Annotated in this window: 35 protein-coding genes and 1 pseudogene; 24 read left to right on the forward strand and 12 right to left on the reverse strand. The window is 74.0% G+C overall.

Annotated features, from left to right (window positions below; genetic code table 11):
* The 6 genes from ACIHEI_RS29575 to ACIHEI_RS29600 form a co-directional block, all read left to right on the forward strand.
* Positions 1-5,249, forward strand: a 5,249-nt coding sequence (locus ACIHEI_RS29575) for a type I polyketide synthase (protein ID WP_396608825.1), incomplete at its 5' end; no start/stop codon positions are given.
* Between the two features lie 31 nt (positions 5,250-5,280).
* Positions 5,281-11,541, forward strand: coding sequence for a type I polyketide synthase (locus tag ACIHEI_RS29580; RefSeq protein WP_396608826.1), 6,261 nt, complete (start codon positions 5,281-5,283; stop codon positions 11,539-11,541).
* A gap of 17 nt (positions 11,542-11,558) precedes the next feature.
* Positions 11,559-12,428 (forward strand): 3-hydroxyacyl-CoA dehydrogenase family protein, encoded by an 870-nt coding sequence (locus ACIHEI_RS29585; RefSeq protein WP_396608827.1) that lies wholly within the window; start codon positions 11,559-11,561, stop codon positions 12,426-12,428.
* Between the two features lie 59 nt (positions 12,429-12,487).
* Positions 12,488-12,769, forward strand: a complete 282-nt coding sequence (locus ACIHEI_RS29590) for an acyl carrier protein (protein ID WP_396608828.1) — start codon at positions 12,488-12,490, stop codon at positions 12,767-12,769.
* Positions 12,762-13,877: an acyl-CoA dehydrogenase family protein gene (locus tag ACIHEI_RS29595; RefSeq protein WP_396608829.1), complete on the forward strand. Its 1,116-nt coding sequence runs from the start codon at positions 12,762-12,764 to the stop codon at positions 13,875-13,877. Before ACIHEI_RS29590 ends, ACIHEI_RS29595 begins: the two co-directional genes overlap by 8 nt.
* Positions 13,878-13,912: 35 nt before the next feature.
* On the forward strand, positions 13,913-15,013 hold the full coding sequence (locus tag ACIHEI_RS29600) for an HAD-IIIC family phosphatase (RefSeq protein ID WP_396608830.1): 1,101 nt from the start codon (positions 13,913-13,915) through the stop codon (positions 15,011-15,013).
* 51 nt (positions 15,014-15,064) lie between these two features.
* Here ACIHEI_RS29600 and ACIHEI_RS29605 read toward each other — a convergent pair whose 3' ends face one another.
* The gene (locus ACIHEI_RS29605; protein ID WP_396608831.1) at positions 15,065-15,727 is read right to left on the reverse strand and encodes a class I SAM-dependent methyltransferase; all 663 of its coding nucleotides are present in this window, start codon (positions 15,725-15,727) and stop codon (positions 15,065-15,067) included.
* An 87-nt stretch (positions 15,728-15,814) separates the two neighbouring features.
* The gene (locus ACIHEI_RS29610; protein WP_396608905.1) at positions 15,815-17,647 is read right to left on the reverse strand and encodes a BTAD domain-containing putative transcriptional regulator; all 1,833 of its coding nucleotides are present in this window, start codon (positions 17,645-17,647) and stop codon (positions 15,815-15,817) included.
* 464 nt (positions 17,648-18,111) lie between these two features.
* Here ACIHEI_RS29610 and ACIHEI_RS29615 point away from each other — a divergent pair, with 464 nt between their 5' ends.
* From ACIHEI_RS29615 to ACIHEI_RS29625, 3 genes are all read left to right on the forward strand, one after another.
* Positions 18,112-18,873: a thioesterase II family protein gene (locus ACIHEI_RS29615; protein ID WP_396608832.1), complete on the forward strand. Its 762-nt coding sequence runs from the start codon at positions 18,112-18,114 to the stop codon at positions 18,871-18,873.
* A 368-nt stretch (positions 18,874-19,241) separates the two neighbouring features.
* A complete protein-coding gene (locus ACIHEI_RS29620; RefSeq protein WP_396608833.1) occupies positions 19,242-20,204 on the forward strand; it encodes an ACP S-malonyltransferase in 963 nt (320 codons plus the stop codon).
* Positions 20,201-21,280, forward strand: coding sequence for an arylcarboxylate reductase (locus ACIHEI_RS29625; RefSeq protein ID WP_396608834.1), 1,080 nt, complete (start codon positions 20,201-20,203; stop codon positions 21,278-21,280). Before ACIHEI_RS29620 ends, ACIHEI_RS29625 begins: the two co-directional genes overlap by 4 nt.
* A gap of 66 nt (positions 21,281-21,346) precedes the next feature.
* Here the strand turns inward: ACIHEI_RS29625 and ACIHEI_RS29630 are convergent, their stop codons facing one another.
* A complete protein-coding gene (locus ACIHEI_RS29630; RefSeq protein ID WP_396608835.1) occupies positions 21,347-22,516 on the reverse strand; it encodes a serine hydrolase domain-containing protein in 1,170 nt (389 codons plus the stop codon).
* Between the two features lie 202 nt (positions 22,517-22,718).
* On the opposite strand from ACIHEI_RS29630, the gene ACIHEI_RS29635 reads away from it, so the two are divergent.
* Positions 22,719-23,666 carry a hypothetical protein gene (locus ACIHEI_RS29635; protein ID WP_396608836.1) on the forward strand — a complete coding sequence of 316 codons (948 nt, stop codon included), beginning with the start codon at positions 22,719-22,721 and terminating at the stop codon, positions 23,664-23,666.
* Between the two features lie 11 nt (positions 23,667-23,677).
* On the opposite strand, the gene ACIHEI_RS29640 is transcribed toward ACIHEI_RS29635, so the two are convergent.
* A complete protein-coding gene (locus tag ACIHEI_RS29640; RefSeq protein WP_396608837.1) occupies positions 23,678-24,442 on the reverse strand; it encodes a methyltransferase domain-containing protein in 765 nt (254 codons plus the stop codon).
* A 186-nt stretch (positions 24,443-24,628) separates the two neighbouring features.
* On the opposite strand from ACIHEI_RS29640, the gene ACIHEI_RS29645 reads away from it, so the two are divergent.
* Complete coding sequence (locus tag ACIHEI_RS29645) at positions 24,629-24,844, forward strand: cold-shock protein (protein ID WP_387641639.1); 216 nt, start codon at positions 24,629-24,631, stop codon at positions 24,842-24,844.
* Positions 24,845-25,048: 204 nt separating this feature from the next.
* On the opposite strand, the gene ACIHEI_RS29650 is transcribed toward ACIHEI_RS29645, so the two are convergent.
* Positions 25,049-25,726, reverse strand: coding sequence for a hypothetical protein (locus ACIHEI_RS29650; RefSeq protein WP_396608838.1), 678 nt, complete (start codon positions 25,724-25,726; stop codon positions 25,049-25,051).
* Here ACIHEI_RS29650 and ACIHEI_RS29655 point away from each other — a divergent pair.
* A complete protein-coding gene (locus ACIHEI_RS29655) occupies positions 25,725-26,399 on the forward strand; it encodes a heme oxygenase (biliverdin-producing) (RefSeq protein WP_396608839.1) in 675 nt (224 codons plus the stop codon). The two genes, ACIHEI_RS29650 and ACIHEI_RS29655, sit on opposite strands and share 2 nt — an antisense overlap.
* A gap of 92 nt (positions 26,400-26,491) precedes the next feature.
* Positions 26,492-26,812: a hypothetical protein gene (locus ACIHEI_RS29660; protein WP_396608840.1), complete on the forward strand. Its 321-nt coding sequence runs from the start codon at positions 26,492-26,494 to the stop codon at positions 26,810-26,812.
* Positions 26,813-26,880: 68 nt separating this feature from the next.
* Here the strand turns inward: ACIHEI_RS29660 and ACIHEI_RS29665 are convergent, their stop codons facing one another.
* From ACIHEI_RS29665 to ACIHEI_RS29675, 3 genes are all read right to left on the reverse strand, one after another.
* Positions 26,881-28,869 carry an ATP-binding cassette domain-containing protein gene (locus tag ACIHEI_RS29665; protein WP_396608841.1) on the reverse strand — a complete coding sequence of 663 codons (1,989 nt, stop codon included), beginning with the start codon at positions 28,867-28,869 and terminating at the stop codon, positions 26,881-26,883.
* Positions 28,870-29,075: 206 nt separating this feature from the next.
* A complete protein-coding gene (locus ACIHEI_RS29670) occupies positions 29,076-30,629 on the reverse strand; it encodes an HtaA domain-containing protein (RefSeq protein WP_396608842.1) in 1,554 nt (517 codons plus the stop codon).
* Positions 30,630-30,675: 46 nt separating this feature from the next.
* Positions 30,676-32,103: an HtaA domain-containing protein gene (locus tag ACIHEI_RS29675; protein ID WP_396608843.1), complete on the reverse strand. Its 1,428-nt coding sequence runs from the start codon at positions 32,101-32,103 to the stop codon at positions 30,676-30,678.
* 130 nt (positions 32,104-32,233) lie between these two features.
* Here ACIHEI_RS29675 and ACIHEI_RS29680 point away from each other — a divergent pair, with 130 nt between their 5' ends.
* Genes ACIHEI_RS29680 through ACIHEI_RS29690 form a run of 3 tightly spaced genes read left to right on the forward strand, consistent with a single transcriptional unit; the run spans position 32,234 to position 35,132 of the window.
* Positions 32,234-33,277 carry a hemin ABC transporter substrate-binding protein gene (locus ACIHEI_RS29680; protein ID WP_396608844.1) on the forward strand — a complete coding sequence of 348 codons (1,044 nt, stop codon included), beginning with the start codon at positions 32,234-32,236 and terminating at the stop codon, positions 33,275-33,277.
* 29 nt (positions 33,278-33,306) lie between these two features.
* The gene (locus ACIHEI_RS29685; RefSeq protein ID WP_396608906.1) at positions 33,307-34,350 is read left to right on the forward strand and encodes a FecCD family ABC transporter permease; all 1,044 of its coding nucleotides are present in this window, start codon (positions 33,307-33,309) and stop codon (positions 34,348-34,350) included.
* On the forward strand, positions 34,347-35,132 hold the full coding sequence (locus tag ACIHEI_RS29690; protein ID WP_396608845.1) for a heme ABC transporter ATP-binding protein: 786 nt from the start codon (positions 34,347-34,349) through the stop codon (positions 35,130-35,132). The genes ACIHEI_RS29685 and ACIHEI_RS29690 overlap by 4 nt, the downstream gene beginning before the upstream one ends.
* A 356-nt stretch (positions 35,133-35,488) precedes the next feature.
* On the opposite strand, the gene ACIHEI_RS29695 is transcribed toward ACIHEI_RS29690, so the two are convergent.
* A complete protein-coding gene (locus ACIHEI_RS29695; RefSeq protein WP_396608846.1) occupies positions 35,489-36,205 on the reverse strand; it encodes a TetR/AcrR family transcriptional regulator in 717 nt (238 codons plus the stop codon).
* 145 nt (positions 36,206-36,350) lie between these two features.
* Between ACIHEI_RS29695 and ACIHEI_RS29700 the strand changes: the two genes are divergently transcribed.
* Complete coding sequence (locus ACIHEI_RS29700) at positions 36,351-37,511, forward strand: FAD-dependent monooxygenase (RefSeq protein WP_396608847.1); 1,161 nt, start codon at positions 36,351-36,353, stop codon at positions 37,509-37,511.
* A gap of 60 nt (positions 37,512-37,571) precedes the next feature.
* On the forward strand, positions 37,572-38,123 hold the full coding sequence (locus ACIHEI_RS29705; RefSeq protein WP_392956672.1) for a GNAT family N-acetyltransferase: 552 nt from the start codon (positions 37,572-37,574) through the stop codon (positions 38,121-38,123).
* Positions 38,124-38,148: 25 nt separating this feature from the next.
* Here ACIHEI_RS29705 and ACIHEI_RS29710 read toward each other — a convergent pair whose 3' ends face one another.
* Complete coding sequence (locus tag ACIHEI_RS29710) at positions 38,149-38,352, reverse strand: hypothetical protein (RefSeq protein WP_396608848.1); 204 nt, start codon at positions 38,350-38,352, stop codon at positions 38,149-38,151.
* 120 nt (positions 38,353-38,472) lie between these two features.
* Here ACIHEI_RS29710 and ACIHEI_RS29715 point away from each other — a divergent pair, with 120 nt between their 5' ends.
* The 3 genes and pseudogenes from ACIHEI_RS29715 to ACIHEI_RS29725 all read left to right on the forward strand — a co-directional run.
* Positions 38,473-39,195: an ABC transporter ATP-binding protein gene (locus tag ACIHEI_RS29715; RefSeq protein WP_387641674.1), complete on the forward strand. Its 723-nt coding sequence runs from the start codon at positions 38,473-38,475 to the stop codon at positions 39,193-39,195.
* A complete protein-coding gene (locus ACIHEI_RS29720) occupies positions 39,192-40,883 on the forward strand; it encodes a hypothetical protein (protein ID WP_396608849.1) in 1,692 nt (563 codons plus the stop codon). Before ACIHEI_RS29715 ends, ACIHEI_RS29720 begins: the two co-directional genes overlap by 4 nt.
* 165 nt (positions 40,884-41,048) lie before the next feature.
* Positions 41,049-41,218, forward strand: a pseudogene (locus tag ACIHEI_RS29725) (MarR family transcriptional regulator); the annotation flags it as partial.
* Positions 41,219-41,220: 2 nt separating this feature from the next.
* On the opposite strand, the gene ACIHEI_RS29730 reads toward ACIHEI_RS29725, so the two are convergent.
* Positions 41,221-42,384, reverse strand: coding sequence for a serine hydrolase domain-containing protein (locus ACIHEI_RS29730; protein WP_396608850.1), 1,164 nt, complete (start codon positions 42,382-42,384; stop codon positions 41,221-41,223).
* A 254-nt stretch (positions 42,385-42,638) separates the two neighbouring features.
* Positions 42,639-43,817 carry a serine hydrolase domain-containing protein gene (locus ACIHEI_RS29735; RefSeq protein WP_396608851.1) on the reverse strand — a complete coding sequence of 393 codons (1,179 nt, stop codon included), beginning with the start codon at positions 43,815-43,817 and terminating at the stop codon, positions 42,639-42,641.
* Between the two features lie 259 nt (positions 43,818-44,076).
* Between ACIHEI_RS29735 and ACIHEI_RS29740 the strand changes: the two genes are divergently transcribed.
* The 3 genes from ACIHEI_RS29740 to ACIHEI_RS29750 form a co-directional block, all read left to right on the forward strand.
* Positions 44,077-44,775 (forward strand): ArsR/SmtB family transcription factor, encoded by a 699-nt coding sequence (locus tag ACIHEI_RS29740; RefSeq protein WP_396608852.1) that lies wholly within the window; start codon positions 44,077-44,079, stop codon positions 44,773-44,775.
* A 348-nt stretch (positions 44,776-45,123) separates the two neighbouring features.
* Positions 45,124-45,507 carry a hypothetical protein gene (locus ACIHEI_RS29745; RefSeq protein ID WP_396608853.1) on the forward strand — a complete coding sequence of 128 codons (384 nt, stop codon included), beginning with the start codon at positions 45,124-45,126 and terminating at the stop codon, positions 45,505-45,507.
* A gap of 142 nt (positions 45,508-45,649) precedes the next feature.
* On the forward strand, positions 45,650-47,042 hold a 1,393-nt coding region (locus ACIHEI_RS29750), incomplete at its 3' end, for a hypothetical protein (protein WP_396608854.1).

Consider the following 47,042-nt stretch of genomic DNA (forward strand, 5'->3'; position numbering starts at 1 on the left):
CCGACTTCGACGCCGAGTTCTTCGGCATCTCGCCGCGCGAGGCCCTCGCCATGGACCCGCAGCAGCGGCTGCTGCTGGAGACCACCTGGGAGGCGATCGAACGCGCCGCCATCGACCCGGCCACCCTGCGCGGCAGCCGCACCGGAGTGTTCACCGGCGTCAACTACGCCGACTACGCGGCCGTCGTCGCCCAGTCCGAGGAAGGAGACGGCCATCTGCTCACCGGCAGCGCACCCAGCGTGGTCTCCGGCCGGGTCGCCTACACCCTGGGCCTCGAAGGCCCCGCGGTCACCGTCGACACGGCCTGCTCCTCCTCGCTGGTCGCCATGCACTACGCCGGCCGCGCGCTGCGCGGCGGCGACTGCTCGCTCGCCCTGGTCGGCGGCGTCGCCGTGATGGCCACCCCCGGTGCCCTGATCAGCTTCTCCCGTCAGCGGGGACTCGCCGAGGACGGTCGCTGCAAGGCCTTCTCGGACGACGCGGACGGCATGGGCATGGGCGAAGGGGTCGGCGTCCTGCTGCTGGAGCGGCTGTCGGACGCCCGCCGCAACGGACACCCGGTACTGGCGGTGGTACGCGGTTCTGCCATCAACCAGGACGGTGCCAGCAACGGACTCTCCGCCCCCAACGGCCCCTCGCAGCAGCGGGTGATCCGGGCGGCGCTGGCGGACGCCGGGCTGACCGCGTCCGACGTGGACGTGGTGGAGGCGCACGGCACCGGCACCACCCTCGGCGACCCCATCGAAGCCCAGGCCCTGCTGGCCACCTACGGCCAGGACCGGCCCGCCGACCGGCCCCTGCTGGTCGGCTCCCTCAAGTCCAACCTCGGCCACGCCCAGGCGGCATCGGGTGTGTCGGGGGTCATCAAGACGGTGCTGTCCATGCAGCACGGGCAGGTGCCCCGCACCCTGCACGTCGGCAGGCCCTCCGGCCACGTCGACTGGACGCGCGGAGCGCTGGCCCTCGCGACCGAGCAGCAGCCCTGGCCCCTCCACGGCCGCCCCTTCCGGGCCGGAGTGTCCTCCTTCGGCCTGAGCGGCACCAACGTCCACACCATCCTCGAACACACCCCCCTGGACGACGACGGCCCGCCGGCCGAGCGCACCCCCGCCTCGGCGGTGCCCTGGCTGCTGTCGGCGAAGAGACCGCAGGCACTGCGCGCCCAGGCCGACCGGCTGCGCCGCCACCTGGACGGCAGCCCCGGCTCCGACCCGCGCGACATCGGCTCCGCCCTGTACGGGCGCACCGCCTTCGAGTACCGGAAGGCACTGGTCGGGGACCGGGACCAGCTCCACACCCTGCTGGGCCGGATGGCCGACGACGACTCGGGAGCGTGGGACGGCGGTCGCCCGGTCGACGGTCGGGTGGCGCTGGTGTTCCCGGGTCAGGGTTCGCAGTGGGTCGGGATGGCTGTCGAGTTGCTGGGTGAGTCGGAGGTGTTCGCCGGGCGGATGGCCGAGTGCGAGCGGGCTCTGGCGCCTTACGTGGACTGGTCGTTGGCGGAGGCGCTGGGTTCGGAGGTGCTGCTGGCGCGGGTGGATGTGGTGCAGCCGGTGCTGTGGGCGGTGATGGTGTCGCTGGCCGAGGTGTGGCGTTCGTTCGGCGTCGTTCCGGACGCGGTGGTGGGCCACTCGCAGGGTGAGATCGCCGCTGCGTGCGTGGCTGGCGGCTTGAGCCTGGAGGACGGCGCGCGAGTTGTGGCGCTGCGTTCTCTGGCGATCCGCGCGCTGGCGGGCCGGGGCGGTATGGCGTCGGTGCCGTTGCCGGTCGAGGTGGTCCGTGAGCGCATCGCGGGCCGGCTTTCGGTGGCGGCGGTGAACGGCCCGTCGTCGACGGTGGTGTCGGGCGACGCGGACGCGGTCGCGGCGCTGGTGGAAGAGCTCGTGGGCGAAGGGGTGCGGGCGCGGCTGATCGAGGTGGACTACGCGTCGCACTCCGCACACGTGGAGGAGGTCCGCGAGCGGCTGCTGGCCGACCTGGACGGGATCGCGCCGCTCTCGGGCGAGGTGCCGTTCTTCTCGACGGTGACGGGCAGTTGGCTGGACACGAAGTCGCTGGACACCGAGTACTGGTACCGCAACCTCCGGGAGACCGTCGAGTTCGGCAAGGCCACCGAGGTGCTGCTGGAGGAGGGCTTCCGGTTCTTCGTCGAGTCCAGTCCGCATGCGGTGCTGGGCGTGGCGGTGGGGGAGTCGGTGGAGGCCGCGGGTGCGGATGCCATGGTGCTGGGGACCTTGCGTCGTGGGGAGGGCGGCCCGGCGCAGGTGCTGCGCGCGGTGGGCCGTGCGTGGGAGCGCGGGCTGGGGGTGGACTGGTCGGGGGCGTTCCCGGGGGCGCGGCGCGTCGAGCTGCCGACGTACGCCTTCCAGCGCACCCGCTACTGGCCCGAGCCGGCGCCCGCCACGGCGGCCGATGTGGGCTCGGCGGGGCTCGACCCGGCCGACCACCCCATTCTCGGGGCGGCCATCGAGCTGGCCGACACGGGTGAACTGCTGCTCAGCGGCCGGATCTCGCTGCGCACCCACCCCTGGCTCGCCGACCATGCCGTGGCCGGTGCGGTCCTGCTGCCCGGCGCGGCCTTCGCGGAACTCGCCGTACGTGCCGCGGACGAGGCCGGATGCCACGCGGTGGAGGAACTGACGCTCCAGCAGCCGCTGTTGATATCCGCCGACACCGCCGTCCGCGTGCAAGTACGGGTCGGCGCCGCAGACGCGGACGGCAGCCGTTCGCTGGACCTGTTCTCCTGCCGGGAGGACGCGGCAACCCCGCACTGGACCGCGCACGCGACCGGCCGGCTCACCGCCGACGCCACGACCCGCGAACCGTCGCCCGCACCCGTACCGGCCGACGCCGGTGCCTGGCCGCCGCCCGGCGCCGTCCCGATCCCCGTCGACGACCTGTACGAGCGGTTCGACGCCTCCGGTTACGGCTACGGACCCGCCTTCCGCGGGCTCACCACCGCCTGGCGCCGGGGCGACGAGATCTTCACCGAGGTGCGTCTGCCCGAGGACCGGAACCGGTCCGCCTCCGCGTTCGGCGTGCACCCCGCGCTCCTGGACGCCGCCCTCCAGGGGCTGTTCCTGAGCGCCCAGCCGGAGACCGGGCCGGGCCCGGACCGGCCGTCCGCCGGACTGCCGTTCTCCTGGAGCGGGGTCAGGCTGCACGCCTCCGGAGCCACCGCGCTCAGGGTGCGGCTCGGCTTCCGGCCGGACGGATCGGTGTCGATCGACGCGACCGACCCGCACGGCCTCCCGGTCGTGTCGGTCGAGGCGCTCGCCGTCCGCCCGATCGACCTGGACGCCCTCCGCCCCGGCGGCGGCCCGGAGTCCCTCTACCGGCTGCGGTGGTCGGAGGCGCCCGCCACCGCACCCGCCGACCTCCTCGGAGGCTGGGCCGTCCTCGGTGGCCGGGAGCTTTTCCCGGACAGCCATCCGGACCTGGCCGCGTTCGGTGCCGCACTGGACGGGGGAGCGCCGTCGCCCGCCGCGGTGCTGGCCTGGTGCGACCACGCCCCGCGCCTGCAGTCCCCGCCCGACGCCGCCTCCGTGCACACCGCGCTGGACGACGCCCTGCGGCTAGTCCAGGACTGGCTCGCCGACGACCGCTTCGCCGACTCGCGCCTGGTGCTCGTCACCCGGGGCGCGGTCTCCACGGAGGCCGGTGAGGAGGTCACCGACCTCACCGGCGCCGCGGTCCGCGGCCTCGTCCGCTCCGCCCAGTCCGAGCACCCGGACCGCTTCCTGCTGATCGACACCGACGACCCGGCCGCCGTGACCGGGCTGCTGCCCCAGGCACTGGCCGGAACGGAACCCCAGCTGGCGATCCGCGCCGGACGGCTCCTCGCCGCCCGCCTCACCAGGGCTGCCGTCGCCACGGACCCGGGCCCGGACGCGCCGTCCGGTATCGGCGCGGCCGGGGGAACCGTCCTCGTCACCGGGGCCGGCGGCGCGCTCGGCGGCCTGGTGGCCCAGCACCTCGTGACCGCGCACGGCGTACGGAACCTGCTGCTCGTCGGCAGGCGCGGCGCGGACGCCCCGGGCCTGGCCGACCTCGCCGCCGAACTGCGCGGACACGGCGCCCGGGTGGACGTGGAGGCCTGTGACGTCGCCGACCGGGACGCGCTCGCCGCCCTGCTCGCCGGCATCCCCGCCGACCGTCCGCTGAGTGCGGTCGTCCACGCGGCCGGCGTCCTGGACGACGGGACGGTCGAGTCGCTGACCCCCGACCGGATGCGCCACGTCCTGCGGCCCAAGGTCGACGCGGCCCTCAACCTGCACGCCCTCACCCGTGAGCTGCCGCTGTCGGCCTTCGTCCTCTTCTCCTCCGCGTCCGCCACGGTCGGCAACGCGGGGCAGGGCAACTACGCGGCGGCCAACGCCTTCCTCGACGCGCTCGCCCAGCACCGGCGTGCCCTGCACCTGCCCGCCCAGTCGCTCGCCTGGGGCCTGTGGGCGCAGCGCAGCACCATGACCGGCACGCTCAGCGCCACCGGCCTGCGGCGGATGTCCCGGGGCGGCACCGCGGCCATCGGCAGCGAAGAGGGCCTGGCCCTGTTCGACGCGGCGCTCGCCTTGGACGAACCGCTGCTCGTCCCGGTCAAGATCGATCTCGGCCGGCTCCGGACGGCGGCCCGGACCGGGCCCGTCCCGGCCCTGCTCTCCGCGCTGGTCCCCGGGGCCGCACGCCGCCCCGCCTCCGGGGCGGACGCCGCCGAAGCGGACTCGCTGCGCCGCCGGCTGACCGACCTCACCCCGGAGGAGCGCCTCGCCACCCTGCTCGACCTGGTGCGGAGCCGGGCCGCCGACGTCCTCGGCCACGGCGGAGCGGGGGCCGTCGAGCCGGACCAGGCGTTCAAGGACCTCGGCTTCGACTCGCTCACCTCCGTCGAACTCCGCAACCGGCTCGGCGCCGCCACCGGCCGCCGGCTGCCCGCGACCCTGGTCTTCGACCACCCCACCCCGGCCGCCGTCGCCGCCTATCTCGCCGGGCGCCTGGTCCCCGACGGGCCGGGCGCCACCGGGAAGGCCACCGGGACGCCGGGCCGGACGGACCGCGCGGACCACGAGATCAGCTCCCTGCTCGCCGCGATCCCACCCGCCGCCCTGCGCCGGGCGGGCCTGCTCGACGCGCTGCTGGACCTCGCCGACCGACCGGACGCACCGGAGACGCCGGCTCCCGCCGCCGACGACATCAGTGGCATGGCCGTCGACGACCTCGTCCGGATGGCCCTGGGCGGCGAACGTGACTGACCGACAGCCGCAGAAGGAGAAGCCCAACCCCATGCCCACCGACACGGACCAGGTGGTCGCCGCCCTGCGCGCCTCGCTGCTGGACAACCAGCGCCTGCGGCAGGAGAACCGGCGGCTCCGCGACGACTCCGCCGAGCCCATCGCCATCGTGGCGATGAGCTGCCGCTACCCCGGTGGCGTGCGCACCCCGGAAGACCTGTGGGACCTGCTGGTCAAGGAGCGCGACGCGGTCTCGCCGTTCCCCGCCGACCGCGGCTGGGACGTCGAGGGCGGCTTCGACGCCGACCCCGACGCCCCCGGCACCTTCTACGTCCGCGAAGGCGGCTTCCTGCACGACGCGACCGGCTTCGACGCCGGCTTCTTCGGCATCTCCCCGCGCGAGGCCCTCGCCATGGACCCGCAGCAGCGGCTGCTGCTGGAAGCGTCCTGGGAGGCGATCGAGCGTGCGGGCATCGACCCGGCGACCCTGCGCGGCAGCCGCACCGGCGTCTACACCGGAGTGATCTACAGCGAGTACGGGTCCCGCCTCGGCCGGGTGCCCGACGAAGTGGAGGGCTTCCTCGGCACCGGCACCATCCCCAGCGTCGCCTCGGGCCGGATCGCCTACACGCTGGGCCTGGAAGGCCCGGCGGTCACCCTGGACACCGCCTGCTCGTCCTCCCTGGTCGCCGTGCACCTCGCCTGCCAGGGACTGCGCTCCGGCGACACCACCCTCGCCCTGGCCGGCGGGGTGACCGTGATGTCCACCCCCGGCCTGTACGTCGGATTCAGCCGCCAGCGCGGCCTGGCACCCGACGGGCGCAGCAAGTCCTTCTCGTCCGCGGCGGACGGCGCCGGGTTCGGGGAGGGCCTGGGCCTGCTCCTGCTGGAACGGCTCTCGGACGCCCGCCGCAACGGGCACCCGGTGCTGGCCGTCATCCGCGGCTCGGCCGTCAACCAGGACGGCGCCAGCAACGGGCTGACCGCCCCGAACGGGCCCGCGCAGCAGCGCGTCATCAACGGGGCGCTCGCCCACGCCGGACTCGCCCCGTCCGAGGTGGACATGGTGGAGGCGCACGGCACCGGCACCGTCCTCGGCGACCCCATCGAGGCCCAGGCGCTGATGGCCACCTACGGGCAGGACCGGCCCGCCGGCCGGCCGCTGCGGCTGGGATCGCTGAAGTCCAACCTGTCCCACACCCAGGCCGCCGCGGGCGTCGGCGGGGTGATCAAGTCGGTGCTCGCGATCCGGCACGGCGTGATGCCGCGCACCCTGCACGTCGACCGCCCCTCGCCCCGCATCGACTGGACCGAGGGAGCCGTCTCCCTGCTCACCGAGGCCACCCCCTGGCCGGAGACGGGACGGCCGCGCCGGGCCGGGGTGTCCTCCTTCGGCGCCAGCGGGACCAACGCGCACGTCATCCTCGAGCAGGCCCCGGCCGACCCGACGGCTTCCACTGACACGCCGGTCGACCAGCCCGCCGCGGTCCCCTGGATCCTGTCGGCGCGCACCCCGGAGGCGCTGCGCGCCCAGGCGACGGCGCTGCACGAACGGGTGACGGCGGAACCGGGCCTGAACGTGCTGGACGTGGGCCGTTCGCTGCTGGCGGGCCGTTCGCGGTTCGCGGAGCGTGCGGTGGTGGTGGGGGCGGACCGGGACGAGCTGCTGGCCGGTCTCGCCGCCCTGTCGCGGGGCAAGGGCTCGGCGGCCGTGCCGGTCGGTGGCGGGCCGCTCCCCGGCCGTTCGGCGCTGGTGTTCCCGGGCCAGGGTTCGCAGTGGGTGGGCATGGCGGTCGAGTTGCTGGGTGAGTCGGAGGTGTTCGCCGGGCGGATGGCCGAGTGCGAGCGGGCTCTGGCGCCTTACGTGGACTGGTCGTTGGCGGAGGCGCTGGGTTCGGAGGCGCTGCTGGCGCGGGTGGATGTGGTGCAGCCGGTGCTGTGGGCGGTGATGGTGTCGCTCGCGGAGGTGTGGCGCGCGTTCGGCGTCGTTCCGGACGCCGTGGTCGGCCACTCGCAGGGTGAGATCGCGGCCGCCGTGGTGGCGGGTGGTCTGAGTCTGGAGGACGGGGCGCGGGTGGTCGCGCTGCGTTCCCGCGCGGTGGGGACGCTGGCGGGCCGGGGCGGTATGGCCTCGGTGCCCCTGCCGGTGGACGTGGTGCGGGAGCGGGTCGCGGGCCGGCTGTCGGTGGCCGCGGTCAACGGCCCGTCGTCGACAGCGGTGTCGGGCGACGCGGACGCGGTCACGGCGCTGGTGGAGGAACTCCTGGAAGAAGGGGTGTGGGCGACTCGGATCGAAGCCGACTACGCGTCGCACTCCGCACACGTGGAGGAGATCCGCGAGCGCCTGCTCGCCGACCTGGACGGCATCGTGCCGCTGTCCGGCGCGGTGCCGTACTACTCCAGCGTGACCGGCGGCCTGCTGGACACGAAGGCCCTGGACGCCGAGTACTGGTACCGCAACCTCCGGCAGACCGTCGAGTTCGAGCAGGCCACCCGCGCGCTCCTCGCGGCCGGCCACCGCGTCTTCATCGAGTCCAGCCCCCAGCCGGCCCTGATGTACGGGATCGAGGACACGGCCGCCGACGAGGGCGCCCCGGAGACGGTGGTGCTCGACACCCTGCGGCGCGGAGCCGGAGGGCTCCGCCGGCTCCAGCTCGCCCTCGCCGGGGCACACGTCCGGGGCCTGCGCGTCGACTGGGAACGGCTGTTCGCGGGAACCGGCGCCCAGCGGGTGGACCTGCCCACCTACGCCTTCCAGCGCCGCCGCTACTGGCTCGACGCCCTGCCGGCCGACCGGGACCAGGCGGCCACGGGCCAATCCGCCGCGGACCACCCGCTGCTCGGCGCCGCGATCGAACTGCCCGACGACGCGGGCACCCTCTTCACCGGCCGGCTCTCTCCGGTCACCCACCCCTGGCTCGTCGACCACGCCGTGGCCGGAGCCGTCATCCTGCCCGGCGCGGCCCTCGTGGAGCTGGCCGCGTACGCGGGCCGCCACCACGGCTGCGCCCTCGTGGAGGAACTGACCCTCGCCGCCCCGCTGCTGCTGCCCGACGACCACGCCGTACAGCTGCGCGTACGAGTGGGTGCCGAAGACGGCACGGGCCGGCGCCCGGTGGAGTTCCACTCCCGGCCCGAGGCCGCCCCCGGCGCCGCCGACCGGCCCTGGACCCGGCACGCGACCGGCACGGTCGGTCCCCGGGACTCCTCGGCCGATCCGGACGACATGGCCGGACCGGCCGGCGCGTGGCCCCCGCCCGGCGCCGTCCCGCTGGACGTGGAGGAGCTGTACGGGCTGCTCGAGGCCCGTGGCGTCGCCTACGGCCCGGCGTTCCGGGGCCTGCGCGCCGCCTGGCGCACCGCGGACGCGATCCACGCCGAAGTGGCCCGGCCCGACGGCCTCCCCGGCACCGGGGCGGACGGCTTCGGCGTGCACCCGGCGCTCCTGGACGCGGCCCTCCAGACGACCGGCCTGCGCGAAGGCGCCGCGACCGCGGAGCCCGCCGACGGCGTCCCCCTGCCGTTCTCCTGGCAGCGCGTCGCGATCGAAGCCTCCGACGCGCCGGTCCTGCGCGTCCGGCTGCGCCCCGACGGCCCCGACGCCGTCACCGCGCGGATCACCGATCCCTCGGGGCGCACCGTGGCGACGGTCGGCTCGCTCACCCTGCGGACGGCGTCCACCGCCGCGCTGCGGGCGTCCTCCGGCTCCGTCTTCCACGTCGGCTGGACGCCGGTCACCGCCGGGCCCGGTCCGCGCCCGGTCACCCGCTGGGGCCTCCTCGGCCCGCGGGACGAGCGGCTGCTGCCGGACGCCTTCCCCGTCGAACCCCGGTCCGCGACACCCGACGCGGTGCTGCTGACCTGCCCGCCGTCCGTCGACGCCCCCGCCTTGGACGCGGACCCCGCGGCGGTGCACGCGGTCGCGGCCGGGGTGCTGGACCGCCTCCAGGCCCACCTGGCCGACGACAGCACCGCCCGGACGCCCCTGGTGGTGCTCACCCGGGGAGCGACCGGCCCGCTCGGCGCGCGGCCGGCGGACCCCGGCGCGGCGGCCGTCTGGGGCATGCTCAGGGCCGCTCAGCTCGAACACCCCGACCGGTTCGTGCTGCTGGACACCGAAGGGCCGGACCAGGACGGTCTCGGCGACGCGCTCGCCGACCTCCTCGCCACGGGCGAACCGCAGGCGGCGCTGCGCGGCGGCATCCTGTACGCCCCGCGACTGGTACGGCCCACGGCCTCCGCCCCCGCCTCCGCCCCCGCGTCCGCGATCCGGTCGGCCGGCGCGTTCGGGCCGTCCGAGGGGACGGTGCTGCTGAGCGGCGGTGGCGCCCTCGCGGCCGTCCTGGCGCGGCACCTGGTCGCCGCGCACGGGGTACGCCACCTCCTCGTGCTGAGCCGCCGCGGCGCCGACGCCCCCGGCCTGCCGGAGCTGGCGGCGGAGCTGGCCGGGGCCGGAGCCGAGGTGACCGCCCTCGCCTGCGACGTGTCCGACCGCCGGGCCCTGGCCGCCGCCCTGGCCGCCATCCCCGAGAGCCGTCCGCTGTGCGCCGTCGTGCACACCGCCGGAGTGCTCGACGACGGCCTGCTGGACGGGCTGACGGCGGAGCGGATGGCCGCCGTCCTGCGGCCCAAGTTCGATGCCGCCCGCCACCTCGACCGGCTGACGCGCGGAGCGGACCTCGCCGCGTTCGTCGTCTTCTCCTCCGCCGCCGGCGTGCTGGGCAGCCCCGGCCAGGCGTCCTACTCGGCCGCCAACGCCGCACTCGACGCCCTCGTCGCGGAACGCCGACGGCTCGGGCTCCCCGGCCTGTCCCTGGCCTGGGGGCCCTGGGAGCGGGTGAGCGGGATGACGGCGGCACTCGCCGGCCCCGACCGGCGGCGGATCGACCGGCGCGGCGCCCGCGGCCTCTCCGACGAGGAAGCCATGGCCCTGCTGGACACCGTGTGCGCCGCGGACGCCGCCCCGCCGGGAGACGGGAGCCCCGTCGTCCTGGCCCACCTCGACCTCACCGTGCGCGGCGACGGCCCGGTCCACCCGATGCTGCGCTCCCTGGTCCGGCGCGGCCCGGCCGCGACGACCGGGGCGAAGGCGGCGCCGAGCGCCACCGCGGCGCTTCGGCACCGGCTCGACACCGCCGCCGACGCACGGGAACGCGAGCTGATCCTGCGCGAACTCGTCCTCACCGAGGCCGCCGAAGTCCTCGGCCACACCGACTCGGGGGCACTGTCCGCGACGGCGCCTTTCCTCTCCGTCGGCTTCGACTCGCTGACCGCGGTCGAACTCCGCAACCGGCTGGCCGCCGCCACCGGAGTGCGGTTGCGGCCCTCCGCCGTCTTCGACAGCGGAACCCCCGCCGCGCTCGCGGCACGCCTCGCCGCCGAGGCCCGGACGGAAGACACCCCCCGGCCCGAAGCGGCACCCGTGGCCGACGCCGCTGACACCGACACCGACCCGGCGAGCGTGCTGTTCCGCCGGGCCTGCGCACTCGGCCGGGTCGACGAGGGCATCGCGCTGCTCAAGAACGCCTCCGCCCTGCGCCCGGCCTTCCACAGCGGCAGCGACCTCGCGGCCGCCGGCGCCGGCCCGCGGCTGCTGCACTTGAACGAGCGCGCCGACGCCCCCGTACTCGTCTGCTTCGGCTCCATCGTCGCCCTCGGCGGCGCCCACCAGTACGCCCGCTTCGCCTCCCGCTTCCGGGACCGCTACGCCGTCGCCGCCCTGGACGCCCCCGGGTTCACCCCCGAGGAGGACCTGCCCGCCGACATGGCGGCCCTGCTGGACTTCCAGGCGACGACCCTGCTCCGGGAACTGCCCGGACGGACGCTCGTCCTGGCCGGCTCCTCCTCCGGCGGCACGCTCGCCCACGGAGTGGCCACCGAGCTGGAGCGGCGCGGCGCGGGCCCGGCGGCCGTGGTGCTGCTGGACACCTACCTCTCCGACAACCGGGGCATCACGCAGTTCAACGACGTCCTGCTGGGCGGCATGTTCGCCCGCGAGGAGCGGGCCGCCCCGATGGACGGGACCCGGCTGACCGCGATGGGCGGCTACTTCCGGCTGCTCGACGACTGGAAGCCCCCGGCAGTCCGCGCCCCGCTGCTGCTGGTCCGTGCCTCTACCCCGCTCGGCAGCCCGTCCGCCGACGCCGGTGAGTGGCGCGCGTCCTGGGAGGGCGCCGACGCCGTCGTCGACGTTCCCGGAGACCACTTCTCGCTCATGGAGCAGCACGTCGCGACCACCGGCGACGCCGTCGCCGACTGGCTCGACGCGACCCTGCGCACCCCCGACACCTTCCCTACCCCCAACGGCCAGTGAGAACGAAGGAGAACCCGTTGACCACCGCCCCCTATGACGATTCCCCCCCGCGGCACGCCCTCACGGTGCTGGGAGCCGGGGTGATGGGCGTCGGAATCACCGTCCTCGCCCTCGGGCACGGCCTGCCGGTCCACCTGGTCGACGTCGACCGGGAACGGCTCGACCGGGCCGCGGACCTGATCGGCGGCGAACTCCGGCTGGCCGAGCTGATGGGCGCACTGCCCGCCGGGACGCCCCTCGGCACCCTGGCCACCGGCACCTCGCTCAAGGCCGCCGCCGGAGCCACCGCCGTCATCGAGGCGGTCACCGAGAACGCCGCGATCAAGGCCGCCGTCCTGTCCGAGGTCTCCGGACTGGTCCGGCCCGGCACCCTGCTGATCACCAACACCTCCTCCATCCCCGTCGACGAACTGGCCGGGGCCCTGGAGCGGCCGGAGGAACTGGTCGGCACCCACTTCATGAACCCGCCCTACCTGATCGGAACCGCCGAAGTGGTCCGCGGCGCCAGGACCGGGGACTCCGCGATGGCCGCCGTGGCGGCCCTGCTCACGGCACTGCGGCGGAAGGCGGTGGTCGTCCGGGACGCGCCCGGCTTCGTGACCAGCCGCATCCTGCACCCGATGATCAACGACGCGGCCCGGGTCGTGCAGGAGGGCACGGCGACCGCCGAGGACGTCGACGCCCTGATGCAGGGCTGCCTGGGACACCCCACCGGCCCGCTGCGCACCGCGGACCTGATCGGCATCGACAACCTCGTCGACTCCCTCACCGTGCTCCACGAACGCACCGGCGACGACGGCTGCCGCCCCGCCGAACTGCTGCTCCGGCTGGTCCGCGAGGGCCGGCTGGGGCGCAAGTCCGGGCGCGGCTTCTACGACTACACCTGATCACCCGACCACACCTGATCACCCCGATCACCCCCGATCACCCCGAAAAGGAGACGGCCATGAGCAGGACGAACACGCCCGACACCCACGCCCTGGAGAAGGAACTGCTGGAGTTCCTGGAAGGACGCACCGGAACCGCCTGGGACGCCGACACCGACCTGTTCGACGCCGGCGGGCTGTCGTCCCTCTTCGCCATGCAGGTGGTGGTGCACCTGGAGAAGACCTACGCCATAGCCGTCCGCGGCGCGGACCTGCGGCTGGACAACTTCCGCACCGTGCGGCGGATGGCCGAGCTGGTGGCCCGGCTCCAGGAGCCCGCCGTCGGGGGCCAGCATGGGTGAGGACCTGAGCGGCGCCATGACCGCCGTCACCCTGCGGGTCGGCGACCTGGCGGGGGAGTGGGACCGGACCGGCCTCATCCCGCGGGCCCTGCTCCGCGAGCTGGGCGCCGAGGGCCGGCTGTGCGCCGAAGTCCCGTCGCAGTACGGCGGCTGGGGGCTCAGCAGCACGCACAGCGGCGCGTACACCGCCCACGTGGGCGGCCTGTGCAGCTCGCTGCGCAGCGTGATGACCTCCCAGGGCATGGCGGCGTGGACCATCCAGCGCCTGGGCACCGCCGAGCAGGCGGCCGTCTACCTCCCCCGGCTGACCGGCGGCGAGCTGGCGGCGGTCGGCTTCAGCGAGCCCAGGGCCGGCAGCGACCTCTCGGCGATGACGACGACCGTCCGCCGCGACGGCGACACGGTCGTCGTCGACGGACACAAGAAATGGGTGACCGCCGCCCACTACGCCGACCTGCTGGTCATCGTCGGCCGCTACGAGGACGGCGCGGTGGCCGTCGTGGTGCCCGCCGACGCGCCCGGCGTCCGGATCGAGCGGATCGCCGACCCGCTCGGCTGCCGCGCGGCCGGACACGCCGACGTGCACCTCGACGGGGTGCGGCTGCCCGCCGACAGCGTCCTGGGCGGTCACGGACTGCCGCCGGCCCTGCTGGTGACGACGGCGCTGGCCTACGGGCGGATGTCCGTCGCCTGGGGGTGCGTGGGCATCCTGCGGGCCTGTCTGGCGGCGGCCACCTCGCACGCCGCCGGACGGGAGCAGTTCGGCAAGCCGCTCGCGGAGCACCAGCTCGTCGCCGGACACCTCGCCGACCTCTACACGGCCGAGCAGGTGGCCACCCGGGTCTGCGAGCACGCCAGCCGCTGCTGGGACGAAGGATCGCCGGACCAGGTGGTGGCGACCGTGCTGGCCAAGCACGTCAGCGCGACCCAGGCCGCTCAGGCTGCGGCGACGGCCGTCCAGGTACTGGCCTCGGCCGGCTCCCGGGACGGGCACACGGTGGCCCGGGCGTACCGGGACGCCAAGATGATGGAGATCATCGAGGGCAGCAACGAGCTGTGCCGGCTGATGCTGGCGCAGCACGCCCTCTCCGCCACGGGGGCACTGTGAGCGGTCCCGCGGCCGACGAGACGAGGAAGGACGACATGGCTGAGACCGTCAAGTGCCTGGTCTGGGACCTGGACGGCACCCTCTGGCAGGGCACCCTGCTGGAGGACGGCGAGGTGCGCCTGCCGGACGAGGTGCGCAAGGTGGTGATCGAGCTCGACTCCCGCGGCATCCTGCAGTCCGTCGCCAGCCGCAACGACCACGAGCACGCCTGGGCCCGGCTGGAGGCGTTCGGCCTGGCCGAGTACTTCGTCCTGCCGGAGATCGGGTGGGGCGCCAAGTCCGAGTCGGTGCGCCGGATCGCCGACCGGCTGAACTTCGCGCACACGACCATCGCCTTCGTCGACGACCGGCCCGCCGAACGCGCCGAAGTGGCCTTCCACCTGCCCGACGTCCGCTGCTACCCGGCCGAGCAGGTCCTCGACCTCCCCGAACTCGCCGAGTTCACCCCCGCGACCAGCACCGTCGACTCCCGGCGGCGGCGCCAGATGTACCAGGCGGGCTTCCGCCGGGAGGCCGAGCGGGCGGCCGCCCCCGGCCCCGACGAGGAGTTCCTGCGCTCCCTGGACCTGCGGATGCGCATCGGCCGGGCCACCGGCGAGGAGCTGTCCCGGGTCGAGGAACTCACCCTGCGCACCAGCCAGATGAACGCGACCGGGGTCCACTACCCGGACGCGGTGCTGCGCGGCCTGATCACCGACCCCCGGCACGAGGTCCTGGTGGTCACCCTCACCGACCGGTTCGGCCCGCACGGCGCGGTCGGCGTCCTGCTGCTGGAGCGGCACCCGGGCCTGTGGCACCTCAAGCTGCTCGCCACCTCCTGCCGGGTCGTCGCCTACGGCGCCGGCGCGACCCTGCTGAACTGGCTGGCCGACGCCGCCGCCCGGGCCGGGGTCCACCTGGTCGCGGACTTCCGGGCGACCGAACGCAACCGGATGATGGAGATCGCCTACCGGTTCGCGGGCTTCGAGGGCCTGGACGAAGCCCCGTGCCCGTGCGCCGACGTCCTCGCACCGGCCCCGGAGGACACCGGACTCCAGCGCCTGCACCTGGTCCCCGGCCCGCGCGTGGTGTCCACCGTCATCAGCGTGGACGCACCCGACCTGACCACGCCGGAAGGGGGCCCGGGAACACCGTGACGGCCGCGGGGCCCGGCGCTCCCGGGAGCGCCGGACCCCGGCCCGTTGCTTTCAGCGCTTGCGGACGAGGGTGATCCCGTCGGCCATCATCAGCAGCGACAGCTCCACCCGGGGGTCCTCGTGCAGGGCCCGGTTCAGCGCCCGGACCCCGGCGGTGTCCGGGTCCACGGCGGCCGGATCGGCGACCCGGCCGAAGAAGAGGGTGTTGTCGACCACGATCAGACCGCCGGCGCGCAGCAGCGCCAGCGAAGTCTCGTAGTAGCGGACGTAGTTGGTCTTGTCCGCGTCGATGAACACCAGGTCGAAGCTCTCCGGTCCGCGCTCCGCCAGCAGCGCGTCCAGGGTCGCGGCGGCATCGCCGATCCGCAGGTCGATCCGCGCGTCGACCCCGTCCCGCTTCCAGAACTCGGCGCCGATGGCCGGCCACCGCTCCTCGATGTCGCAGGACACCAGCACCCCGTCGGCCGGGAGGGCGCGGGCCATGCACAGGGTGCTGTAGCCGGTGAAGGTGCCTATCTCCAGCACCGCCCGGGCCCCCGTCAACCCGACCAGCAGGGCCAGCAGTTGGCCCTCCTCCGCCATCACCTGCATGGCGGTGCCGCCCGGCAGGTCCGCGGTGGTCTCCCGCAACTCCCTGAGCAGATCGTCGTCACGGAGGGAGACCTCCCGGACGTAGGCGAGCAGGTCGCGGGTGGCTGTTGTCTGGTCGGCCATGGCGAAGGGTCCTCTCGGAGGTGATCGGGGTCGGGGGAGATCAGGTCGAAAAGGATCGGGGCGAGGGACGGGCGGGCCGCCGGGAGGTCACCCGGCGCGCATGTACGGCTGGTCGTGCTGCCGGACGGCGACCGCCTGCGCCCGCTCGTGGGCGTAGGCCTGCAGCAGCGCGTCCAGCCGGTAGCGGCCCGCCGTCGGCGCACCCAGCAGGTTCGCCTCGACCAGGGCGTCCAGGGCCTCCTCGGCCTGCTCCTCGGAGCAGCCGAACATCATCGCGACCCGGCTGCCGGAGACGGAGCACGCTCCGGCGGCCCCCAGCGCGGTGAACACCTCGGCCGGGTCGATCCCGGCCGGAGCGGTCCGCCGGAGCCCGGCATGGTCGGCGTCGAGGCAGGGCCGGACACCGAGGTCGCCCGCGTGCAGTTCGTCCAGCAGCTGCGGGGCCTCGGTGAGCCGTCGGGCTAAGTACCCGATGCTCCAGTGCGGGCGCTCCAGCAGCCGGGTCCCCGCGATCCGTATCGCCAGCGGCAGGCCCGCGCAGACCGTCAGCACTGCACGGGCCGCCTGCGGTTCGGCACCGACCCTGGCCGGGCCGACGATGCTCCCCAGTAGCTCCAGCGACCCGGCCTCGTCGAGCGGGCCGAGCTGGAGGGTGCGCGCCCCCTCCAGGTCGGCCAGTCGGCGCCGGCTGGTCACCAGCAGTCTGCTGCCCCCGCTGCCCGGTATCAGCGGCCGCACCTGCGCGGTGCTGGAGGCGTTGTCGAGCACCACCAGCAGGCGACGGCCCGCGGTGAGCGAGCGGTAGAGGCTCTCCCGCTCCGACGACTCCTCGGGTATCTCGTCCCGGGGCACCCCGAGGTCCGCCAGGAACCGCGGCAGGACCGCCCGGGCGGTCAGCGGCCGGGCGGCTCCGCCGAGATCCGCGTAGAGCTGGCCGTGCACCGAGGCGCCGCGTACGGCGTGCGCCGCGTGCAGGGCCAGCGCGCTCTTGCCGACACCGCCCCGGCCGGTCACCACCGCCGTCGCCACCATGCCCGCGGGCATCGAGCCGGTCGTGAGGAAGTGCTGCAGCCGGGTCAGCGCACCGGAGCGGGCCGACAGCGGCAGCGGCACCGAGGGGAGCTGCGCCGGACTCGGCCGGAAGGGTCTGTCCCAGACGGCGGCCGGCGCCGACGCGGGGGCCGCCGCCCGGGCCGTCGCGGGCTGCTCCGGCGAGCCGGGCGTACGGGGCCGGTCGGGGACCGAGAGGATGCGCCGGTGGACCTCGCGCAGATCGGCGCTCGGTTCGGTGCCGAGCTGCTCGACGAGCAGCACCCGGGTGCGCCGGTAGAGGTCCAGGGCCTCCGACTGCCGTCCCGAGCGGAACAGCGCCAGCATGAGCTTGCCCACCAGAGCCTCCCGCAAGGGGTGCTTCCGCACCAGCCGCACCAGCTCCGGCACGACCTCGGCGTGCCGCAGCAGCGCCAGCTCCGCGTCGAACCGCAGCTCCATCGTCTGCAGGCGCAGCTCCTGGAGGTAGCGGCCCTCCACGTCGCGCAGCGTCTGCGACGGGATGTCCGCCAGCGGCTCCTCGCGCCACAGGGCGAGCGCCTCGGCCAGCGCGGCGGAGGAGCCCTCCAGGTCTCCGCGCTCGGCCAGCTCCGCCGCGCGCCGGCGGTGGGCCGTGAACTGCCCGAGGTCGCTCTCGTGCTCGCCGAGTTCGAGGAGGTAGCCGGGCGCCCGGGTGAGGATCCGGGCGGAGGCGATCTCGCCCAGCGACTGCCGCAGGCGCATCACGTAGGTGCGGATGGTCGCGGCGGCACTCGGCGGCGGGGCGCCGTCCCAGACGTACTCGGCGATCCGGTCGACCGAGATCACCCGGTTGGCGTTGAAGAGGAGCGCTGCCATGACCACACGTTGCCTCGGCGCCGACACGTGCACCTCGCACGCGTTCAACCGGATGGAAAGCGGGCCCAGCAACAGGAAGTTCAAGGGGAGAGTCCTCTTCGTCGCACGGCCGGTGGACAACGCTGCCTCCAGCCTCTTTGGGGGACCGTGTACGCGTCAACGCGGTCCTGTCGGACCGGTGCCGCCGAGTCGGAGCCAAGTAAAGCCCACCGGATTGCTCCGTTTCGCAACGTCCTCGCCAATCACCGGAGAAGATGGCCGGAATTGACCCCGGACATGAGCGGATCGATGCGCTCCGGTGAGTACTTGCTGACATTCCGAGCGGTATGGCAGGCTGCTGTCATATGCGGTGCCCGTGAGTCGCCGATCGCCGTCGATCGAAGCTCTCCGTATAAGCGCGCACCCGACGGCCCGTCGGTGCGGAGGATGTCCTGACCGAGCACCACACCCCGCCCGCCGGCACCGCGCGGATTTCGAGAAGAGAATGAAAGGCCGACATGACCTCCCTCTCTTTGGACAGCGACCTGTGGTGCCGTCGCTTCCACCCCTCGCCGGCGGCCACCCGCCGCCTGGTCTGCTTTCCGCACGCCGGCGGCTCGGCGAGTTTCTACTTCCCGGTGTCCGCCGCACTGCAGGGCCCGGTCGACGTCCTGGCCGTGCAGTACCCCGGCAGGCAGGACCGCCGGGAGGAAGCCGGCGTCCACGACCTGCACCGCGTCGCCGACGAGGTGGCCCAAGCGCTGCGCCGCTGGGACGACCTCCCCCTGACCCTCTTCGGGCACAGCATGGGCGCGCTCGTCGCTTTCGAGGTGGCCCGGCGGATCGAGCGCGCGGGCGGCCGGATCGACCACCTCTTCCTCTCCGGCCGCAAGGGGCCGTCCGCGGACCGGCCCGACTCCTCCCACCCGGTCGACGACGAGGGCATCGTGGCCGAGCTCAGGGCCATGAGCGGCACCGACGCCCGACTCCTGGAGGACGAGGAACTGCTGGCGATGGTGCTGCCCGCGCTGCGCGGCGACTACCGCGCGGTGGGGGCCTACCGCGCCGACCGCGACGCCGCGGTCGGCTGCCCGGTCACCGCCCTGGTGGGGGACCAGGACCGCTGGGCGCCGGTCCCCGAGGTCGGGCGCTGGCGCGAGCGCACGACGGCCGCGTTCGACCTCAAGGTCTTCCCCGGCGGGCACTTCTACCTCAGCAGCCGGGCGGACGAGGTGACCGCCGTGCTCCGCGACCACCTCACCGGCGCGCTGCGCGCCTGAACGCCCGGACGGCGGGGAAACGGAGGTGCCCGGCTCAGGGGTACGGACACCCCGTGTTCTCCCGGAATTCCCCGAGTCCTGGGAGAGGACGGGATGCGCCGTTCCTCCGTCTCCCGCCGTGCGAGTCCACCTGGAGTTGCCGCGGGCCGAGAAAATCCCTTTCGAAGGCGGGAAATGCAACTCCGCCACTGTGCTGCCGGAGATTTTCCCAGATCCGGATATCGTCTCGATATCGCGTCGCGAGACTGGTTACCGAGCGTCCGGTCGGACGCCGGATTCTGCGGCATTGTGCGGCCGGGTTCACTCTGCCGCACCACGCCCAATCCGCACCACCGTTCCCTCCTTTCACACCATTCACAGGAGCTGTCATGAGTCTGGGGTACCTGTTCGGCGGCGGCGTCGGGACCGAGCCGCACGGCCTGGAGCTCTACCGGACCTACGAGGTCGTGCAGGACTGGTACGAGCAAGTCTCCGCGTGGACCGGACTGACGGTCGGACAGATCCTGGAGGAGGACCTCCCGACCGCCCAGGAGGAGCGCCAGAGCGTCGGCACGGTCCGCGAAGCCGCCCTCGCGATCGGCGTGCACGACGTGCTCGCCTCGTTCAACCTGCGCCCCGCGGCCATCGGCGGCCTCAGCCTCGGCGCGATGACCGCCAGCTGCCTCGCCGGATCGCTGGGGCGACGGGAACTGTTCGAGATGCTGGCCGGATCCCGCGACACCCCCGAACCGCCCGCCGAGGACCCGCGGCAGGGCATAGCCATCGCCTTCGGCTCCCTCGACGACGGCGCCCCCTCCCACCCCGGCGAGAACGTCCCCGGCGTCTACCTGGCGGGCGACTTCGGCCCCACGGCCGACGGCACCAAGCGCATCATGATGCTCGCCGGCCACGCCGAAGCACTCGGCGCGCTCGCCGCCGAGGTCCCGCCGGGAACGGTCGTCCCGCTCCCCGGCCGCACCATCGCCGTCCACACCCCGCTGCGCCGGCCCTACCGCGACTTCATGGCCCCGCGGATCGACGCGATCCCCTTCGGCGACCCCGAGATCCCCCTGCTGTCCTGCCTGGAGCCCAAGGTCCTGCGTACCGGCGCCGACGTCAGGGACCTCTTCCAGCGCAACTCCACGGACCCGATCAGCCTGGTCGACGTCTACACCGGGATGAAGGAGCAGGGCGTACAGCTCGGGCTGGTGATGGGACCCTCGATTCCCGAGGGCATCCTCGCGTTCCCCTTCCCGGTGGTGCACATCGAGCGGCCCGAGCACGTCGAGCAGGCCCTGACCACCGCCTACGAGCTCGGCATCGACCTCTCCGGCGCCCCGGCCCTGTCGTGACCGCCCTCACCGGCGCCGACCCGGACACCCAGATCGCGCGATGGCTGGACACCGACCTCGACGAGTGGACCCGCGCCGTGGTCCGGCGGCACTTCGACCCGGTGACCGGAAGCCCCTACTGGCTCGGGCAGGCCCCCAAGCTGGACTTCGACCCGCGCGACATCACCCGCTACGACCAGCTCGTGGCCTTCGGCCCGTTCCCGCTCGACCGGCTGCGCACGCAGGACCCCGCGGACCTCGTCCCGCTGTCGGTGCCCAGGCCGCTCGTCGGCCGGGTCTGGGACACCGGTGGCACCACCGGCACCCCCTGCCGGGCGTTCTACACCCCCGACATGCTGCGGCACCGGGCGCTCTGGCGCCGCTGGTCGTTCGTCCGGGAGGGCTTCGCACCTGGCCGCACCTGGCTGCAGGCCACCCCCACCGGACCGCACCTGATCGGCAACGGCGTCCACGAGGTCTCCGAACTCCACGCCGGCCAGGTGTACGCCGTGGACATGGACCCCCGATGGGTGAAGCGCCTGATCCGGGCGGGACGCATGGCCGAGGTCGGCGACTACACCACCCACCTGCTGGAGCAGATCGCCGACGTCCTCGCGCCGGGCCGGGTCCACTACGTCAACACCACCCCGGCCCTCTTCCAGGCCCTCCGCCAGCACCGGCCCGAACTGGTCGCCGCCCTCGACGGCGTCCGCCTGAGCGGCACCCAGATCAGCGCCGACATGTACCGGACCTTCACCGCCGCCCTGCAGGGCGGGATCTGCGGGCTGACCTACGGCAACACCTTCGGCAACGCGGCCTTGCTGGACATCGAACGGGACGGCGAACTGATCAGCTACGTCCCGAACTACCCGCAGGTCACCATGGCGGTGGTCGACAAGGCCGACCCCATGACCACGGTCGCCCCCGGCACGGTCGGCCAGGTACGGCTCACCGTCCTCCACGAGGACCTCTTCCTCCCCAACATCCTGGAACGCGACCAGGCCCTCCGTCACCCCACCGACCACTGGCCCACCGACGGCGTCGCCAACGTCCGCCCCCTCCAGATCGCCAGTTCGTCCCCCGAGGGCCTCTACTGAGCCAGGGGCGTCGTGGCGGGCCGGGGGACCGCCCCGCTCGGGTGGGGAGTGGGGCGGTCGGGCGGGTCAGGACTTCGGGCCGCAGAAGGTGAGGTCGATCAGGCTCAGGACGGCCGGGGTCAGTTCGGCGCCCTTCTGCGGGTCGTAGGGGTTCGCCGAGATGGCGATCTGGCGGGTGCCGGAGCGGTCGCCGAACAGGTAGGTGACGTAGCCGTGGATGCCGCCCGGGTGGCCCCAGACCTCGCCGCAGGAGGTCCGCAGCTGCATCAGGCCCAGGCCGTAGCGGGTCGGGGGCTGCTCGTCCGCCGCCACCGTGGTGGTCATCTCGGCGAGCTGCGCGGGGGCCAGCAGCCGGCCGCCGAGCAGCGCCGCGTTGAAGCGGGCCAGGTCGTCCGTGGTGGAGATGATCTCACCGGCCGCGCCCGCCATCGACGGGTTCAGCTCGGTGATGTCGGCCGGCCCGTCGGGCAGCGCCAGGTAGCCGTGGCTGTGCGGCCCCGGGACGGTGGTCGAGGTGCCCGGCAGGAAGGTGTGGCGCAGGCCCAGCGGCTGGAGCACCCGGTGGTTGACCTCCGTCCGCCAGTCGTTGCCGGTGACCTGCCGCACCAGTTCGCCCAGCACCAGGTAGTCGGTGTTGGAGTAGTGCCAGCCCTGGCCGGGCGGGAAGTACGGCGGGTGCGAGACGCCGATCGCGATCAGGTCGCGGGGGGCGAGGGTCTTCCACCGGTCCACGGCGAGGAGTTGACGCAGCGCGTCGTCCGACTCGTACGCGAACTTCGGGTCCTCCAGGAAGTCGAACAGGCCCGCGGTGTGGTTCAGCACCTGGCGGACGGTGATGTTCGCGCCGTTCGGGATCATGCCCGGCAGGTAGCGCTCGATCGGGTCGTCCAGGCCCACCCGGCGCTCCGCCGAGAGCTGGAGCACGACGGTGGCGACGAACGTCTTGGTGACGCTGCCCGCCCGGAACTCCCCGTCCACCGGCGCGGGTTGCCGCGTGCTCAGGTCGGCGACGCCCGACGTTCCGCGCCACACCGCCCGCCCGTGGTCGCGCACCTCGGCGACCGCACCGGTCGCACCCGCCCGCACGGTCAGCGCGTCCAGCCCCTGCTGGAGCGCGGCCCGCGGCGGGACCGGGCTGCCCACGGTGGCTGCCCCGGCCGTGGGTGCCAGGGCGAACACCGACGCACCCGCCAGCAAGGACGCGGCCAGCCGCAGCGCGGATCGGTAATTCTTCACACGAGTCTCCTTCGACAAACGCTCAGATCAGAAGGGGGTTCGTCGCCGACAGCCTCACGGCTCCGGCGCCCCCACGGCATCACTCGCCGGGAGGAGAGACCGGAATGGAAGATCATTCTCCGGACGGAAGGGGGTGCGCCGTGACCCCGTCGAACGACGGGGAGCGCGGGGTGTGTCACGGGCGCCCACTAACGTCCCGGGCATGAACGACTCCTCGCACGACCGTCCCGTCGTCACGCGCCTGGTGGACGGCCGGATATGCGCCTACCGGCCCTCCGGCAGCGCGGTGGGCGAACTGGCGCCCGTCGCCGTCTTCCGGCCGGTGGCCGGGGACGAGGTGGTGAGCCTGGCGGTGCCGGCCGACCTCGCCCGGGCGTACTACGCCACGGCGGACGGCGTGGTGTGCGTGGCGGCGGACGGACAGCAGGTGTGGCGCTTCGGGTTCGCGCCGGAGCAGGGCAGGTCGTGGAGTCACGCGCCGAACTGCGCACTGGCGCCGGACGGGCGGAGCGTCTGGGTCTACCAGCCGGACGTGATGGCCGGGCGCGGCGAGGCCGACCTCTGGACGGTGCTGGACGCCGCGACCGGCACGCTGCTCGGGCGGGCCGAGTTGGAGACGGTCGGTCAGGGCGGCGAGCAGTGGGTGGACCGGGCGAGCGGGGCGATGCTGCTCGACGTCGGCGAGGGCCAGGACGGCACCACCGTGTACCGGGGCACACTGACCGAGGCCGGCCTCCGGGTCGAGCACCTGCCGTGGGACGACCGTTGCCCGATCGGCATGTCGCCCGACGGCCGCCACCTGCTGACGGTCGATCACGGGCAGGAGGACGCCACCGTGCTCGCGCTCCCCGGCGGCGAGGTGCAACTCACCCTCGCCCTGGGCGACTTCGGCGACGACGCCGAGCCGGAGGCCGTCGTCGAGTGGAGCGGCGGGTACCTGGACGCGGACACCCTGCTGCTCGTCCTGGCCGGCGAGACCGAGGACGAGCAGGAGTGGTTCCGGACCTACCGCGTCGATGCCCACGACGGCCGGGTCCTCGGCGAGTTGACCACCCACGGTGAGCATGCCTACGACCTGCAGCCGCTCGGCGACGGCAGCTGGCTGACCAGGGGACCGGCCGGGCACCCCGTGCGGTGGCTCGCACGCTGAGGTGGTGGGCGTCAGGTGGTGGGCTTGCGGGCCTCGATCAGGGTGCGGGAAGTGGTGGAGACGAACGCGCCCTCACGCGCGATGTGGTCGTGCAGCTCGCGCAGGCGCTCGTGGTAGCGCTCGACGGTGAAGTCCGGCACCGCCCAGACCACCTTGCGCAGGAACCAGACCACGGCGCCGACGTCGAAGAACTCCAGCCGCAGCCGCTCGTTGCGGCACTGCACGATCTCCAGCCCCGCCGCCCGGGCCTGCGCCGACTCCACCTCCGGCTCGCGCGAGTCGCCCACCTCGAACGGGCCGAGGAAGTACGCGGTCAGCTCCACGTTGGAGCGGCCGCCGACGTGCTGCGCGAAGTAGCTGCCGCCGGGGGTGAGGACGCGGGCGATCTCCGGCCACTGCACCGCGATCGGGTGGCGACTCGTCACCAGGTCGAACGCGCCGTCACAGAACGGCAGTTGGGTGCCCTGCTGGTGCGTCACCAGGGCGGCGCCGAGCGGGTGCAGCAGGCGGGTGGCCCGGGCCGCGTTCGGCGGCCAGCCCTCGGTGGCGGCCAGGGTGGGCGGGAAGTTCTTCGGCCCGGCACCCGCCAGCACCTCGCCGCCGCCGGTCTGCAGGTCGAGCGCGGCGGTGGCGGCGGAGAGCCGCTCGCCCAGCAGTCGCTGGTAGCCCCAGGAGGGGCGCTGCTCGGTGGCCCGGCCGTCCAGCCAGGAGAAGTCCCAGCCGTCGACCGGGGCGCCGGCCGCCTCGTCGAGGAGGGCATCGAATGAAGCGTCCATGGCATGCATTCAACCCTGCCCCTCCCGGCTGCCGGTAGAGGTTTTCGCGCGGTGTCCACCAGGTCCGCCGGAAGGTCCGGCGGCTCGGGTGAACCGGCCTCCGTCGATCAACTCTCGTTCGGCAGCGCCCTGTGGAATGATCACGCCATAGCTGCAGACAGTAGCCGCACCATTACAGGAGGAGACATGGCCGAGCGCCAGAACGGCACCGTCAAGTGGTTCAACGACGAGAAGGGCTACGGGTTCATCTCGCCCGAGGACGGATCGGCGGACCTGTTCGTGCACTTCAGGGCAATCGAGAGTCAGGGCTTCAAGTCTCTGGCGGAGGGGCAGAAGGTCACCTTCGAGGCGGTCCAGGGGCAGAAGGGGCTCCAGGCCGACAGGGTCCAGGTCGTCGGTTAGTCGCCGGTCGGGGGCGCTGCACCCGGGGACGCCGTGGCCGAACGTCCGTCGTCCGGGTGCGCGGCCGCCCCCGTCGGGTCTCGATCGCCGCCCCGGCCGCCGGCGTCGGGAGTTTCGGCCCGAGGGGCTGTTCAGTCCAGGCAGCCGGCGAAGTGGAGGTACTTCTCGGGGTGGTACATCTGGTCGAGGCCACAGCGCAGTCCGTCACCCTCGTCGTCGACGCGGATCATCCACGGGACCGGGCCGAGAAGGGCGCGGGTCATCGCTGACGGGGCCGTCGGTGAGGCAGAGCCATGACAGGGCCGCGCACATCCGGACCTCGGCGGGCCACGACGGGTCTTGCCGCCAGGCGTACATCCGGTCGATGGTGGCCGGGGCGCGGTCTTCCCGGGCAAGCCGGCGCATCGCCGGGACGAGGCAGGCGCGCACCGCAGGATCGCCCTCGGCCTCGAAGCGGGAGTGCAGGGATTCCATGACCGGCTCGGACCTGCCCAGGGCCGCAGCCAGGGCGTGGGCGGCGTGCTGCCGGACCTCCGGGTCGGGATCGCCGAGCAGCGGCACCAGCAGTTCGGCGTCTGCCGCCAGGGCTTCGCGAGCAGCCTGGACCGACCGGTTCGCCAGGCAGCCGGACGGTTCGAAGACCGGTCGGTCGTCGGCGCGGGCAGCATGCGGCAGGCCGGTGCGGCTGCCGTCGCCGAGGTGCCGGCGGCGGGCCGGGCCCGCGACGAGCGCCAGAAACGCGGCACGGTGGAGAGGGTGCCCGACGGCGATGCGGATCAGGACGCATGGAGGGTTTGCCGACAGTGTGTCGGCAACGGCGCAACTTAGGTTAGGCTCACCTTTGTTGTCGGGGGAATTCGATCTCTGGAGGCCCTGCCCCATGCCCAGCCCCACCCTGCTGCCCGTCCCGTTCTCCACCCAGCTCCGCACCGCCAGCGCGGAGGAGCACGAGGCGGCCGAACAGTCCTCCTTCATGAGCGACCTGCTCGGCGGACGGCTCGGCATCGAGGCCTACGCCGACCTCACCGGCCAACTCCTCTACGTCTACCGGGCGTTGGAGGCGCACCCGGCCGATCTCGCCGACCACCCCGTGGCCGGGCCGCTCCTCGACCGGGCCCTGCTGCGCACCGCCGCCATCGAACGCGACCTCGACCACCTGGCCGGCCCCGACTGGCGGGACACCCTCGCCCCGCTGCCCGCCACCACTGCCTGCGCCGAGCGGATCCACACCCTCGCGGCCGACTGGCCGGCCGGCTACCTCGCCCACCACTACACCCGCTACCTCGGCGACCTGTCGGGCGGTCAGATCATCCGTGGCGTCGCCGAACGCACCTGGGGCTTCGCGCGCAAGGGCGACGGCGTCCGGTTCTACGTCTTCGAGGAGATCGACAACCCCGCCGCGTTCAAGCGCGACTACCGCGCCAAGCTGGACGCCGCGGGCGAGCTGATGGACGAGGCGGAGCGCGGGCGGGTCGCCGAGGAGTGCAAGCGCGCGTTCACGCTCAACGGCGAGATACTCGCGGAGCTCGGCCGGCGGCACGCGCCGGTGGCCTGACGGACCGTCAAAAGCTCGCTGTTCGATGGGCGTTCTTCCGCAGGCCGGGACGGGGTGACACCGGCGCCGTTCGTTCGGGCATCATCGACGCCATGAGCGACACGCACCCCGACCGGCTGAACCAGTTGTGGCAGGACTTCCTCGCCCTGCCGTTCCCGCGCAGCTGCTACCGGCAGGCCCCCGACGGCGAAGACCTGGTCCTGCTCGACAGTCACCTGGCCGGCTGCGTGTCCTCCGCCCTGACCGGCCCGCTCGACCACCGTCGCCGCGAGGCCCTCCGGAACGGCATCGCCGCCGTCCACCGCGTCCTCCCCGCGCTCGGCGAGGACGCCGAGGCCCGCGAGTACTTCGTCCACCTGCGCGAACTCGCCGTCCTCGCCGCGGAACGCCAGGCACCGGACGGGGCCTCGTAGGACCAGAGCACCCGCCGAGGGGCAGCCGCACCAGGCCTGACGACCGGGCAGGCGAGTGGGGCTCGGTCTCACCGCCCGGAGCTCGCGGCTGCGGGGGGCGCAGGGGTGCGGTAGGCGGCGGCCTGGATGTCGAACATCCTCGCGTAGGCGCCGCCGAGTTCCATCAGCTCCCGGTGGCTGCCGCCTTCGACGATCCGGCCCTCGTCGAACACGAACACGCGGTCGCAGGCGGTGGCGGGGCCGAGGCGGTGGGAGACCAGGACGGTGATGGTGTCGGGGCCGGCGTACTCGTCGAGGACGGCGCGGAACAGCCGGTCCTCGGCGAGCGGGTCCATGCTGGCGGTGGGCTCGTCCATCAGCAGTACCGGGGCCTGCTGGTACAGGCCGCGTGCGCAGGCGACCTTCGACCAGTTGCCGTCGGAGAGTTCCGCGCCGCCCTCGAACTGCGGGCTCAGGACGGTCTGCCACCGCTGGTCGAGAGCGGCGATCACCCGGTCGGCGCCGGTTGCCGTCACGGCGCGCAGCGCGCGTTCGGGGTCGGCGGTGGTGACGCTGCCGGAGCCGATGGTGACGTTGGCGAGGGCAGACAGCGGCCAGTGCCCCGGGTCCTGGAGGACGAGGGCGACCCGGCCGGTGAGCGTGGCCGCGTCGAAGGTGCGCACGTCCACCCCGTCCCAGGCCACCGTGCCGGCCGTCGGCTCGTACAGGCCGGCGAGGATCCGCGACAGGGTGGACTTGCCGGAGCCGTTGGCGCCGACGAACGCGTACTTCTTCCCGGCCTCCAGGGTCAGACTCACGCCGTGCAGGGCCTGCTTGCCCTGCGGGTAGGCGAAGTGCACGTCGCTGACCGTGATCGTCTTCACCGTCTCGGGCGCGGGTGCCCCGGTGCGCGGCAGCCGGGCCCGGCAGCTCTCCTCGAAGCGGTTCAGGTCCTCCACCCACAGGGCGTTCTCGAACACCCGGTGTCCGGCGATCACCACCCGCAACAGGGCGCTCTGACTGGCCTGGATGGCGAGGTAGGCGGCGCCGCCGGTGGCCAGCGGCATCCACCCCGCGCCCAGCATCCAGGCGAGCGCCGCGTAGGTGGCGAACATGCCGATCCCGCCGAGCGTGCGGCCGGTGGCGGCCGCCCGGGCCTGGTGCTTGCCGAGGGCGACCTCCTCGCCGGTGATCCGTGCGGACAGCGAGTGGTACTCGGCCAGCAGCGCCTCCTGGGCGGTGGAGACGCGCAGCTCGGCAGCGGTGTCCCGCTCGTACAGCACCCACGCGAAGTGCATCATCCGGCGGCGCAGCGAACTCTGCCGCACGGCGGAGAGATAGCCGGTGCGGATGGAGTGGACGGACGCGGCACCCTTGGGGACGACGGCGGCGAGCAGCAGCACCAGCAGGACGGGGTGCAGGAGGCCGAGGACACCGGCCGCGCCCAGCAACGCCAGGACGGCGCTGGCGAGTTCGATCGTCTTGTCGATGGAGTCCTTGGCGTAGTACAGGCCGCGGTCGTGGGCGCGCCGGACCTCGTCGGCCCAGGTGGGATCGTCGACGGCGGCGAGTTCGACGCGGCCGGTCAGGGCCAGGAACTCGCCCTCCAACTGCTGGCGCACTCGCGGCCCGAGCCCCGCCTGCCAGTACGAGATGCCGGTGTCGACCACGGCCCGGAGCATCAGCAGCACGGCGACCAGCGCCAGCGCGGGCAGCGCCGCACGGATGCGCTCCTGGGTCGCGCCGCCCGCGAACACCTTCTGCATCACGCCGAGGCCCGCGAGCAGTCCGGCCGAAGCCATGGCGGCGGAGACGAGTTGCAGCGCCGCGACGAGGACGGCGGCGCGGCGGTCGGCCCGCCACGCGGTGCCCCACACCTGCCGGACGATCGCGGGCAGACGGCGGGCGATGGTCAACAGCCCGGTCCGGGCGGCCTCACCCTCGAACGTCTCCCAGAAGCCCCGGGTGACGTGCCTGCCGAGGTCGCCGCCGGTCGGCGCGGCCTCCATCCGCTCCGGGGGCGGCTCGAGGGCGGCGGCGCGGGGCCCGGGCAGGCGGGCTGCGGTGGGGTCGGTCAAGTGGCACTCCTGTGGGCCGAGTTGACTGCTTGCGGAGGTGGACCACGTCTGATGATGGTGCTGTTCGAATTCGGGGTTCAAGTGGCTCCGGCCTCTGGGCGGGTCCGGGTCGAACGGTGACGTTTCGAGCGTGCGCCGGTGTCACCGCAACGGGTCGGGCCCGGGCGGGAGCCTCGACTCCCGTCCGGGCCCGGTGCCGGGATCGGTCAGCCGGTGGTGCGGCGGCGGACCAGGACGGTGGTGGCGCCGCCCAGCAGGACCAGGCCGGCGGCGGTGGCGAGCAGCGGCATGGAGCCGGTGCCGCCGCCGGTGAAGGCGAGTTCGCCGCTGGGGCTGTCGGTGCTGGCGAGGGTCGCGCCGGTGCCGGTGGTGCCGGTGGTGCCGGTGGTCGGGGCGGTGCCCGGGGTCGGGAGGGTGGCGTTGCGGTCGAAGGAGAGGGTGACGGTCAGCGCGTCGAGGGCCTCGCCCGCGCGGTAGGTGCCGAATGCCGGGACGCCGTCGGCGGTGAGCTTGGCCGGGACCTGACGGAGCGTCACCACGCCGTTGACGGGCTTGAAGTCGGCCTTGGAGAGGTCGAGTTGGGCGAGGCGCACCGCGCGGAGGGAGACCGGCGAGCCGCCCCCGCGAGTGGCGGCGGAGACGTCGGCGACCAGGTACGCGCCGTCGGCGTCCACCCGGAGGCCCAGCTTGGAGAGCCGGGTGTCCAACTCGTAGTGGCCGTCGGCCGCCTGGTGGCCGAGGAAGCGGACCGAGCCCGCGAAGTCGGCCGTCAGCGTGTGGTTGTCGGTGCGGTACCTGCCGGTGGCCGACCCGAAGCGGTAGTCGTTCGCGCCGTCGTCGAACTGCACCTTGCCGCCGGCGATCGGCCCCGTCACGTAGCTGCGGAAGCCTTCCTTGACGCCCCACTCCAAACGGCCGTCGACGACTGCCAGTTCGTTGCTCGCCGGGGTGGAGGCGGAGGTCGAGGGGGAGGGGGAGGTCGAGGGGGAGGGGCTGGCGGAGGTGGAGGGAGAGGGGGAGGCGCTGGGCTGGGCCGACGGCTCGGTGGTCGGTTCGGTCGAGGGCTGGGTGGTGGGCGGAGAGGACGGCTCGGTGGACGGCCGGGTGGTCGGGGTCGGGGTCGGGGACGGCGAAGTGGTGGACTGCTTCAGGACGATGGACAGCGGGTCCAGTTCGGTACCGGCCTGGTAGAAGCCGGCGAAGGCCTTGGCGCCCTCCGCCGTGAGCTTGGCGGGGGTGGCGGTGCCGTTGGTGGTGTCGCGGGCGACGGTGAAGGTGGCCAGCGGGACGTCCTGGCGGAGCGTCGGGGTGGGGGCGCCGACGGTCTCCTTGGAGGCGGTGTCGGCGGTGAGGGTGCCGGTGCTGCCGCTGGTGGTGATTCGCAGGTCGCTGATGGCGACGTCGAGCGCGCCGCCGTGGGCGAGGAAGCGGACCCCGCCGTTGAAGGCCGCGTTCAGCGAGTGGGTCGTCGTGTCGTAGCCGGCGGAGGCGAGGTTGAAGTGGTACGAGCCGTCCGTGTTGACGGTTGCGCCGCCGGTCAGTTCGACGCTGCCGCCGCCCGCCGGGCCGGTGACGTAGTTGCGGAAGCTGGCCTTGACACCCCAGTCGAGCGAGCCGGTGTCGTAGGTGACGGCGGTGGGGGCGCCGGCGCCGAACGCGAGGCCGGGCAGGCCGAAGGCGGTCAGGCCGAGGCCGGTGGTGACGGCGGCGAGGGCGGCCAGGCGGGTGCGGTTGCGGTGGGACGTGGCGGTCCGGGACATGGGTGAAGGACTCCAGGAGGAAGGGGTAGAAAGGGGGGAGAGGTGGTCAGGGGCGGCGTCGGCGGACGACGAGCGCGGTGGCCGCGGCGGCGGCGAGCAGGGCGCCGAGGAGGGCGAGCGTGCTGGCGGACAAGCCGTTGTCGGTGTGGGCAGCAACCAAGTTGGGGCTGGCGCTGGGGCTCGGGGCGGGGCTGCCGAGGTCGGGGAGCGGGGGAAGGGCGGCCGCCGGGTCGAGGGCGACGGCGAAGGTCAGCGGGTCGAGTTCGGTGCCCGTCGGGTAGAGCGAGCCGAAGGCCTGGGCGCCGGGGGTGGTCAGGGTGAGGGGGAGGTCGGTGGCGGTGAGCAGGCCGTTCTCGGCCTTGAGTTCGGCTGCGGGGAAGGTGGCGAGTTCGGTGGCGGGGGAGGTGCGGGTGGAGCCGTCGGGGGTGCGGCCGTTGACGTCGGCGAGCAGCCGGCCCTGACCGTCCGTCACGGTCAGGCGGGGGTTGGCGAAGGTCAGGTCGAGGCCGAGGGTGTCGCCCTGGCGCAGGCCGGTGAAGTGGACGGCGCCGGTGAAGGACGCGTCCAGGGTGTTGGTGGCGGCGTCCCAGGTGCCGTGGCCGGGCGTCCAGCGGAAGAACGCTCCGCCGTCCGCCGCGCCGTCGGTGAGCTGCCAACTCCCTTGGGCGATCGAGCCGGTGACGTAGTCGCGGAAGGTCCGGCGGACACCCCAGTCGAGTGCGCCGTTGCCGAAGGAGGTGGCGGCGGGCGGGGCGGAGCCGGAAGGAGCGGAGGAGGACGGCGCGGCGGGGGGTGTGGAGGGCGCGGCGGGGGGTGTGGACGGCGCGGCGGACTTGAGGGTGACGGAGAAGTTGAGCGGGTCGAGTGCCGTGCCTGCCGGGTAGAAGCCGCCGAAGGCGTTGGCGCCGGCCGAGGTGAGGGTGGCGGGCACCTGGCTGAGCGTGACGGTGCCGGACGCGCCCTTGAGCGAGACCCCGGACAGTGAGAGGTCGGCGAGCCGGGCCTGTTCGGTGGACGAAGTCCGGCCGGTCTGGCGGGACTTGGAGCTGACGTCGGCGTACAGTGCGGCGCTGCCGTCCTCGATGGATCTGACGGTGAGCCGGGAGATGCTCAGGTCGAGCGCGTTGCCGCCGTTCTCCTGGTGGCCGGTGAAGCGGACGCCGCCCTGGAAGGCGGCGGCCAGCCGGCCCGTCCCCGGGTCGTAGCTGCCGGTCGCGGAGTGGAAGCGGAACGCCGAGCCGCCGACGGTGGACGCGCCGCCGGTCAGGGCCCATTTGCCGTTCGCCACCGGGCCGGTGACGTAGGTGAGGAAGCTCGCCTTGATCCCCCAGTCCAGTCGTCCGCCGGAGACGGTCGCGTCGGCCGCGGCGGCCCGTCCGGGGAGGCAGAGGAGCGTCAGCAGCAGGGCCAGCGGCAGGGTGAGGGCGGCGCGCGGGCGGCTGCGGGGAGCGGGGGGCCGTCCGGAGACGGGCATGGCGGATCACTCCTAGGGGAGGGGGGTGTTGAAGTGAGGTAAGGCTAACCTAATGTATGGGTCAAGTGTTCCGCCCTCGACCCCTCGGTCGGCTCCGTCGGGACGTCAACGCACCTGGAAAGGCCCGAGGTTGAGCACCACCCGAAGTCCACGAAGCCTGCGCGCCCGTGCGGGAGCCGCCCTCGGCGTCCTCGCCCTGCTGCTCGGCGCGAGCGCCTGCGCCACCGGCGCACCCGCCGCCGCGCCGAAGGCGCCCGGTACCGCACCGAAGGCGGCCGGCGCCGCGAACCCTGACCGGATCGAGGCGCTGCCCGGCACGCCGACGCCCCGACTGCCCGTCACCGTGCCGTCCGCCGACGGCCGCCAGGTGACGGTCGGCAGCGTCGAGCGGATCATCCCGCTGAACGGGAGCCTCGCCGAACTGGTCTTCAGCCTCGGACTCGGCCCGAACGCGGTGGCCCGGGACGTGTCCACCACCTTCGAACAGGCCGCCCGGCTGCCGGTGATCACCCAGGCGCACGAGGTCTCCGCCGAAGGCGTGCTCTCGCTGCGCCCCACCGTGGTGCTCGCCGACCGCAGCACCGGCCCCGCCGAGGCCGTCGAACAGATCCGCGCCGCCGGCGTCCCGGTGATCGTGCTGGACGACGCGAAGAAGCTCGACGACATCGGCTCCCGGATCGACCGGGTCGCCGCCGCGCTCGGCGTCCCCGAGGCCGGAGCGGAGCTCAAGTCCCGTACCGCACAGCAGATTTCCGAGGTGCAGGCACAGATCCCGGCGGCCGGCGGGGCCCGGCCCAAGGTGGCGTTCCTGTACCTGCGCGGCAGCGCCTCGGTGTTCCTGCTGGGCGGCCCCGACTCCGGCGCGCCCTCCCTGATCGAGGCCGCCGGCGGCGAGGACGCCGGCACCGCCGCCCACCTCACCGGCGACTTCACCCCGCTCACCAGCGAAGCCCTGGTCAAGGCCGCACCCGACGCGATCCTGGTGATGAGCAAAGGGCTCGAATCGGTGGGAGGCGCAGAAGGGCTGCTGAAACTCCCCGGCGTCGCCCAGACCCCTGCCGGACTCGACCACCGGATCGTCGCCGTGGACGACGGGCGCCTGCTGTCCTACGGGCCGCGCACCCCGCAGGTGCTGCGGGAGATCTCCGCCCAGCTGCACCGGGAGGGCAAGTGACCGAGACTCTGGAAAGTCCTTCAACTGCGCTGACAGGAAAGGCAGTTCGTAACAGGAAGCCGCTGCTGCTGGCCGCCCTCGGCGTCGCCCTGCTGGCCTGCGCGCTGCTCGCCGCCGGCACCGGCGCGTACCGGATCCCGCTCGGCGACATCCTCGCCTCGCTCGCCCACCGAGCCCACCTCGGCGGCCACCCGCTGGAGCGGGTCCCCGAATCGGTGCTGTGGAACGTCCGGCTGCCCCGGGTGGTGCTCGCCCTGCTGGTCGGCGCCGCGCTCGGCTGCGCGGGCGCGCTGATGCAGGGCGGGTTCGGCAACCCGCTCGCCGAACCCGCCGTGATCGGCGTCTCCTCCGGCGGCGCGGTCGGCGCCGTCGCCTGCATCGTGCTCGGCCTGGACGCCCTCGGCAGCTGGACCGTCACCGCCGCCGCGTTCGCCGCCGGACTGCTCACCGTCGGCGCCGTCTACGCGATGTCCCGCAGCGGCGGCCGCACCGAGGTGGTCACCCTGCTGCTCACCGGCGTCGCCGTCAACGCGTTCTGCGGCGCGCTGATCGGCCTGCTGCTGTTCACCGCCGACACCGCCGCGATCAGCCAGGTGACGTTCTGGCAGCTCGGCTCGCTCTCCCAAGCGAGCTGGAGCAAGGTGCTCGCCGTGCTGCCGTTCGCCGCCCTCGGACTCGCCGTCGCCCCGCGCTACGCTCGCCGCCTCGACCTGCTCGCCCTCGGCGAACGGCCCGCCCGCCACCTCGGCGTGGACGTCGAGCGGATGCGGATCGTGCTGATCACCGTGGTCGCGCTGCTCACCGCCGCCGCCGTCGCCGTCAGCGGCATCATCGGGTTCGTCGGCCTGGTCGTCCCGCACCTGCTGCGGATGCTCGCCGGGCCGGGCCACCGCTTCCTGCTGCCGGCCTCCGCCGTCGGCGGCGCCCTCGTGCTGGTCGCCGGCGACCTGGCCGCCCGCACCCTGGCCGCGCCCGCCGAACTCCCGCTCGGCGTCCTCACCGCACTCATCGGCAGCCCGTTCTTCTTCTGGCTGCTGCGCCGCACCCGACGCCGCCAGGGAGGCTGGGCATGACGGAGCTTCTGCACGCAGAGGGAATCGGCTGCGAGGTCGGCGGCCGTCCGCTGCTGACGGACGTGCGGCTGACGGTGCGCCGGGGCGAGATCCTCGCGCTGCTCGGCCCGAACGGCGCCGGGAAGTCCACCCTGCTGTCGGTGCTGGCCGGGGACCGCGGGCCGAGCAGCGGCGAGGTACGGCTGGACGGCCGTCCGCTCGCCGGGTACCGGCCGGCCGAACTCGCCCGCCGCCGTGCTCTGTTGCCGCAGCACCACGAGGTGTCGTTCCCGTTCGCGGCCGGGGAGGTGGTCCGGATGGGCCGCGCGCCCTGGGTGGGCACGCCCGCCGCGGGCGAGGACGAGCAGGTGGTGGCCGAGGCGATGGCCGCCACCGACTGCGCCCACCTGGCCGCCCGCCCCTTCACCGCGCTCTCCGGCGGCGAGCGGGCCAGGGTCGCGCTGGCCCGGATCCTCGCCCAGGACACCCCGCTGCTGCTGCTCGACGAACCCACCGCCGCGCTCGACCTCCGCCACCAGGAACTGGTCCTGCGGATCGCCCGGGAGCGCGCGGAAGCGGGCCGGGGCGTGATCGTGGTGCTGCACGACCTCACACTGGCCGCCGCGCACGCCGACCGGATCGCCCTGCTGGACGCCGGACGCACCGTCGCCGTCGGCCCGACCGGCGAGATCCTGGACGCCGCACTGCTCAGCCGGGTCTACCGGCACCCCGTCGAGGTGCTGGCGCACCCGCGCGGGGGCGCGCCCATCGTGCTGCCCGAGCGCCCCCGCGAAGCAGATTGACGGATCGTCGGCCCGGGAAGATCCACTCCTGGGCGACGACCGACCGGGGGAGATCCGGATCGCGACGCGGTCCGGGCGGGTGATCCCGCGCCGGCGGCCCATATGTCCGGGCCCGGCACGGGAACGGCAACCAGCAGTAACCGGACCACCCGGAGGCACTGTATGCACCTGACCATGGTTCTGCTGCTCACCCCCCTCGTCCTGGCCGGCGCCGTCAGCGCCACCAGGGCCCCCGCCCGGCGCGGTCGGCACCGCGCCGGGCCGCGCCGTCCGCATCCCTGACCCCGCATCACCAGTGCTGGTGTGATCGTCGGATCTGATGCTCCGGTTGGCCGTCCTCGAGGTGACAAGGCCCGTCAGGGGTGCTGGGCCCGGCGGTCGATGAGGGCGGCCAGGCCGTCCAGGATCCGCTCGATGCCGAAGTCGAAGGCGTTGTCGCGGCCTTCGCCCGGCTCGGCCATGGCGGACGCGAGGGCCGGGTAGCGGTCCGCGTGGGCCGCGACCAGCCCGCCGAGCGCGCGCAGCAGCTCCGCCTCCGGCGAACCCTCCCGGGACTGCCGCTGCTGGGCGGCGATCGCCCGTACGTGGCCGACCAGCAGCACGGCCGCGTCCATCCGCTCCGCGCCGCTCAGCCCGTGGCCGTCCAGCGCCGCCACCACCCGTTCCAGCCAGGCCAGTTCGCGCGGGCCGGTGAGCCGGGGGCCGGCGGACAGCGCGTCCAGCACCCACGGGTGGGCGGCGAACAGGGCCGCCATCCGGTGCGCCCAGTCGGTGAGCTGGTCCCGCCAGGGGGCCGCGCTCGGCGGCGGGGGCTCGCCGACCGTGTACTCGACCATCAGGGCGATCAGTTCGGCCTTGCCCGGCACGTACCGGTACAGCGACATCTTGGTGTACGCCAGCAGCCCCGCCACCCGCTGCATGGACACCGCCGCCAGGCCCTCGGCGTCTGCGATTTCGATCCCGGCCCGGGCGATCGACTCCAGGCTGAGGGCCGGCTTGGGCCCCCGGGTCGGCCGGGCCGGCGGGCCCCACAGCAGCCGTACCGCCGCGTCCTGCTCCGCCTGGTCGATCACGGGCCCTCCCCGGTGCCGGGCCGGCCTTGCGTCCGGCCAGAAATTGTGTCTACCGTACACAGCAGCAAACAGTGTCCGCGAGACACACTTTTTGCCCCGGGCCCGGGGAGGGCCCGTCGGACCTGCCTTCCGAGGGGGAAACACCATGCAGATCCTGATCTCCGGCGCCGGCATCGGCGGGCCGGCGCTCGCCCACTGGCTCGGCCGGTACGGCCACCGGCCCACGGTGGTCGAACTCGCCCCCGCGCTGCGGCCCGGTGGCCAGGCCGTCGACTTCCGCGGACCCACCCACCTGGCGGTGCTGCGGCGGATGGGCGTGCTGGACGAGCTCCGCAAGCTCGACACCGGCGGCAGCCCGATGACCTTCACCGACCGGCACGGCCGCGTCCGGCTCCGGCTGCCCGCCGACTTCGCCGGCGGCGAGATCGAGATCCCGCGCGGCGAACTCGCCCAACTCCTGTACCGGCACAGCGAATCCACCACCGAGTACCTGTTCGGCGACACCGTCACCGCACTCCAGCAGGACAACGGCGGCGTCCGGGTCGCCTTCCGGTACGGCCCCGAACGCCGCTTCGACCTGGTGATCGGCGCCGACGGGCTGCACTCCCGGATCCGCGCCCTCGCCTTCGGACCCGAACAGGACTACGTCCGCCACCTCGGCTACTACGCCGCCACCTGGGGGTTCCCCAACACCCTCGGCCTGCCCGCCGGCAGCACCGGCATCAACACCCCCGGCCGGCTCGCCGCCGCCGGAGCCGACCCCCGCGACCCGGCGCGGGCCGGTGCCTTCCTGCTGTTCGCCTCGCCGCGGCTCGACCACGACCGGCACGACACCGGCGCCCTGAAGTCCCTTCTGCAGCAACGTTTCGCCGACCTCGGCCGCCCCGTCCCGCACCTGCTGGACACCCTGCGCGAGGCCGAGGACCTGTACTTCGACTCGATCAGCCGCGCCGACGTGCCCCGTTGGTCCAACGGCCGGATCGCGCTGCTCGGCGACGCCGCCTGCGGCGCCACCATCGGCGGCATGGGCACCGGCACGGCGCTGGTCGCCGCGTACGTCCTCGCCACCGAACTCGCCCGCGCCGACGGCGACTTCCGCACCGCGTTCACCCGCTACGAGCGGGCGGTGCGCCCCTACGCCGAGCGCTGCCAGCGCGGCGGCGACCGCACCGGCCCCTTCCTCGCCCCGCGCACCGCCGCCGGGCTGCGGGTGCGCAACGCCCTGCTGGGCCGCGGCTGGATCCTCGACCGGATGCTCCGACTCGGCCAGGACGTCGCCACGATGGACCTGCCGGAGCCCGGGTGAGCCCCCGTCGGGGTGGTAATGCGGTTGCCCGCGTTCTCGAGGCGCCCGAAGATCTCGTGCATGAACCACCTGATACGAGCCACCACGGCCGAGGACTGGCAGAGCGTCAAACACCTCCGGCTGGACGCGCTGCGCGACCCGGTCGCGAACATCGCCTTCCTGGATACGTACGAAGCCGCCGCCGCCAGGCCGGACGAGTTCTGGCAGGACCGCGCGGCGGGCGGCGGCGAGCTGCTCGCCCGCCAGTTCGTCGCCGAGCGGGCGGATGGCGGGCTGGACGGGGCGGTCACGGTACTGGTCGAACGCGCCGGCCGGAAGGATGTCCTCGGTGGGCAGATCGAGGCCGACCAGGCCCACCTGGTCGGCGTGTTCGTCCGCCAGGAACAGCGCGGCAGCGGCCTGGCCCGCGCCCTGTTCGACGCGGCGATCGCCTACGCCGACGGGCTCGACGATCCCAAGGTCTCCCGCGTCCGGCTGTACGTGCACCAGGACAACGAGCGTGCCGAGGCCTTCTACCGGAAGACCGGCTTCATTCGCAGCGGGCAGTCCGTTCCCGTCCCCGGCGACGAGTCGTCGGTCGAGCACGAGCTGGTCCTCGACCGGGCCGTCTGAGTCCCAACCCGCGCTCGCTGCCGGCTCAACTCGCGCTCGCTGCCGGGCGGTGGGCGAAGGCGCTGCGATAGGCGGCCGGGGTCATGCCGAGCTGCCGGTTCAGGTGCTGGCGGAGGGACTCGCCGGAGCCGAGGCCGCTGCGGGCGGCGGCGCCGTAGTCGGAGGCGATCAGGTGCAGGCACAGGTCGAGCCCGGCGGCCGAGCCCGCGCGCGAGACCTTCGGCCTCAAGACCTCCACACTGCGCGAAGCGCTGACCGCCTGACGGGCCCCGCACGGGGCGACCGGAACGCGGTGCGGCGGAAGCGGGCCATACTGTGGGCGATCCACTTGTCGAGAGGCGTCGTCCACATGGCCAAGAAGTCCGCCGCACCGCGCGCCACCGCGCGAAAGGCGCTGCTGCAGCTGACCGGGGTGAGCCGGTCGTACGGCGACCGGGAAGTGCTCCACCCCGTCGACCTCGACCTCGCGGCCGGAGAGTGCGTCGCACTGGTCGGCCACAACGGGTCCGGAAAGTCGACGCTGCTGCGGGTGGCCGCCGGCCGTGACCTGCCCACCGCGGGAACCGTCCGGTTCGACGGCCTGGCGATGAACGAGAACGACCCCCGGATACGCGCCCGGGTCGCCGTCGTCGGCGACACCGTCGCCTGCTACCCCGACCTCACGGTGCGCGAACACCTCCTGCTGGTCGCCGTCGCCCACGGCGTCGCCGACGCCGCCGACTGGGTCGCGCAGGTCCTCGAGAACCGGTCGCTCACCGAACGGGCCGACGCGCTGCCCTCCGCCCTCTCCTCCGGCCAGATGCAGGCCCTGCTGCTGGCCTGCGCACTCGTCCGCCCCCGCGACCTGCTGCTGCTCGACGAACCCGAACAGCGCCTCGACCCCGAGGCACGACGGCGGCTCGCCGAACTCCTGAAAGCCGAACTCGCCGACGGCGTCGCGGTGTTGCTGGTCACCCACCACACCGACCTCGCACTCGAGGTCGCCGACCGGGTGGTGATGCTGGAGGACGGGCGGATCGTCCGGCAGGGCGCACCCGAGACCGTCCTCGCCGCATCGGCGGACGCCCGGTGAGCGGCGCCGAGGCCGACTCCGTCACTGAATGGACGGCGGACGACGACTGGACCGAGGAAGCACTCGCACTGCTGCGCGCCCTGCGCGCACCGCACCGGCGCAACCGGGCCAAGCAAGCCGCCTTCGCGCTCTACTGCACCGTACTCATCCTGGTGATCTGGGGCGGCATCCCCAGCTTCGGCCTGTTCCTCCACGCCTCGCTGGGCGCCGACTACACCGCGCACGGCCCCGACCTGCTCGCCGCCATGCCCAGCGGAATCGCCGCCGCCGGACTCGCGACCCTGCTGATCGCCGTCCGCGACGGACTCTGGCGCGGGCCGGTCGTACCCCCGCGCGCCACCACCGACTGGCTGCTCGCCCACCCCGTCCGACCCCGGCCGGTGCTGCGGCCCTGGTTCTGGCTCTCCTGCGGACTCGCCCTCTTCCCCGGGCTGGTGATCGCCGTCGGCGGCATGGTGGCACTCGGCCTGACCGTGCGCGTCGGACTGCCCGCCGCCCTCGGCTGGTGCCTGGCCGGCGGGGCCTGCGTTCCGCTGCTCGGCGTCTGCGCCGGCCTGCTGGTGCAGAGCAGCCCCCGGGCCGCCACCTGGGTGCGCCGGCTGACCCCCGTGGTGACCGTGCTGATCCTGGCACTCGCGGCACAGAGCGCGCTGGCCGTCGCCGGCCACCCCGTCCACTGGCTCGAACGCGTGGAACTGTGGTCCGGCCCATGGGGCTGGGCCGCGCTCGCCGCGCTGGCCCCGACACCCGCCGCCGTCCCCGGAGGCGCGATCGCCGCCGCCCTGCTGGTCCTGCCGACCGTCGCCTGCCTGGTGCTCGCCGACCGGGCCGCCGCCACCCTCCCGCTGCCCCTGCTGCGCGAACGCGCCCGCACCGCGGCCGGGGTACTGGCCGCGCTGCAGACCGTCGAACTCCGCGCCGCGCGGCTCGCCGTCACCAACGCGTCCGGCAGCGGACGACAGCTCCGGGTCCGACTGCCCGCACCCCGGCAGCCCTGGCTGATCCTGTACTGGCGCGACACCCTCTCCCTGCTCCGCGCACCCGCCCGACTCGGACGCGCCGTCCTGCTCACCGTCCCCGCCGTGTTCTGCGCCGTCCTCGCCCACGACACCCGGGGCGTCCTGTCCTGGGCCGTGACCGCCGTCGCCCTCGCCTTCGACTACCTGGCCGTCGCCCAACTCCTCGAGCCCGCCCGGATCGAGACCGACGACGTCCGCCGCGCCTCCTGGTCCCCGTACCCCTTCGCCGGCCTCATGCTGCGCCACGCCGTGGTGCCCACCGCCCTCGGCCTCGTCCTCGCCGCAGCCGGCTGCGCGACCGTGCTCGCCCTCGGCGGCGGCCCGACCGCCTGGCTGACCCTCGTCGCCGTCCCGCCCCTGGTCGCCGCCGGCCTGGTCAACGCCTGCCGCGGGGCCGCCCGCCAGGACCTGCTCTACCGCTCCGCGGCCTCGGGCGGCGGAAGCAGCGGCCTCGCCTTCTTCACCGCCTGGCACGCCGCCGGCCCCGCCGTCGCGGTCCCCGTGCTGGCCGTCCCGTTCTCGGCAGCCCTGCGCAGTGGCTCGGCGGGCTCCCTGCCCCAGTCCGTGGCGATCGCCCTGACGGTGGCGATCGTCCTGTTCCACTGGGCAAAGGGCAGAGCGGCCAAACTCCCGGCCCAGACCCGGCTCGGCACGGTGGGCCAGCTGTAGCGGGCGGACGGCAGGGCCGGGAGGCTGCGAGGACAGCCTTCCGGCCCTGTGGTGTGTGGGAGGACCGCCGGATCAACCGACGGACGTCTTCGGCACGTTCGCGACGTGGGCGGGCGGCCGGCGCAGTCAACTCGCCTCGGCGGGGCGGGACATGATCGGAGCAGGTCCGGCCTGGCCCACGCGGCCCTCACCCGGCACCTGCGAGATGCCAGGGTCGACGTCACGCAGCCGCCGTACTGGGTCCTCCGTACTGGGTCCTCAAGCGGGTGAACGGCGGTGCCGCGGCGCCGAGTCGTGAGGAAGTCGCCGCATCGAGGGCGAACAGGGCCTGCGGGAGTCAGCGGCAGAGGGCCGCGTCGACCGCGTCCGTCATGTGCTTGGCGGTGGGTGCGTCCGGGACGGTGGTGACGGTGATGCTGACGGCGCGGCCGTCCTCCGTGACGCCGCCCCGGTTCTTGTGGGCCGCGGAGGTGCCGCCGTGGCCCCAGGCGAGGCCGCCGCAGGTCAGTGGCCTGCTCTGGATCCCGAGGCCGTAGCGGACGCCGGGGCCCAGGAGCTCGGCGGGGACCGTGGTGCGCATCTGGGCGAGCTGGTCGGCGGGCAGCAGGCGGCCCGTCAGGAGTGCGCTGTAGAAGGTGTTGAGGTCGGTGTCGGTGGACACGACCGCCCCCGCGGACCAGGCCATCGACGAGTCCATCTCGGTGTAGTCGAACCGCGGCACGCCCGGTTCGGCGGCCAGGTAGGCGTGCGGGTGGGGCTCGCGGAGGGCGGTCTCCCCGGTGGCCGGGACGTAGGTGTGGCGCAGGCCGATCCGGTCGATGACGCGCTTGGTGACCTCCTCGCCGTAGGGGCGGCCGGTGACCTTCTGGATCAGCAGGCCGGCCACCAGGTAGTTGGTGTTGCTGTACATCCAGTCGGCCCCGGGGGCGAAGAGCGCCTTCTGGGCCAGTGCCCCGTCGAGGAGTTCGCGCGGCTCGAAGTAGCGGTACTGGATGGGGACGAAGTCGGCCAGCGCGGGGGCGTCCAGGTAGTCGGGCAGGCCGCTGGTGTGCTGGAGCAGCTGGCGGACGGTGATGTTCCGGCCGTCGATGCCGTCGCCGCGCAGGAGACCCGGCAGGTAGGTGTCGACGTCCGTGTCGAGGCCGATCTTGCCCTCGGCGACCAGTTGCAGGACGACGACGGCGGTGAACGCCTTGGTGTTGCTGCCGGCCCGGATCTGCCCGTCGACCGGGACCTTGGACCCGGTGGCCAGGTCGCCGACACCGGCGGTGTAGGTGCGGCTGCGGCCGTCGCGGCCCTTGACGGTGGCGAGGGCGGCGGGCATCCCGTCGTCCTTCACCAGCGCGTCGAGGCGCTGCTGCACGACGTCCGGGCGCGGTGCGGCGGAGGCCGCGGTCGGGGCGAGAGCGGCCAGCGCGAGCCCGGCGGCGGCCGTGGCCGTCGTGGCGTACCGCACCATGCGGGTGCGGCGCGCGGTGCGCTGCGGGGTGTGTTCGTTCATCGGGACTCCACGGGTGGGAAGAGGACGGGCGGAGGGGCGGGGCCCCCCCCGCCCCCCCCGGGGGCCCCCCCGGGGGGGGGCCGGGCCCGCGCCCCCCCCCCCCCCCCCGCGGGGCGGGGGGGCGCCCCCCCCGGGGGGGGGGGGGGGGGGGGGGGGGGGGGGGGGTGTGGGGGCCGGGGGCCCCCCGGGGGGGGTCGGGGGGGGGGGGGGGGGGGGCCCCCCCCCCCCCCCGGGGGCGCCCCGCCCGGGGAAGGTCAGCGGCAGAGCGCCTCGTCCACCGCCTGCTCGGCGTGCGCACCGGCGTCGCCGTTGCCCGGGAACGCGGTCACGGTGATGCTCGCGGCGCGGCCGTCTTCGGTGATGCCGCCGAAGGACTCGTAGCCCGGGATCGCCCCGCCGTGCCCCCAGGAGACCCCGCCGCAGAAGAGCGGGCGGCTGATCAGGCCGAGGCCGTAGCGGACTCCGGCGCCGAGCATCTCGGCGGGGACGGTGGTGCGCATCTGGGCGAGCTGGGCCGCGGGCAGCAGACGCCCGCCGAGCAGTGCCTCGTAGAACCGGGTGAGATCGGTGTTGGTCGAGACCATCGCGCCGGCCGCCCAGCCCCAGGACGGGTCCAGCTCCGTGTAGTCGGTCAGCGACCCGTCCTCGCCGCGCAGGTAGCCCTTGGGGTGCGCCTCGTGGATCGTCACGTCCCCGGCGAGCGGGAAGTAGGTGTGACGCAGGCCGATCCGCTCGACGACGCGCTTGGTGATCTCCTCGCCGATCGGGCGTCCGGTGACCTTCTGGACGATCAGGCCCGCCAGCAGGTAGTTGGTGTTGTTGTACTCCCACTGGGTGCCGGGCGCGAAGTGGGCCTTCTGGGCCAGCGCGGCGTCGAGGAGTTCGCGCGGTTCGACGTACCGCTTGGGGTCGCTGATTATGCCCCCGGTGTTCATGTACTCGGGCAGCCCGCTGGTGTGCTGGAGCAGCTGGCGGACCGTGATGTTCCGGCCGTCGAAGCCGTCGCCGCGCACCAGGCCCGGCAGGTAGGTGTCCACGTTCGCGTCCAGGCCGATCCTGCCCTCGGCGACGAGCTGCAGGACGACGACGGCGGTGAACATCTTGGTGTTGCTGGCGATCCGGACCTGCCCGTCCACCGGGACCTTGGCCTTGGTGGCCAGGTCGCCGACACCGGCGGTATAGGTGCGGGTACGGCCGTCGCGGCCCTTGACGGTGGCGAGGGCGGCGGGCATCCCGTCGTCCTTCACCAGCGCGTCGAGGCGCTGCTGCACGGAGTCCGGGCGCGGCGCGGCGGTGGCCGCGGTCGGTGCCAGGACGCCGGCCACCACGGCGGCGGCCACGGCGGTCACGGTCGCCGCCACCCCGTGCCGGCGGCCGCGGAGGCGGTTCGGACGGCGGTTCGGACGGTGGTGCTGCGGTGCGTGTGTGTTCATGGGAAAGCCCCCTGGGTAGGCGCCGGAGCTCTTCGCGGCGCCCTTCAAGAGGACCATCTGACGAACCGTCAATCCGTCCGCGCAGAGGACGAAACCGCACCCGGGAGCGTGCTCCGGGTCGGGGCCTGGTGCAGGACCGTCCTCCCGGGGCCGTGCGGCGCCCCGCCCGTGTCCACTGCGCGTCGGCCCGGGCTCGGCGGATCGAGCGGGGTGGGGAGTACCCTTATTCCATAGAATTACCGAGAAAGGGGCCGCAGTCATGGCGGACCGGGCCGCGAAAACCGAGCTCTACGAGGCGTTCGCCGCCACCGGGAAAGCCCTCTCCAGCGGCAAACGGCTCGAACTGCTCGACCTGCTGGCCCAGGGCGAACGCACCGTCGACGCACTGGCCAAAGCCGCCGGCCTCAACCTCACCACCGCCTCCGCGCACCTCCAGACGCTCAAGCAGACCGGCCTGGTCGCCACCCGCCGCGACGGCGTCCGCATCCACTACCGCCTGGCCGGCGGGGACGTCGCCCAACTCCTCGACCTGCTGCGCCGGGTGGCCGAACGCCACCAGGCCGCCGTCGCCCCCGCCCGCACCGCGTACCTCGGCCCCGAAGACCCGGGCGACCCGGACGCCCTCTCCCGCGAGGACCTGCTGACCCGGATCGCCGACGGCCGGGCCGTCGCCCTCGACGTCCGCCCCGTCGAGGAGTACGCCGCCGGGCACATCCCCGGCGCGCTCTCCATCCCCGTCGAGGAACTCCTCGCGCGGATCGGCGAACTCCCCGAGGACGCCGAGGTCGTCGTCTACTGCCGCGGCGCGTACTGCGCCCTCGCCTACGACGCCGTCCGGCTGCTCACCGCGCGCGGGCGGCGGGCGATCCGGCTGGACGACGGGATGCTGGAGTGGCGGCTCGCCGACCTCCCCATCGACGCGGGCCGCGACGGGAGTGCGGGCGGGGCCGCGGCCTGAGTCGGCGTCATGTGACGAAGTTGTGGGGGAATTGTTGGTTGGTGGCGGGGTCTCTGTTGGGCCTCTGTCATGAGGGGCGGTCGGAAACTCCGTCGGCGGAACTCCCGGGCCGGTCAAGGCCGGTGGGCCCCGGCGGGGTGATCGGGGGAGCGCGGGCCACCGGTCGGGCGGTGGAGGAGTGGTGACAAGCTTTTGCACAGTCGGCAGGCGGCATGGCTCGGGCAATGATTTGGGTTCTATGATTCAGAGACCAAAGCGGACCCCCGGCCGCCGGAAGCCGGCCCGAGGGTCCCGAACTCACGGGGCCAGCAGGACGAGCGACCCCGGCGGTGCAAGTCGGGGGCGGGCATGTCTCAGCAGATCGTGGTCGATTCGGCAAGTCTCCGGATCGAGGGCAGGAACATGTCCGCCGTCGGTCAGGACTTCCTCGCCGCCCTCCAGACCCTCTCCGGCCGGCTCGAATCGCTCGAACAGGGCGACACGCCCCCCTGGGGCGACGACGACCTCGGCGAAAAGTTCGGCATCGTCTACGAGGGCCTGCGTGACGGCATGAAGGAGTCGATGGACTCCCTCGGCACCCGGATCGGCGAGATCGGCGGCAAGCTGCAGAGCATGGCCGACAGCCACGAGGCCAACGAGAGCCAGAACGAGAGCAACATCCACACCCTGGAAGCCCGCGAGGACGAAGTCGGCGGCCAGATCCGGGCGCTGTACCGGCCGAGGGTCTACTGACCCGGCCGCTCGCGGCGCGGCGGGGCCTGATGCCCGACGCCGCGTCCGTTCCGGCGCCGTCGCGCCGGTTGACGGCCCGTCCGTCTGTTGGTCCGTCCGTTCGTTCGTGTGAGGTCCAGGGGGGTTTGGCGAAGTGTCGCTGATGTTGCCGAGCAGTGTCGAGTGGGTCCTGGAGATGCTCGGCTTCGACTGGCCGACCGCGGACGAGGACAAGCTCCGGGAGTCGGCGCAGGTCTGGCGGGACTTCGCGGATCAGGTGGAGGAGCTCCACTACCGGGGTGCGAGCGCGGCGAACGGTGTGCTGTCGAGCAACTCGGGTGACAGCATCGACGCGTTCGGCAAGACCTGGGAGAAGTTCTCGGGCGGCGGTTCGGACGGGTATCTGGCGGACGCGGCGTCGGCGGCGCGGCTGATCGCTGTCGCGTTCGACGCGGCGGCGGTGATCGTGGTCACGTGCAAGGTGGCCGTGATCGCTCAACTGGTGGCGCTGGCCGTGGAGTTGATCGCCGCTCAGGCGGCTGCGCCGTTCACGCTGGGTCTGTCGGAGCTGGGCGCGGTCGGGGCGACGACGGCGACGAAGATGATTGTGCGGCGGTTGCTGAAGGAGCTTCGGCAGGCGTTGATGGAAGCGATCATGGAGACGCTGAAGGAGCCGGCGGTCTCGGCGATCCAGGGCATGATCAGCGACCTGATCGCGCAGACCGTGAACCAGAACTTCGGTGCGCAGAACGGGTACGACCTGGGGCGGACGGCCAAGCGCGGCGCCGACGACTTCGTCGACTCCGTCAAGAACTCCGGCCAGACCTTCACCGAGGCCCTCCGCGACGGCGTCGGTTCGCGGGCCGGCGGCCACGTCCGCAGCGGCATCGACCATGCGGCCGGGCACGGGGATTCGTCTTCGGGCGGGCACGGCTCGGGGGACTCCTCTTCGGGTGGGAGCGACCGCTCCGGGAGTGACCGTCCGGGAGGGGATTCGGGTTCGGGCGCCGGGGCGTCGTCTCCCGGGCACGGGGCCGGGCCGGTGCCGTCGGGTGGTCCGCACGTGAACTCGTCCTCCGGGGGCGGGAGTTCGTCCAGCGGCGGGCCTTCGCAGCACGGTGGGAACGGCAACGGTCCGACGCCCAGTTCGTCCGGCTCCGCCGATTCGGCGGGCAGCGGGTCGGACCACCACGCGCCGAACAGCGGGAACCAGCCCGCGCCGCCCCGTCCGCCACGCGCCGACCACGGCCCGGCGCTCGACCCCTTCGGCACCCGCCTCGGCACCGACCACCAGCCCCCCAGCCACGAGGCCGCCGCCGGCCCGTCCGGCCCGTCCGGCGCGTCCGGCCCGTCGTCGCACGACGGCTCCACGCGGACCGGTGCGGACGGCGGGGGGCCGACGACCGGGGCTGACGGTGGGCGTCCGGCTGGGCATGACGGTGTGCCGCATCGGTCGGAGTCGGATGCTGGTCGTCCGGCGGCGCATGATGGTTCGGGGCATCGGCCGGATGTTGATGCTGGTCGGCCGGTTGGGCATGATGGTGCGGGGCGTGGGT

Origin of the sequence: Kitasatospora sp. NPDC051984, assembly GCF_044593455.1 — a bacterium.
In the GTDB taxonomy this organism is placed as follows: Bacteria; Actinomycetota; Actinomycetes; order Streptomycetales; family Streptomycetaceae; genus Kitasatospora.

Bases quoted from the DNA above. Each gene is read 5' to 3' on its own strand.
- ACIHEI_RS29580 (WP_396608826.1), top strand. From the start codon at position 5,281: ATGCCCACCGACACGGACCAGGTGGTCGCCGCCCTGCGCGCCTCGCTG.
- ACIHEI_RS29590 (WP_396608828.1), top strand. From the start codon at position 12,488: ATGAGCAGGACGAACACGCCCGACACCCACGCCCTGGAGAAGGAACTG.
- ACIHEI_RS29595 (WP_396608829.1), top strand. From the start codon at position 12,762: ATGGGTGAGGACCTGAGCGGCGCCATGACCGCCGTCACCCTGCGGGTC.
- ACIHEI_RS29600 (WP_396608830.1), top strand. From the start codon at position 13,913: ATGGCTGAGACCGTCAAGTGCCTGGTCTGGGACCTGGACGGCACCCTC.
- ACIHEI_RS29605 (WP_396608831.1), bottom strand. From the start codon at position 15,727: ATGGCCGACCAGACAACAGCCACCCGCGACCTGCTCGCCTACGTCCGG.
- ACIHEI_RS29615 (WP_396608832.1), top strand. From the start codon at position 18,112: ATGACCTCCCTCTCTTTGGACAGCGACCTGTGGTGCCGTCGCTTCCAC.
- ACIHEI_RS29620 (WP_396608833.1), top strand. From the start codon at position 19,242: ATGAGTCTGGGGTACCTGTTCGGCGGCGGCGTCGGGACCGAGCCGCAC.
- ACIHEI_RS29635 (WP_396608836.1), top strand. From the start codon at position 22,719: ATGAACGACTCCTCGCACGACCGTCCCGTCGTCACGCGCCTGGTGGAC.
- ACIHEI_RS29640 (WP_396608837.1), bottom strand. From the start codon at position 24,442: ATGGACGCTTCATTCGATGCCCTCCTCGACGAGGCGGCCGGCGCCCCG.
- ACIHEI_RS29645 (WP_387641639.1), top strand. From the start codon at position 24,629: ATGGCCGAGCGCCAGAACGGCACCGTCAAGTGGTTCAACGACGAGAAG.
- ACIHEI_RS29655 (WP_396608839.1), top strand. From the start codon at position 25,725: ATGCCCAGCCCCACCCTGCTGCCCGTCCCGTTCTCCACCCAGCTCCGC.
- ACIHEI_RS29650 (WP_396608838.1), bottom strand. From the start codon at position 25,726: ATGGGGCAGGGCCTCCAGAGATCGAATTCCCCCGACAACAAAGGTGAG.
- ACIHEI_RS29660 (WP_396608840.1), top strand. From the start codon at position 26,492: ATGAGCGACACGCACCCCGACCGGCTGAACCAGTTGTGGCAGGACTTC.
- ACIHEI_RS29670 (WP_396608842.1), bottom strand. From the start codon at position 30,629: ATGTCCCGGACCGCCACGTCCCACCGCAACCGCACCCGCCTGGCCGCC.
- ACIHEI_RS29675 (WP_396608843.1), bottom strand. From the start codon at position 32,103: ATGCCCGTCTCCGGACGGCCCCCCGCTCCCCGCAGCCGCCCGCGCGCC.
- ACIHEI_RS29690 (WP_396608845.1), top strand. From the start codon at position 34,347: ATGACGGAGCTTCTGCACGCAGAGGGAATCGGCTGCGAGGTCGGCGGC.
- ACIHEI_RS29700 (WP_396608847.1), top strand. From the start codon at position 36,351: ATGCAGATCCTGATCTCCGGCGCCGGCATCGGCGGGCCGGCGCTCGCC.
- ACIHEI_RS29705 (WP_392956672.1), top strand. From the start codon at position 37,572: ATGAACCACCTGATACGAGCCACCACGGCCGAGGACTGGCAGAGCGTC.
- ACIHEI_RS29715 (WP_387641674.1), top strand. From the start codon at position 38,473: ATGGCCAAGAAGTCCGCCGCACCGCGCGCCACCGCGCGAAAGGCGCTG.
- ACIHEI_RS29730 (WP_396608850.1), bottom strand. From the start codon at position 42,384: ATGAACGAACACACCCCGCAGCGCACCGCGCGCCGCACCCGCATGGTG.
- ACIHEI_RS29735 (WP_396608851.1), bottom strand. From the start codon at position 43,817: ATGAACACACACGCACCGCAGCACCACCGTCCGAACCGCCGTCCGAAC.
- ACIHEI_RS29740 (WP_396608852.1), top strand. From the start codon at position 44,077: ATGGCGGACCGGGCCGCGAAAACCGAGCTCTACGAGGCGTTCGCCGCC.
- ACIHEI_RS29745 (WP_396608853.1), top strand. From the start codon at position 45,124: ATGTCTCAGCAGATCGTGGTCGATTCGGCAAGTCTCCGGATCGAGGGC.